Annotated in this window: 54 protein-coding genes, 1 tRNA gene, 2 rRNA genes and 1 pseudogene (1 of these 58 running past the window's edge); 41 read left to right on the forward strand and 17 right to left on the reverse strand. The window is 37.9% G+C overall.

Annotated features, from left to right (window positions below; genetic code table 11):
* The 7 genes from ACXYMX_RS09235 to tsaD all read left to right on the forward strand — a co-directional run.
* Nucleotides 1-84: ribosomal RNA gene (locus tag ACXYMX_RS09235) — 23S ribosomal RNA — on the forward strand; the annotation flags it as partial.
* A gap of 113 nt (nucleotides 85-197) precedes the next feature.
* Nucleotides 198-313, forward strand: a 5S ribosomal RNA gene (gene rrf, locus ACXYMX_RS09240).
* An 18-nt stretch (nucleotides 314-331) separates the two neighbouring features.
* A tRNA-Asp gene (locus ACXYMX_RS09245) sits at nucleotides 332-407 on the forward strand.
* 362 nt (nucleotides 408-769) lie between these two features.
* Entirely contained in the window at nucleotides 770-1,222 is a 453-nt protein-coding gene (gene tsaE, locus ACXYMX_RS09250; RefSeq protein WP_459044039.1) for a tRNA (adenosine(37)-N6)-threonylcarbamoyltransferase complex ATPase subunit type 1 TsaE, read from the forward strand.
* Nucleotides 1,219-1,929 (forward strand): tRNA (adenosine(37)-N6)-threonylcarbamoyltransferase complex dimerization subunit type 1 TsaB, encoded by a 711-nt coding sequence (tsaB, locus tag ACXYMX_RS09255; protein WP_459043967.1) that lies wholly within the window; start codon nucleotides 1,219-1,221, stop codon nucleotides 1,927-1,929. The genes tsaE and tsaB overlap by 4 nt, the downstream gene beginning before the upstream one ends.
* Nucleotides 1,922-2,371, forward strand: coding sequence for a ribosomal protein S18-alanine N-acetyltransferase (gene rimI, locus ACXYMX_RS09260; protein WP_459043968.1), 450 nt, complete (start codon nucleotides 1,922-1,924; stop codon nucleotides 2,369-2,371). Before tsaB ends, rimI begins: the two co-directional genes overlap by 8 nt.
* Nucleotides 2,371-3,393 (forward strand): tRNA (adenosine(37)-N6)-threonylcarbamoyltransferase complex transferase subunit TsaD, encoded by a 1,023-nt coding sequence (gene tsaD / locus ACXYMX_RS09265; protein ID WP_459043969.1) that lies wholly within the window; start codon nucleotides 2,371-2,373, stop codon nucleotides 3,391-3,393. The genes rimI and tsaD overlap by 1 nt, the downstream gene beginning before the upstream one ends.
* Nucleotides 3,394-3,762: 369 nt before the next feature.
* On the opposite strand, the gene ACXYMX_RS09270 is transcribed toward tsaD, so the two are convergent.
* On the reverse strand, nucleotides 3,763-5,691 hold the full coding sequence (locus ACXYMX_RS09270) for an ABC-F family ATP-binding cassette domain-containing protein (RefSeq protein ID WP_459043970.1): 1,929 nt from the start codon (nucleotides 5,689-5,691) through the stop codon (nucleotides 3,763-3,765).
* A gap of 233 nt (nucleotides 5,692-5,924) precedes the next feature.
* On the opposite strand from ACXYMX_RS09270, the gene ACXYMX_RS09275 reads away from it, so the two are divergent.
* The 3 genes from ACXYMX_RS09275 to tatC all read left to right on the forward strand — a co-directional run bounded on the left by ACXYMX_RS09275 (nucleotide 5,925) and on the right by tatC (nucleotide 7,656).
* Complete coding sequence (locus ACXYMX_RS09275; protein ID WP_459043971.1) at nucleotides 5,925-6,575, forward strand: redox-sensing transcriptional repressor Rex; 651 nt, start codon at nucleotides 5,925-5,927, stop codon at nucleotides 6,573-6,575.
* Between the two features lie 98 nt (nucleotides 6,576-6,673).
* Nucleotides 6,674-6,859, forward strand: a complete 186-nt coding sequence (locus ACXYMX_RS09280) for a twin-arginine translocase TatA/TatE family subunit (RefSeq protein WP_459043972.1) — start codon at nucleotides 6,674-6,676, stop codon at nucleotides 6,857-6,859.
* A 17-nt stretch (nucleotides 6,860-6,876) separates the two neighbouring features.
* Nucleotides 6,877-7,656 (forward strand): twin-arginine translocase subunit TatC, encoded by a 780-nt coding sequence (gene tatC, locus ACXYMX_RS09285; protein ID WP_459043973.1) that lies wholly within the window; start codon nucleotides 6,877-6,879, stop codon nucleotides 7,654-7,656.
* Nucleotides 7,657-7,698: 42 nt separating this feature from the next.
* Here tatC and ACXYMX_RS09290 read toward each other — a convergent pair whose 3' ends face one another.
* Complete coding sequence (locus ACXYMX_RS09290; protein ID WP_459043974.1) at nucleotides 7,699-8,433, reverse strand: CPBP family intramembrane glutamic endopeptidase; 735 nt, start codon at nucleotides 8,431-8,433, stop codon at nucleotides 7,699-7,701.
* A 186-nt stretch (nucleotides 8,434-8,619) separates the two neighbouring features.
* On the opposite strand from ACXYMX_RS09290, the gene groES reads away from it, so the two are divergent.
* The 4 genes from groES (at nucleotide 8,620) to ACXYMX_RS09310 (ending at nucleotide 12,360) form a co-directional block, all read left to right on the forward strand.
* On the forward strand, nucleotides 8,620-8,904 hold the full coding sequence (gene groES, locus ACXYMX_RS09295) for a co-chaperone GroES (protein ID WP_459043975.1): 285 nt from the start codon (nucleotides 8,620-8,622) through the stop codon (nucleotides 8,902-8,904).
* 52 nt (nucleotides 8,905-8,956) lie between these two features.
* Nucleotides 8,957-10,588 carry a chaperonin GroEL gene (gene groL / locus ACXYMX_RS09300; RefSeq protein WP_459043976.1) on the forward strand — a complete coding sequence of 544 codons (1,632 nt, stop codon included), beginning with the start codon at nucleotides 8,957-8,959 and terminating at the stop codon, nucleotides 10,586-10,588.
* 299 nt (nucleotides 10,589-10,887) lie between these two features.
* Nucleotides 10,888-11,502, forward strand: coding sequence for a phospholipase D-like domain-containing protein (locus ACXYMX_RS09305; protein WP_459043977.1), 615 nt, complete (start codon nucleotides 10,888-10,890; stop codon nucleotides 11,500-11,502).
* Between the two features lie 33 nt (nucleotides 11,503-11,535).
* Nucleotides 11,536-12,360, forward strand: coding sequence for a phospholipase D-like domain-containing protein (locus ACXYMX_RS09310; RefSeq protein WP_459043978.1), 825 nt, complete (start codon nucleotides 11,536-11,538; stop codon nucleotides 12,358-12,360).
* A 79-nt stretch (nucleotides 12,361-12,439) separates the two neighbouring features.
* Here the strand turns inward: ACXYMX_RS09310 and ACXYMX_RS09315 are convergent, their stop codons facing one another.
* Both ACXYMX_RS09315 and ACXYMX_RS09320 read right to left on the reverse strand, forming a co-directional pair.
* The gene (locus tag ACXYMX_RS09315) at nucleotides 12,440-12,625 is read right to left on the reverse strand and encodes a hypothetical protein (RefSeq protein ID WP_459043979.1); all 186 of its coding nucleotides are present in this window, start codon (nucleotides 12,623-12,625) and stop codon (nucleotides 12,440-12,442) included.
* 247 nt (nucleotides 12,626-12,872) lie between these two features.
* On the reverse strand, nucleotides 12,873-13,721 hold the full coding sequence (locus tag ACXYMX_RS09320; protein ID WP_459043980.1) for a pyridoxamine kinase: 849 nt from the start codon (nucleotides 13,719-13,721) through the stop codon (nucleotides 12,873-12,875).
* A gap of 191 nt (nucleotides 13,722-13,912) precedes the next feature.
* Here ACXYMX_RS09320 and ACXYMX_RS09325 point away from each other — a divergent pair, with 191 nt between their 5' ends.
* The 11 genes from ACXYMX_RS09325 to ACXYMX_RS09375 all read left to right on the forward strand — a co-directional run bounded on the left by ACXYMX_RS09325 (nucleotide 13,913) and on the right by ACXYMX_RS09375 (nucleotide 24,410).
* A complete protein-coding gene (locus ACXYMX_RS09325; protein ID WP_459043981.1) occupies nucleotides 13,913-14,359 on the forward strand; it encodes a MarR family winged helix-turn-helix transcriptional regulator in 447 nt (148 codons plus the stop codon).
* Nucleotides 14,360-14,362: 3 nt separating this feature from the next.
* Nucleotides 14,363-16,831 (forward strand): MMPL family transporter, encoded by a 2,469-nt coding sequence (locus tag ACXYMX_RS09330; RefSeq protein WP_459043982.1) that lies wholly within the window; start codon nucleotides 14,363-14,365, stop codon nucleotides 16,829-16,831.
* Nucleotides 16,832-17,027: 196 nt separating this feature from the next.
* Entirely contained in the window at nucleotides 17,028-17,675 is a 648-nt protein-coding gene (locus tag ACXYMX_RS09335) for a general stress protein (RefSeq protein WP_459043983.1), read from the forward strand.
* A 217-nt stretch (nucleotides 17,676-17,892) separates the two neighbouring features.
* The gene (locus ACXYMX_RS09340) at nucleotides 17,893-18,888 is read left to right on the forward strand and encodes a tRNA dihydrouridine synthase (protein ID WP_459043984.1); all 996 of its coding nucleotides are present in this window, start codon (nucleotides 17,893-17,895) and stop codon (nucleotides 18,886-18,888) included.
* An 863-nt stretch (nucleotides 18,889-19,751) separates the two neighbouring features.
* On the forward strand, nucleotides 19,752-20,063 hold the full coding sequence (locus ACXYMX_RS09345) for a hypothetical protein (protein ID WP_459043985.1): 312 nt from the start codon (nucleotides 19,752-19,754) through the stop codon (nucleotides 20,061-20,063).
* Nucleotides 20,064-20,134: 71 nt separating this feature from the next.
* Nucleotides 20,135-20,329, forward strand: a complete 195-nt coding sequence (locus ACXYMX_RS09350; protein ID WP_459043986.1) for a hypothetical protein — start codon at nucleotides 20,135-20,137, stop codon at nucleotides 20,327-20,329.
* 222 nt (nucleotides 20,330-20,551) lie between these two features.
* Nucleotides 20,552-20,923 carry a BlaI/MecI/CopY family transcriptional regulator gene (locus ACXYMX_RS09355; protein ID WP_459043987.1) on the forward strand — a complete coding sequence of 124 codons (372 nt, stop codon included), beginning with the start codon at nucleotides 20,552-20,554 and terminating at the stop codon, nucleotides 20,921-20,923.
* 8 nt (nucleotides 20,924-20,931) lie between these two features.
* Nucleotides 20,932-22,221, forward strand: a complete 1,290-nt coding sequence (locus ACXYMX_RS09360) for a M56 family metallopeptidase (protein ID WP_459043988.1) — start codon at nucleotides 20,932-20,934, stop codon at nucleotides 22,219-22,221.
* Between the two features lie 31 nt (nucleotides 22,222-22,252).
* The gene (locus ACXYMX_RS09365; RefSeq protein WP_459043989.1) at nucleotides 22,253-22,492 is read left to right on the forward strand and encodes a hypothetical protein; all 240 of its coding nucleotides are present in this window, start codon (nucleotides 22,253-22,255) and stop codon (nucleotides 22,490-22,492) included.
* A 111-nt stretch (nucleotides 22,493-22,603) separates the two neighbouring features.
* Entirely contained in the window at nucleotides 22,604-23,011 is a 408-nt protein-coding gene (locus ACXYMX_RS09370) for a hypothetical protein (RefSeq protein ID WP_459043990.1), read from the forward strand.
* 679 nt (nucleotides 23,012-23,690) lie between these two features.
* Nucleotides 23,691-24,410: a MerR family transcriptional regulator gene (locus tag ACXYMX_RS09375; protein WP_459043991.1), complete on the forward strand. Its 720-nt coding sequence runs from the start codon at nucleotides 23,691-23,693 to the stop codon at nucleotides 24,408-24,410.
* A gap of 6 nt (nucleotides 24,411-24,416) precedes the next feature.
* Here the strand turns inward: ACXYMX_RS09375 and ACXYMX_RS09380 are convergent, their stop codons facing one another.
* Nucleotides 24,417-25,112: a CPBP family intramembrane glutamic endopeptidase gene (locus ACXYMX_RS09380; protein WP_459043992.1), complete on the reverse strand. Its 696-nt coding sequence runs from the start codon at nucleotides 25,110-25,112 to the stop codon at nucleotides 24,417-24,419.
* Nucleotides 25,113-25,247: 135 nt separating this feature from the next.
* Here ACXYMX_RS09380 and ACXYMX_RS09385 point away from each other — a divergent pair, with 135 nt between their 5' ends.
* Entirely contained in the window at nucleotides 25,248-26,039 is a 792-nt protein-coding gene (locus ACXYMX_RS09385) for an alpha/beta fold hydrolase (RefSeq protein ID WP_459043993.1), read from the forward strand.
* Between the two features lie 140 nt (nucleotides 26,040-26,179).
* Here the strand turns inward: ACXYMX_RS09385 and ACXYMX_RS09390 are convergent, their stop codons facing one another.
* The 3 genes from ACXYMX_RS09390 to ACXYMX_RS09400 form a co-directional block, all read right to left on the reverse strand.
* Entirely contained in the window at nucleotides 26,180-26,671 is a 492-nt protein-coding gene (locus tag ACXYMX_RS09390) for a DUF3231 family protein (protein ID WP_459044040.1), read from the reverse strand.
* 214 nt (nucleotides 26,672-26,885) lie between these two features.
* The gene (gene glnA / locus ACXYMX_RS09395) at nucleotides 26,886-28,220 is read right to left on the reverse strand and encodes a type I glutamate--ammonia ligase (RefSeq protein WP_459043994.1); all 1,335 of its coding nucleotides are present in this window, start codon (nucleotides 28,218-28,220) and stop codon (nucleotides 26,886-26,888) included.
* 153 nt (nucleotides 28,221-28,373) lie between these two features.
* A complete protein-coding gene (locus ACXYMX_RS09400) occupies nucleotides 28,374-29,783 on the reverse strand; it encodes a GGDEF domain-containing protein (RefSeq protein ID WP_459043995.1) in 1,410 nt (469 codons plus the stop codon).
* Nucleotides 29,784-30,068: 285 nt separating this feature from the next.
* Here ACXYMX_RS09400 and ACXYMX_RS09405 point away from each other — a divergent pair, with 285 nt between their 5' ends.
* On the forward strand, nucleotides 30,069-30,635 hold the full coding sequence (locus ACXYMX_RS09405) for a DUF4256 domain-containing protein (protein ID WP_459043996.1): 567 nt from the start codon (nucleotides 30,069-30,071) through the stop codon (nucleotides 30,633-30,635).
* 48 nt (nucleotides 30,636-30,683) lie between these two features.
* On the opposite strand, the gene ACXYMX_RS09410 is transcribed toward ACXYMX_RS09405, so the two are convergent.
* Nucleotides 30,684-31,982, reverse strand: coding sequence for a DUF2254 domain-containing protein (locus ACXYMX_RS09410; protein WP_459043997.1), 1,299 nt, complete (start codon nucleotides 31,980-31,982; stop codon nucleotides 30,684-30,686).
* Nucleotides 31,983-32,165: 183 nt separating this feature from the next.
* Nucleotides 32,166-32,999, reverse strand: coding sequence for a TetR/AcrR family transcriptional regulator (locus ACXYMX_RS09415; RefSeq protein ID WP_459043998.1), 834 nt, complete (start codon nucleotides 32,997-32,999; stop codon nucleotides 32,166-32,168).
* 97 nt (nucleotides 33,000-33,096) lie between these two features.
* Between ACXYMX_RS09415 and ACXYMX_RS09420 the strand changes: the two genes are divergently transcribed.
* Nucleotides 33,097-36,183: an efflux RND transporter permease subunit gene (locus ACXYMX_RS09420; RefSeq protein WP_459043999.1), complete on the forward strand. Its 3,087-nt coding sequence runs from the start codon at nucleotides 33,097-33,099 to the stop codon at nucleotides 36,181-36,183.
* A 47-nt stretch (nucleotides 36,184-36,230) separates the two neighbouring features.
* Here ACXYMX_RS09420 and ACXYMX_RS09425 read toward each other — a convergent pair whose 3' ends face one another.
* The 3 genes from ACXYMX_RS09425 to ACXYMX_RS09435 form a co-directional block, all read right to left on the reverse strand.
* Complete coding sequence (locus ACXYMX_RS09425; protein WP_459044000.1) at nucleotides 36,231-36,662, reverse strand: GNAT family N-acetyltransferase; 432 nt, start codon at nucleotides 36,660-36,662, stop codon at nucleotides 36,231-36,233.
* Between the two features lie 85 nt (nucleotides 36,663-36,747).
* Nucleotides 36,748-37,542: a YibE/F family protein gene (locus ACXYMX_RS09430; protein ID WP_459044001.1), complete on the reverse strand. Its 795-nt coding sequence runs from the start codon at nucleotides 37,540-37,542 to the stop codon at nucleotides 36,748-36,750.
* The gene (locus ACXYMX_RS09435; protein ID WP_459044041.1) at nucleotides 37,539-38,666 is read right to left on the reverse strand and encodes a YibE/F family protein; all 1,128 of its coding nucleotides are present in this window, start codon (nucleotides 38,664-38,666) and stop codon (nucleotides 37,539-37,541) included. Before ACXYMX_RS09435 ends, ACXYMX_RS09430 begins: the two co-directional genes overlap by 4 nt.
* 324 nt (nucleotides 38,667-38,990) lie before the next feature.
* Between ACXYMX_RS09435 and ACXYMX_RS09440 the strand changes: the two genes are divergently transcribed.
* From ACXYMX_RS09440 to ACXYMX_RS09460, 5 genes are all read left to right on the forward strand, one after another.
* Complete coding sequence (locus ACXYMX_RS09440) at nucleotides 38,991-39,560, forward strand: manganese efflux pump (RefSeq protein ID WP_459044002.1); 570 nt, start codon at nucleotides 38,991-38,993, stop codon at nucleotides 39,558-39,560.
* Nucleotides 39,561-39,777: 217 nt separating this feature from the next.
* Nucleotides 39,778-40,695 carry an HD domain-containing phosphohydrolase gene (locus ACXYMX_RS09445; protein ID WP_459044003.1) on the forward strand — a complete coding sequence of 306 codons (918 nt, stop codon included), beginning with the start codon at nucleotides 39,778-39,780 and terminating at the stop codon, nucleotides 40,693-40,695.
* Entirely contained in the window at nucleotides 40,692-40,979 is a 288-nt protein-coding gene (locus ACXYMX_RS09450) for a hypothetical protein (RefSeq protein ID WP_459044004.1), read from the forward strand. The genes ACXYMX_RS09445 and ACXYMX_RS09450 overlap by 4 nt, the downstream gene beginning before the upstream one ends.
* Before the next feature lie 337 nt (nucleotides 40,980-41,316).
* Nucleotides 41,317-42,792, forward strand: coding sequence for an amidase (locus ACXYMX_RS09455; RefSeq protein ID WP_459044005.1), 1,476 nt, complete (start codon nucleotides 41,317-41,319; stop codon nucleotides 42,790-42,792).
* A gap of 117 nt (nucleotides 42,793-42,909) precedes the next feature.
* Entirely contained in the window at nucleotides 42,910-44,127 is a 1,218-nt protein-coding gene (locus ACXYMX_RS09460; protein WP_459044006.1) for an ATP-grasp domain-containing protein, read from the forward strand.
* A gap of 183 nt (nucleotides 44,128-44,310) precedes the next feature.
* Here ACXYMX_RS09460 and ACXYMX_RS09465 read toward each other — a convergent pair whose 3' ends face one another.
* Nucleotides 44,311-45,255, reverse strand: coding sequence for a sensor domain-containing diguanylate cyclase (locus tag ACXYMX_RS09465; protein ID WP_459044007.1), 945 nt, complete (start codon nucleotides 45,253-45,255; stop codon nucleotides 44,311-44,313).
* A 4-nt stretch (nucleotides 45,256-45,259) separates the two neighbouring features.
* A complete protein-coding gene (locus tag ACXYMX_RS09470; protein ID WP_459044008.1) occupies nucleotides 45,260-46,072 on the reverse strand; it encodes an alpha/beta fold hydrolase in 813 nt (270 codons plus the stop codon).
* Between the two features lie 256 nt (nucleotides 46,073-46,328).
* On the opposite strand from ACXYMX_RS09470, the gene ACXYMX_RS09475 reads away from it, so the two are divergent.
* From ACXYMX_RS09475 to ACXYMX_RS09490, 4 genes are all read left to right on the forward strand, one after another.
* Nucleotides 46,329-47,738: a SulP family inorganic anion transporter gene (locus ACXYMX_RS09475; RefSeq protein WP_459044009.1), complete on the forward strand. Its 1,410-nt coding sequence runs from the start codon at nucleotides 46,329-46,331 to the stop codon at nucleotides 47,736-47,738.
* Between the two features lie 13 nt (nucleotides 47,739-47,751).
* The gene (locus ACXYMX_RS09480) at nucleotides 47,752-48,165 is read left to right on the forward strand and encodes a universal stress protein (protein WP_459044010.1); all 414 of its coding nucleotides are present in this window, start codon (nucleotides 47,752-47,754) and stop codon (nucleotides 48,163-48,165) included.
* A gap of 140 nt (nucleotides 48,166-48,305) precedes the next feature.
* Nucleotides 48,306-49,481, forward strand: a complete 1,176-nt coding sequence (locus ACXYMX_RS09485; protein WP_459044011.1) for an AAA family ATPase — start codon at nucleotides 48,306-48,308, stop codon at nucleotides 49,479-49,481.
* Between the two features lie 545 nt (nucleotides 49,482-50,026).
* A complete protein-coding gene (locus ACXYMX_RS09490; protein ID WP_459044012.1) occupies nucleotides 50,027-51,445 on the forward strand; it encodes a hypothetical protein in 1,419 nt (472 codons plus the stop codon).
* A gap of 185 nt (nucleotides 51,446-51,630) precedes the next feature.
* Here ACXYMX_RS09490 and ACXYMX_RS09495 read toward each other — a convergent pair whose 3' ends face one another.
* Complete coding sequence (locus tag ACXYMX_RS09495) at nucleotides 51,631-52,242, reverse strand: TetR/AcrR family transcriptional regulator (RefSeq protein ID WP_459044013.1); 612 nt, start codon at nucleotides 52,240-52,242, stop codon at nucleotides 51,631-51,633.
* A gap of 292 nt (nucleotides 52,243-52,534) precedes the next feature.
* Between ACXYMX_RS09495 and ACXYMX_RS09500 the strand changes: the two genes are divergently transcribed.
* Entirely contained in the window at nucleotides 52,535-54,259 is a 1,725-nt protein-coding gene (locus tag ACXYMX_RS09500; RefSeq protein ID WP_459044014.1) for an ABC transporter ATP-binding protein, read from the forward strand.
* Nucleotides 54,256-56,115 carry an ABC transporter ATP-binding protein gene (locus ACXYMX_RS09505; RefSeq protein ID WP_459044015.1) on the forward strand — a complete coding sequence of 620 codons (1,860 nt, stop codon included), beginning with the start codon at nucleotides 54,256-54,258 and terminating at the stop codon, nucleotides 56,113-56,115. The genes ACXYMX_RS09500 and ACXYMX_RS09505 overlap by 4 nt, the downstream gene beginning before the upstream one ends.
* An 86-nt stretch (nucleotides 56,116-56,201) precedes the next feature.
* Here ACXYMX_RS09505 and ACXYMX_RS09510 read toward each other — a convergent pair.
* Nucleotides 56,202-56,713, reverse strand: a pseudogene (locus ACXYMX_RS09510) (purine-cytosine permease family protein); the annotation flags it as partial.
* Nucleotides 56,714-56,824: 111 nt separating this feature from the next.
* Here ACXYMX_RS09510 and ACXYMX_RS09515 point away from each other — a divergent pair.
* Both ACXYMX_RS09515 and ACXYMX_RS09520 read left to right on the forward strand, forming a co-directional pair.
* Nucleotides 56,825-57,442, forward strand: a complete 618-nt coding sequence (locus tag ACXYMX_RS09515; protein ID WP_459044016.1) for an NAD(P)-dependent oxidoreductase — start codon at nucleotides 56,825-56,827, stop codon at nucleotides 57,440-57,442.
* Nucleotides 57,443-57,509: 67 nt separating this feature from the next.
* A protein-coding gene (locus ACXYMX_RS09520) for an alkaline phosphatase family protein (protein WP_459044017.1) crosses the window boundary here: on the forward strand, nucleotides 57,510-57,671 show its 5' portion. Its footprint extends 270 nt past the window's final position; only the first 162 of its 432 coding nucleotides appear in the window; the start codon lies at nucleotides 57,510-57,512; the stop codon falls past the right edge of the window.

Below are 57,671 nucleotides of genomic sequence, written 5' to 3' on the forward strand. Positions count from 1 at the left end.
AAGATGATGAGGTTGATAGGTCCGGGGTGGAAGCGCGGCGACGCGTGCAGCTGACGGATACTAATTGATCGAGGACTTAACCTAAAGTAATCAGGTTTGCTTGATTCACAAACCGTTTCGAAGAACGTTCTTTTAGCTTTGCTAAATGAACTCTAATGTCTGTTTTATCCAGTTTTGAACGAATAAGTTCAAACAAGTCTAGTGATGATGGCGAAGAGGTCACACCCGTTCCCATACCGAACACGGAAGTTAAGCTCTTCAGCGCCGATGGTAGTTGGGGGTTTCCCCCTGCAAGAGTAGGACGTTGCTAGGCTTGTATTATTTATATTTAGGTCCCGTGGTGTAGCGGTTAACATGCCTGCCTGTCACGCAGGAGATCGCGGGTTCGATTCCCGTCGGGACCGCCATTTAATTTTACTTATATAACCGATTCTCGGGATTTATCCGGGGGATCGGTTTTTTTGTGATTTCAAAATTAAACACGTATCCGAGCAAACTTACATAAATTTGGAAGCGGAAAAACAAATCTTTTTGCATTCAAATTCAACAAACGTTACATTATACGTAGAAAGAAGAATAAAGTTCATACAAGTAAATATTAAAGCTTTACCATCCAATCGAATAATCTATAAAATATAATAACGTTAACATATATAAATGAAGCAAGATAAAAGCCGAAAGAATATACAATTTAAATAATGGAAACAGACAAGAATAATGGGGTATAGTTAAAAGATTAGAGTTATCCCCAAGGGAGGTTATCGATATGATGAGAGAAATAACAGTTCATTCACTTGAAGAAACAAATAGTATCGCTAGAAAACTAGCAAAACTACTTAGCCCCCCAGATGTCATTACACTTGAAGGTGATCTTGGGGCAGGTAAGACAACATTTACACAAGCACTTGCGAAAGGGCTGGGAGTTAAACGAAATGTGAATAGCCCGACATTTACGATTTTAAAACAATATGTTGGAGCTGTTTACTCTTTAAATCATCTCGATGTGTATAGATTGGCTGGAAGTGAAGAAGATTTAGGCTGGGACGAGCTTTTTTATGGAGATTCTATATCTGTTATTGAATGGGCTCATCTAATTGAAGCGGATTTACCTAAAGAGCGATTAGAAATAAAAATAGTTCATGAAGGTATGAATGAACGGTTGATCACATTCTATCCAATTGGTGAACGATATGAAAAAATTTGCGAGGAGATTTCCATATGATTTGGTTAGGTATAGATACTGCAAATACACCGCTTTCCATTGCAATTGTTAAAGACGGTGAATTACTTATTGAAGAGAATACTTCATTGGCAATAAATCATTCGCTTCGTGCAATGCCGGCTATTGAGGAAGTTTTTAAAAAGGCTGGGTTGGTTCCTGCTGAAATTGATGCAATTGCCGTATCAGAGGGTCCTGGATCTTATACGGGTGTTCGAATAGGGGTAACCATTGCAAAAACGCTTGCTTGGACACTGAAAAAGCCCCTTTTTGCTGTTTCTAGTTTGAAGGCAATAGCAACAAATGGACTTTTTTTTAATGGATTGATTTGTCCAATCGTCGATGCGCGAAGAGGTAATGTGTATTCTGGTGCTTATAAAAATGCTGATGGCCGACTTACTACTGTAATTGAGGATGGGCATTATGAACTTGAGCATCTGATGGAGCTTCTTGATCAAGTAGATGAACCTATTTTATTTATTGGAAAAGACACTGTGCTCCATGAAGATGTACTTAAAGAAAGATATGTGGAAAACATGTTAATAGCTCCATTTCAGTTTAATTTACCCCGCGCTTCGTCACTTATTTATACGGCACAACAGTCTGAGACGACTGAGGAAATTCATCAATTTGTTCCAGAATATCGTCGGATTGCAGAAGCAGAAGCAAACTGGATGAAAGAGCAAAGGAAGGAAAATAACCTTGGATAATGAAATTTACTACCGAGAAATGGTTCATGAAGATATTCCCTCTGTTGTAAAGATTGAAGAAGAATCGTTTTCTACACCTTGGACAGAAGAAATATTTCAACATGAAATGAACGGTAATGAGTATGCATATTACGTTGTCGCAGAAAAGGACAAGCAAGTAATTGGTCACTGCGGTATGTGGATTGTGCTTGATGAATGCCATATAACGAATGTTGCTGTTCTTAAGCATCAGCGTGGATTTGGTGTTGGAGAAGGATTAATGAGAGAAGCGATTGCATTTTGCGAGGAAATGGATGTGCGTTTAATGACACTTGAAGTACGTGTAAGTAATGAAACGGCACAAAATCTTTACAGGAAACTTGGATTTAAAGATGGCGGCATACGAAAAAACTATTATTCCGACGACCATGAAGATGCGCTCGTCATGTGGGTGGAATTATAATGACAAAAGATACGTATATATTAGGCATAGAGACAAGTTGTGACGAAACCGCTGCATCCGTAGTGAAAAATGGAACTGAAATTGTTTCAAACATTATTGCTTCACAAATTGATAGTCAGAAACGATTTGGTGGGGTAGTACCAGAAATTGCGTCAAGACATCATGTGGAGCAAATTACACTTGTTATTGAAGAAGCACTTCAAAAAGCAAACCTAAATCCAAAAGATTTAGATGCGGTTGCAGTAACTGAAGGCCCTGGATTAGTCGGTGCGTTACTCATTGGTATAAATTCAGCAAAAGCATTTGCATTTGCAAACGGATTGCCTTTAATCGGAGTTCATCATATTGCAGGACATATCTATGCCAATCAATTAATGCAACCAATGCAATTTCCTCTCCTTGCTCTCATCGTGTCAGGAGGACATACAGAGCTTGTCTTGATGGATGAGCATGGTGCCTTTGAATTGATCGGAGAGACGCGTGACGATGCAGCAGGAGAGGCTTACGATAAAGTAGCACGTGTACTTGGGCTTCCTTATCCAGGTGGTCCAGGTATTGATAAATTGGCCGCTGAAAGTGACGGGGAAATCGAGTTTCCAAGAGCTTGGCTAGAAGCAGATTCATACGATTTTAGTTTTAGTGGCCTGAAATCGTCTGTTATTAACTATAAGCATAATCTTGACCAACGTGGAGGAATATTGAATCCTTCACATGTAGCTGCCGGATTTCAATCAAGCGTTATTGATGTATTGACTACAAAAACAGTTCGAGCTGCGAAAGAATTTGGCGTTAAGCAAGTGATTGCAGCAGGTGGAGTCGCGGCAAACAAGGGCTTGCGTGCATCACTAGAAACATCATTTAAAGATCTAACAATACCTTTTTATGTACCACCTATTTCACTATGCACAGATAATGCAGCAATGATTGCCGCTGCTGGAACATCAATGTTTAATGCAGGTGCACGGGGAACACTCGGAATGAATGCACGCCCTGGATGGCAATTAGAATCATGGAATAAATAAAGTGAACAAACGCGGAACTTGTCGACTTAAGACGAGTTCCGCGTTTTTTTCCTGATATTTTTAGATTTGTCAATAGGGAACGTTTGCACTTATCAACAGAGTGTGGATAACTTGTGTATAACAAAAATAGGTGCCGATTTAATGATGTTTGCAGGAGGATAGAATTGTGTATAAGTATTGAGTTTTTTGTGGATACTGTTGAAAAGCTTGTTGGGACTTGATTTAACAGTGTTAATTATGTGGATAAGATTGTGGGTAAGATGATTATTATCTGAAGGCATAGTTCTTCATTTACTCTATAAAGTAGTTGAAATTAATAAAAGCACCATGGGAAACGACTCAATTCGCTTCTCACGGTGCTTTTGTGGATTATATTGTCTCTAGTTCATCCTGTAATAAAAGCCAGTTTTCTGTCTGTTCATCGTGCTTTTTTTGAAGTTCATCAATCTCGGCTTGTACTTCCATTAACTTTATGTGATCATCTGCATAATCGGGAAGCTCAAGCTCTGTTTGAAGTTGCGTTATTTTTTCTTCAAGCACACTGATTTCGCTCTCTGCATCAGAAATCGCTCGGGTAAGTCTTCTCTCAGCACGTCTTTGATCTCTATCCTCATTTCTTCCTTTTTCGGTTTCAACAACAACCACTTTTTCGGAAGCCATTTTTTCCATAAGAAGTTCTTCTTGCTCAAGTTTCTTTTCGACAAAGTAATCATAGTCCCCCAAATATTCCACAGCACCGTCAGCGCTAATATCAATGACTTTCGTTGCGATTCGATTGATAAAGTACCGATCGTGGGAAACGAAAATAAGGGTGCCCGGAAAATAATCCAAGGCATTTTCAAGTACTTCTTTGCTATCTAAGTCCAAATGGTTTGTCGGTTCATCGAGTATTAACGTGTTCGACTTTTTCAGCATTAGTTTAGCAAGCGATAATCTAGCCTTTTCACCACCGGATAAAGAAGTGACGGGTTTACCAGCATCGTCTCCCGTGAATAAGAAACGACCTAGGACGGCGCGTATATCTTTTTCATTCATCAACGGCCAATCATCCCAAATTTCTTGGAGAACTGTTCCAGTGCCTATCAGAGTTGCTTGTTCCTGGTCATAGTATCCAAACTGAACGTTTGTCCCGTATCGAATTGTTCCATCAAGTGGAGGTTGCTTACTAATAATTGTTTTTAATAAAGTGGACTTCCCTACTCCGTTTGGTCCGATAATTGCTATACGATCACCTCGGTAAGCTCGTAAGTGAAGACCTTGTGAAACGGGCGTAGTATCATAACCGATTGCTAAGTCATCAAAAGCTAAAACGTCATTCCCACTTTGTCGGTCAATTTCAAACGTGAAGCTTGCGGATTTCTCATCACCATCTGGAGAATCCATCCATTCTGTACGTTCAAGTACTTTCCGACGGCTTTGAGCCATTTTTGATGTCGATGCACGAGCTATATTTCGTTGAACAAAATCTTCAAGTTTAGCTTTTTCACTCGACTCGCGTTCATATAATTTCCGATCGCGTTCATAGTTTTTTGCTTTTTCATCTAGATAGTTACTATAGTTCCCTGTGAACTTCGATACTTTTGTTCTTGAAACTTCATAGACAAGAGTCACGATTTCATCAAGGAAATAACGGTCATGTGAAACGACAAGAAGTGCACCTTCGTATCCAACTAGGTATTTTTCCAACCATCCAAGTGTTTCAATATCTAGATGGTTGGTAGGCTCATCAAGAATGAGGAGGTCGGGTCTGCTTAGAAGCATTTTTGCGAGGGCGAGCCTAGTTTTTTGACCTCCCGAAAGTAGATGGACGGCTTTTTCATAATCCTCTGGGTAGAAGCGCATTCCGTGTAATACGGAGCGGGTTTCCGATTCGTATTGATAACCGCCGAGATCTTTGAATTCAATTTGTAGACTGTCATATTCACTCATCACACGTGCGTAAGTATCAGGATGATTATAAACATCAGGATCAGCCATTTGCTGTTCAAGGGACCGGATGCGTTTCTCCATGATGTGAAGGGGTTCAAAAACAGTCATCATTTCATCCCAAACGGTTAGCTTTGAATCAAGCCCAGAATGTTGTTCGAGATAACCGATTCGTATCCCTTTAGGAATCATCAAATCTCCTGAATCAAAAGACATCTCACCTGCAATTATTTTAAGTAACGTAGATTTACCTGCACCGTTTCTACCTACGAGTGCAATGCGATCACGATGCTGTACTTCAAGTTGAACATTTTCCAATATATTTGTTCCTGAGAATGATTTTATAAGTCCGTTCACTTGTAAAACAATCATACTGAACACCTCTATTCATTTACAATTGTAATAGAACTGTACAAAGCATGCAATGACTGACTTTACAATCAACTTCTAATGCTGTACGATAAAAGCGCCTTGAAGAAGAGAAGAAGGTATCCTAAGTGCACCATATCGTGGTGCAACAAAGGTGTTCATCCAGATTGCCGCGCTTCAAAGTCTGGATGCAATTATGCCGAGTCGTAATTGGTAGAGGTACAAGGAGGAGTAACATGGCAGGTGAACCAACCAAAATACCACAGGCGACGTCTAAACGTTTGCCACTCTATTATAGATTTCTTCAAAACTTTGCAAATGCTGGAAAGATGCGTCTTTCTTCAAGTGAATTAAGTGAAGTAATGAAAATAGATGCAGCTACGATCCGACGGGATTTTTCCCATTTTGGTGCATTGGGTAGAAAAGGATACGGATACGATGTGAAGTATCTCGTTAACTTTTTTCGAAAAGCACTTGATCAGGATGAAGAAACTGATGTTGCCCTAATTGGAGTCGGTAGTCTCGGAAGTGCATTTCTAAAATATAATTTCCAAAAGAATCATAACACCCGTATTGTCATTGCGTTTGATCCAAAAGCGCCGCTCGAGGGGAAAACGGTAAGTGGGATCCCAGTGTATCCACCGAGCCTGCTTGAGGAGAAGATGAAGGAATTTGGAATCGACCTAGTTCTTCTTACGGTCCCGGCACGAATAGCGCAGGAAGTAACAGATGAAGTTGTTGGAACAGGTATAAAAGGGATTCTAAATTTCACGCCTGTCCGTCTAGCGGTACCAGAATCTGTGCGAGTACATACGATTGATTTGTCTGTTGAACTGCAAACACTTATTTATTTCATTAAAAATGACGTAAAAGATTCACAATTTTAACTGCAGGTTGATAGTAATGTGAGCGATTATCGTGTAAAATGAGGTATATGTGAAGGAATATTTTTGTTCCTATCCAGAAAAGGATGGAGGTGTCCGAGATGCCAGGTCCAATGAGCTTGATTGTAATAGCAATCATTGCATTGCTTGTGTTCGGCCCGAAAAAGTTACCTGAAATCGGGAAGGCGTTCGGTTCTTCATTGCGTGAATTCAAAAACGCGACAAAAGGTCTCGCAGATGATGACGACGTGAAGAAAATTGATGATAAAAAAGAAGAACTGAAGTGAGTTAGGATGTCAGTCCGATGGAAGAGAAAAATTTAACAGTCATTGAACATATAGATGAAATTAGGAAACGGCTGATGTTAATCGTCGTTTTCTTTATTATTGCGGTTATCGGCAGTTTTTTTATTGCAACACCGATTATTAAGTTTCTGCAAATGCAATATACATCAGAAGTCCAAGGGGGACTAGGTGAAGAGAGTGTTTTGCACTCCTTTACTGTGCTAGACCCAATTATGATTTATTTGAAAGTTATCGTTTTCATTTCAATCATTCTAATTTCACCGATTATTATGTATCAATTATGGTCATTTGTATCACCAGGACTTCATGAAAAAGAACGCCGAGCAACTAGGAATTATATTCCGTTTACTTTTCTATTGTTCGTAGGTGGAGTTGCGTTTTCTTATTTTGTCTTGTTGCCCTATATAATGAAGTTCATGATTAATCTATCAGGCGAATTAGGAATTACTCAGACGATTGGTATTAATGAGTACTTCAGTTTTCTATTCCAAATCATGGTTCCTTTTGGAATTGTTTTCCAGTTACCGATTGTTCTCCTGTTTCTAACTAGATTAGGTATTGTAAATCCTGTGATGCTTGTTAAGATTCGTAAGTATGCTTACTTTGCTCTTTTCGTGCTTGCGGCATTTATAACGCCACCTGATTTGTTTTCACATTTATTTGTCACGGTTCCTTTGTTTGCACTGTATGAGTTAAGTGTTTTCATATCCCGCTTTGGCTATCGTAAGTTTTTAAAAGCCGAGCAAGAGCGTCAAATTGAAGAACATGAAAATAAATAAAAATGCTTTCAACCTTGATATTTAAGGTCGAAAGCATTTTTTTTATTGGAAAAATGATACGATCGACTTTTGCAATTCAGCCCATTTTAACCACTTATCATAATTCAACTGAACAATTGTAACGAAACCATTCATTAAAAGATGGGCAATGATTGGTGTGATTAAGCGTTTCGTTCGGTAATAAATATATGAAAATACAAGAGCCGGTGCCATGTAAATTAGTAAATGTTGCAATTCACCATGTACAGCGGCAAAAATCACTGCACTTAGTAAGGCGGCAATTATAAAGTTTGTTTTTTGGTACAGTCCACCAAAGAGTACCCGTCTAAATATAATTTCTTCAAGAAGTGGAGCAAAGAGAACAATTGAAATGATGATAATAGGAGAAACCTTTGCAATATCAGCTAGTAAAGCGGTGTTTTCAGAACCAGGCTCTACTCCCAATGCCATTTCAATGCTACCGGCTATCATTTGCCCTAGTAGAGCTAGGAAGAAGCCAATAACACCCCAGAGTACCGCTTTCCCGATAGAAGACTTTTTCCCATTGAACACGTGGAAGAATTTCTTTTTCGGATAAATAATTAAAAAGAAAACAATAGCTGCCAACGCATTTGTACTAAATAACGACCAAGCACTAGAACGATAAGCCTTATCTTCATCAGTGAAACTCGCATCCCACGGAAAACTTTCAAATAAATATTTTGCTACAAAAATGCTACCGACGTGCATAGCAATATAGGCAAGTATTAGGTATACATAGGTTTTTCGGTTCTTCAAAATGAACTTCCTTTCATATACATGGATGACGTTATTTTATCTGTTTTCAGGCAGATAAGCAAAGAGAAGGAAAGGGAGTGATTTTACTTGCAATATATCCGAATCTCTTTTAGAATAAATAATGTGTTAGCACTCCTGTTGAGTGAGTGCTAAAAAGAATATACTATCTCGAGGAGGTTGTTTCATTTGTTGAAACCATTAGGTGACCGTATCGTAATTGAATTAATTGAGGCAGAAGAAAAAACGCTAAGTGGCATTGTGCTACCAGATTCTGCACAGGAAAAGCCACAAGAAGGTAAAGTAGTTGCTGCTGGGGCTGGCCGTGTTCTAGATAACGGATCTCGTATCGACCTAGAAGTTAAAGAAGGCGATCGCATCATCTTCTCAAAATACTCAGGTACTGAAGTTAAATATGAAGGTAATGAATATCTAATTCTACGAGAGAGCGATGTTTTAGCAATCGTCGGTTAATCTTTCTAAATATTGATTTTAATTATATACAAAAACAGGAGGGTACTTATAAATGGCTAAAGAAATTAAGTTTAATGAAGATGCACGTGGATCTATGCTACGCGGTGTAAATACACTTGCAGATGCTGTAAAAGTTACACTTGGACCTAAAGGACGTAACGTAGTTCTTGAAAAGTCATTCGGTTCACCACTTATTACAAATGACGGAGTTACGATTGCACGTGAAATCGAACTTGAAGATGCATTTGAAAACATGGGTGCTAAACTAGTTGCTGAAGTAGCATCAAAAACAAATGAAATTGCTGGTGACGGAACAACAACTGCAACTGTTCTTGCTCAGGCTATGATTCATGAAGGTTTGAAAAACGTAACAGCGGGTGCGAACCCAGTTGGAATCCGTAAAGGAATCGAAAAAGCGGTTGCTACAGCTGTTGCAGGACTAAGTGAAATCTCTAAAGAAATCGAAGGAAAAGAGTCAATTGCACAAGTTGCAGCAATCTCTTCTGGAGACGAAGAAGTAGGGAAACTTATTGCAGAAGCTATGGAGCGCGTTGGCAACGACGGCGTAATTACAATCGAAGAGTCAAAAGGATTTACAACAGAACTTGACGTTGTAGAAGGTATGCAATTTGACCGTGGATATGCATCTGCATATATGGCAACAGATACGGACAAAATGGAAGCTGTTCTTGAGAACCCTTATATTTTAATTACAGATAAAAAGATTACAAATATCCAAGAAATTTTACCAGTTCTTGAGCAGGTTGTTCAACAAGGTAAGCCACTTCTTATGATTGCTGAAGACGTTGAAGGCGAAGCGCTTGCAACTCTTGTTGTGAACAAGCTACGTGGAACGTTTAACGCAGTTGCTGTTAAAGCACCTGGATTTGGGGATCGCCGTAAAGCTATGTTAGAAGATATTGCTACTCTAACTGGCGGAGAAGTGATCACTGAAGATCTTGGATTGGACCTTAAATCTACGGACATTACACAATTGGGCCGTGCATCGAAAGTTGTTGTTACAAAAGACAACACAACAATCGTTGAAGGCAATGGCGACTCTGACAAAATTGCAGGTCGTGTAAACCAAATCCGTACACAATTAGAAGAAACAACTTCTGAATTCGACAAAGAGAAGCTTCAAGAGCGTCTTGCTAAATTAGCAGGCGGCGTTGCAGTTATCAAAGTTGGAGCAGCTACTGAAACTGAGCTAAAAGAGCGTAAACTTCGTATTGAAGACGCATTGAACTCTACACGTGCAGCTGTTGAAGAAGGTATCGTATCTGGTGGTGGAACTGCACTAGTTAACGTATACAACAAAGTAGCTGAACTTATGGAGTCAACTGAAGGTGACGTTGCAACAGGTGTTAAAATCGTTCTTCGTGCACTTGAAGAGCCAGTTCGTCAAATTGCGAACAACGCAGGTCTTGAAGGTTCAATCGTTGTTGACCGCTTGAAGCGTGAAGAAATCGGTATCGGTTTCGACGCAGCTGAAGGCACATGGGTAAACATGATGGAAGCGGGAATCGTGGATCCAACGAAAGTGACACGTTACGCACTTCAAAACGCAGCATCAGTTGCAGCTATGTTCTTAACAACAGAAGCTGTAGTAGCAAGCGTTAAACAAGATTCTCCTATGGGCGGCGGAATGCCAGACATGGGTGGAATGGGCGGCATGATGTAAGGAAAACTCTAAACCCCTGATTTATCATGGGTTAGAAAAACCTTCATCGAAGTATGTTCATTCTATTGATCATGAGCGTTAGTAAGTCATAGTAGTTTAAGAAAAACTTGAAGGCCTTTCAACAATTTACTAACTTGTTGAAAGGCTTTTTTTGTCTTTTTAATGTATTAGGACCTGTACTTCATCTTTCATGCAGCTTCTTATTAAACTTAAACGAATAAGACCCTTCGCGAGTTAACAAGTTTGTGAAAGGTAGGAACAGGGAATGTACAAGTAATTCAATTTTATGGGGTGCTGAGATGGCGATAAAGAAGAAAAAGAAACGAATGACAAAAAGAACTCGAAAGATTATCTGGACAGCTCTTGGTGTCTATTTATGTATTTATATCGGCGTTATTTTATATCATACATATAAGCAATTACCACCTGGCATTAGTTATGAAGGTGAAGTTCACCAGACAGATGCCATCGAAGTGTTTACAGATTTGACCTATGCTCAGAATCAAGATGGGGACGGCACAGTGCATGAAAATCATATATTTGAAGAAGTTTATTCGATAATTGAGGCGGCGGAGGAGTTTATTGTCTTGGATTTATTTTTAATGGATCATTATGGGGATGAAGAAGTAGCGTATCCGAAAATATCTGAGACCTTAACTACAAAGCTTCTTGATAAAAAGAAAGAAAATCCCGAGTTAAGAATTGTGTTTATTACAGATCCAATTAATACAGGCTATGAATCATATGAGTCAAAGTGGTTTAAGAAGTTAGAGGACGCAGGTGTGGAAGTTGTATACACGGATCTGGATCCATTAAGGGATTCCATGCCACTCTATTCAGGGCTGTATCGAACGTTATTCCGTTGGGGCGATATTGGAGGAAAGAGTTGGATTCCGAATGCGATGTCGGCATAAGCCCCGAAACTTAGGTTGGCATCCTACGTAACAATGATGAATGTGAAAGCAAACCATCGTAAAGTGATCGTGACAGAACGGGCAGGTCTCGTCAGTTCATCTAACCCTCATGATGCCAGTGGTTACCACGGTAACCTTGCGCTTAAAGTATCGGGAACAGTCTTAAATGATTTGCTTGAAGCGGAGGAAGCTATATTTAATTATACGACAGGACAAACGGGACAGACGCTTCCGCGCGTTGATGTAGAAGGAATAAAAGAAGGGCAATACAGTGTTCAGTACGTCACTGAGCAGAAAATTAAAGACATACTTATAGAAAACATAACTTCCGCTGGAAAAGGGGATCGCGTGCGGATTGGAATGTTCTTTATTGCAGAGCCAAAAGTTGTAAAGGCATTAACACAAGCGGCGGACCGTGGAGTTGATATAAAACTTATTCTAGATCCAAACGAGAATTCTTTTGGTAACGATAAATCAGGTATTCCGAATCGTCCTGTTGTTCAAAAGTTAATAGAAGACAGTGACGAAGCAATTGAGGTCCGTTGGTATAATACCGTAATTGGTCAATACCATACGAAACTAGTCATGATTGATAGTGGAGATTCTGTAAACATTTTAAACGGTTCTGCAAATTTAACCGAACGAACGCTAGATAATTACAATCTAGAAAGTGATTTACATGTCATTGCGCCGAAGAATAGTGAGCTTGCAGAAGAGTTGAATGAATACTTTGAACGTCTATGGAATAATGAAGATGCTCTTTATACGCTTGATGTAGAGGAATTTCAAAGCGCGATGACGCGCCCGCAACGGGTGATCTATGCTTTGCAAGAATGGTTAAAATTGACTTCATATTAAGATGTTAAAAAAGGTCTTCCATCAGTTTGCTGAACTGATGGAAGACCTTTTCTTTCGTTTCTGAAATTACCCGCAGGATTTATTTATTGTCATCCTTGTCCTTTTGATCTGCTTTCTTTTCCGAATTAGCAGAATCTTTGGAGGGCTTTTTTTCGATATCGTAATACTTATCTGCGCCTACTCCACCCTCATCTATCATATTTGAAATTTCTTTCGTACGCATTTCTCTCTTTTTAACAATTTCTTTTCGGTCATCGTTTGTCATTTAAGTAACCTCCTTTTATGATAAGAAAAATAAACTCCTTTTATGATAAGAAAAATAAACTCTTTATAAAGCGTTCTAATATTCCTCCAAAGCGATTAAAAAAGTGACCTTCTACTACCATTTTAACACAAGTAGAGTGAAAACTTCTAATAATTAAAAGGTTGTTACAAATGCTATGGTGATTTCCGCTTATGCTAAGCACAACCGATTGTAAAATATAAGATTCATTTAATGCATGGAAATTGCTTTAAAGCAACAAACTTAAAAACCTTTCAAAATTAACCCCTTCAATTGGCGCAGATCCCTCTGAATCTGTATCTTGAATCGAAGCAGATAAGAATTTTTCCGCGAGTGAAATTGCTACAGAAAGCTCCTGACCACGCATAAGACTGCCCATAAGTACCGATGCAAATAAATCACCGGTACCTGAATAGCTTTTTCCGTTAAATGGAACTGGACTATAAAAAGAAGTAGCGTTATCGATATACATATTGCCTATCAAATGAGAGTTTTTCTGTACCGATGGCGAGTGAATACCGGTGAGAACGACTTGAGCACCTGTGTCATGCTGCAATTTCTGACCCGCTTCTCGTACTGCTTCTAAAAAGTCTGTCTCACTTGTATATCTGCAAATGGTGTCATAGGACAATCCAGTTAATAAGCAACACTCGGTTAGGTTGGGTGTGATGACATCCGCGTGTTTTGCTAGTACTTTCATTCGAGCAAGCATGTCGTGATCAAAGTTTGTATAGACCTCCCCGATATCGCCCATTACAGGATCCACGAGTAGAAGTGTGTTTTCATTATAAAAGGATTCCAAAAAACTGAGGATATGAGTGATTTGATCTTTTCCAGTAATATACCCGGTATGTATGCCATCAAAAGAGACGTGAAGCTTTTTCCATTCATCTTCAAATAAAGGCATTTTAGCTGTTAAGTCCTCACAATAAAAACTTGGATATTCGGATTGTGCGGATAAAATGGCTGTTGGTAATGGGCATGCTTGAATGCCCATTACAGAAAGTACAGGAATGGCGGCAGTTAACGAGCATTTGCCAAAGGAAGATAAGTCTTGGATAACAGCTACTTTTTTCATGGTTACCTCCGAAATTATGTAGTCTCGTCATTTTAATTCATCATATCATAGCCTTAATTTGATAAGCCATGAAAGTGTAAAATTTATTTAGACATATTTGCTTTAATTATATAATTATACAAGGTTTATTTATTGACGTTTAATCGTCTACCCCCTAAACTAATGAAGATTAGTTTAGGGGGTAGACGAGAATGACTGAGAAACTTGTAGAAGCAGTTGAGTTATTTGAAGAAATTATGATTTATGGAACAGAGCTTGTCATAAAAAATATGAATATCTCTATCTGGAAAGAGTATTCTCCTGAACAAATTCAAGTCCTAAAAATCCTCTCAACATATGGAACACTATCGAGTGGAAAGCTTGCAGAAATTCAAGGTGTACATAAAAGTGCAATGTCAAGCCGATTAAAAAAATTGGAGGAAAAAGGACTTGTAAGGTCAGAACGAGATGAAAATGATCAGCGATCGAAAATCATACAACTTACGTCAATAGGAATAGAAGTTCTGCAAACATCTAATGACGCAGTTTATGGGTATATTAAAAATCTTATTAACGATCAGATTGATGAACAGGAATTGGATGAATTTGTGAAGACGTTTCGAAAACTAAAAGAGATTTTACAAATGAAGGGGATGTAATTTTTGAGAACTGTATTAAAATTTAGATGGCCGATATTTCTTGGTTTACTCGCATTGACAATTGTCTTATTCATCATGGCACCAAACCTAGCTAAACAGGCCGAGGATGCAGGTTCGCTCCAACTTCCTGATACAGCAGATTCACAAAAAGCTGCGAATATATTGGAGGAAGCAGGCGCTAGTGAGGAAACAATTTCACTTGTATATCCTCTTGAAAAACCAGTTGATGATGCAATAAGAAGTGAAATCCAACTAGTAATCAATCAACTAGAAGCATTAGGAAAGCCTGTCACAGCAATCTTAAATCCATTTGAAAGTGCTGAAATGGAAGAACAACTTGTTTCTAAAGATAAGATGACTGTGCTTGTTCCAATTTCAGTCGATGGAAGTTTTGATGAAATTATTGCGCTTTCTGAAGAGATTCATAGAGATATTCTTCCAAAGGATCAAACAATTTATTTAACAGGGGAAGCAATTATTAATAATGACGTGAATCAGAGTGCTCAAGATGGATTGAAAAAGACTGAACTTATTACGGTCTTTCTTATTTTTGGTCTACTTCTTATAGTATTCCGTTCAATTGTTACACCTTTTATCCCACTTCTTGCGGTAGGGATATCTTATTTACTTAGTCAGTCTCTTGTTGCATATTTTATTGATTGGTTTGGTTTTCCGGTTTCCAATTACACACAAATCTTCTTAGTCGCAATTCTTTTTGGACTTGGAACAGATTATTGTATATTACTTTTAAGCCGCTATAAAGAGGAACTTCTTGCGGGACATGAAGTTGAAGATGCGATAGTGAATACGTATAAAACGGCAGGTCGGACATTATTTATCAGTGGTCTTGCTGTTTTTATCGGATTTGCGGCAATCGGATTTGCAGATTTCCCTATATTTAAATCTGCGGTAGCTGTTGCAGTAGGAATAGCTGTATTATTAGTCGTCTTATTCACAGTAGTTCCGTTATTTATGTTGCTTTTGAAAGATAAATTATTTTGGCCTTCAAAACAAGCTTCATCACATAAAGACAGTCGATTGTGGATTGGTTTCAGTAAAATTTCAGTGAAGCGTCCACTTGTTGCAATGGCAATCGTACTTGTTATTACGGTCCCTTTTCTTCTCACATATGATAATGATTTGTCATTCAACATTATTGACGAAATAGATCAGAGTAAAGAATCAGTTATGGGAATCAATGCGATATCTGAAGCATTTGGAGAAGGAGATTCACTTCCAGTTCAGGTTATCTTGAAAAAAGACGGACCGATTATCAATGAAATCGACGTCACTTATCTTGAAGCAATTAGTCAAGATCTTGAAAAAATAGACGGTGTAAAAAGTGTTCGCACAATTACTCGTCCAACAGGAGAATTGATTGAAGAACTATATGTCGACCATCAGCTTGGTCTTATGGCAGACGGATTAAGTGAAGCGACGAACGGGCTCGGGGAAATACAAACTGGACTTACGGAAGTTCAAGCCGGGCTTGACCAAATGAGCGCAATGTTTTCAAGTGGCTCCTCAGTAGGTGCTGACGGAGCGGGTCTTGCACAAGCAGTAGGCGGAATCGGACAGCTTTCTTCAGGTGTGGGTGCTTCGAATGATGGGTTGGGTGAAATAGCAGTAGGTCTTGATGAATTATCCAGCGCAATGCAAGATATGAGTCAGGCTAAAAGTATGCGAGATACGGGCTTGTTTATTCCAACGGGAACGCTTACTAGTGATACATTTAAGCCGGTAATTGAAAGGTATACATTTGGTGAGGAATCAGGAATTTTACTTGAAGTAATCCTGGAAAAAAATCCTTACTCTCGTGATTCAATCCAAATCGTACATGATATTAAAGACAGTGTAAGTCGTTCTGTTGTCGGAACACCGTTCTCAGATGCAGAACTTGCATATAGCGGAGTATCTAGTATGAACTCTGACTTGTATGATATCTCATCTAAAGATTTCGAACGAACGGTCATAATTATGCTTGTTAGTTTGTTTGTGGTCTTGACGGTTTTATTCCGTTCTGCAATTATGCCGTTGTACATGATTGGTTCCTTATTACTGACGTATTATACCGCGATTTCTGTGACGGAACTGATTTTTGTGAATATAATGGGCTATGATGGAATTAGCTGGGCAGTTCCATTCTTCGGATTTATTATGCTTATTGCATTAGGCGTCGATTATTCAATTTTCTTATTGGATCGTTTCAGAGAAGAAAGCATTAATCGTTTGCCAGTGCGAGAGGCAATGATAACTTCGATGGCCAAGATGGGAACAGTGATTATTACTGCGGCAATCATACTTGCCGGTACTTTCGGTGCGATGATGCCATCGGGTGTACTGAGTTTGGTTCAAATTGCTACAATCGTAATTACAGGACTGCTGTTGTATGGTTTAATTATTTTGCCGCTCTTAATACCTGCAATAACTGTGTCGTTTGGTCGAGGTGTATGGTGGCCATTCAGAGGATGATCCTATCCTAAAACCGAATAAGTTTCAGGCGTCTTTTCCTTGTGGTTAAAGGAAGAAGACGCTTTTTTTGCTGGTAAATAAAAAAGGCGAAGTTGCTTCAGATGATGGCTTACTATCTTATTATTGTTTCAAATGAAGAAACGCGGGTATTTATAGAGTAACAACGAAACGAAAGAAATAAGGAGGAAACATAACAATGGCGGATAAAAAATATATTGGCACATTCGAATCCGAACAAGCGGTATTAGATAAGATTGAGGAATTAAAAGCTTACGGATTCTCGGAAGACGATATGTATATCGTAACAAATGATAAAGACTCTCTTTCGATGGTTCAAGGACAAACAGATGTCGATTTAAGGACTTCAGAAGGAAATTGGATGGATCGATTCAGAGCGTTTATCAATGGTGACGACCCCGTAAGAGCTGCTTTTAAGAGTATGGGTTTTAACGAGGAAGCGTCTACTGCTTATTACAATGAAGTAAAAAGAGGTGGCGTCTTGTTGTATGTTGACCGAGATTATCGTCACTTGAGAGAAAATTATGATGCAGGGACTGTCAATAACCATGTGGATGCAAACCTTGGTTCAAATATGACTGTAGATTATACTGGAAATACGGTCAATCTTGACGGAAGTATGCATACAGAAGTCGTGCAAACGCCTATCTCTCACGAAGAGGCGGTTCTTGGAAGTCATGCCGTACAAGATGAGCCCCTAATAAATGGAAAAACACAATCCGATGAAGCGGATCTTGAACGAAGTGATTATGAAGAACTTGATTTGGAAACAGAAAAAGATCGTATTCAAAGCAAGTATCAAATCGATCCTAACCGGTTGTTATAAGTAGTAACTAAGGAACTTCCTGCACGTAGGGAAGTTCTTTTTTTACTTGCCCCTTGTCTAAGTCAATTCTTTAACGCTTGGCTCTTTCCACAAACTCTCTTCTCATGTAAAATAGATAACGTTGATAAAAGTGATTGATTGTCGGTATACTTACAATTAGTACTTTAGGGTAATGAAATGAACTGACACCCCCTAATGAGAGGAATTGAATTTGTAGATGAGTGAAAACTTTTGGCGTGATTTACCACGACCTTTTTTTATATTAGCACCAATGGAAGACGTGACAAATGTTGTCTTTCGTCATGTCGTAAGTGCAGCTGCAAAGCCTGATGTTTTTTTCACGGAATTCACGAATACGGAAAGTTATTGTCACCCAGAAGGAATCCACAGTGTGCGTGGGCGTTTGACATTTACCGAAGATGAACAACCGATTGTGGCACATATTTGGGGCAATAAGCCGGAACACTTTCGTGAAATGAGTATCGGTATGGCGAAGCAAGGATTTAAAGGTGTAGACATTAATATGGGTTGCCCTGTACCTAACGTTGCAGCAAAAGGAAAGGGAAGTGGACTTATCCGTTATCCTGACACTGCAGCAGAAATCATCCAAGCCGCAAAGGCGGGGGGATTACCTGTCAGCGTAAAGACACGTCTCGGTTACACGAATGTAGACGAATGGCATGGATGGTTGACACACGTATTGGAACAGGACATCGCCAATCTGTCGATTCATTTACGTACGAAAAAGGAAATGAGTAATTTCGATGCACACTGGGAACTCATTCCTGAAATTAAAAAGCTTCGTGATGAGATTGCCCCTGATACACTTTTGACGATCAATGGAGATATTCCTGATTATCAAACAGGTTTGGAGCTGGCAAATAAATACGGAGTCGATGGCGTGATGATCGGACGAGGCATCTTTAAGAACCCATTTGCGTTTGAAAAAGAGTCTAGAGAACATAGTAGTGAAGAATTACTTGAACTCTTAATGGTACATCTAGATCTTCATGATAAATATTCAAGGGAACTAGAAGAATTTCCGTTTAAACCATTACGTCGATTTTTCAAGATTTATGTTAAGGGTTTCTCGGGTGCTGGCGAATTGAGAAATCAATTGATGAGTACCGAATCTACAGATGAAGTACGTGAATTATTGAAGGAATTCGAGCAATATAAAATTGATGCGAAAAAGAAAAGGAAAACTGAGTAGCGCTTACTTATATGCCATTAAATGTAGCCGCAATAATGTTGGATGGTGAAGTGCCCAACTTGTGCGTGGAACCATATGTAAGAAAATCATCCTATCAACTTATAACCCGTTCAGTTCACTGGTACAAAAGTTGATTTAACAATCGAAATGACATTAATTTAAAACAATGATCAGCATCGCAAATAGCGGTGCTTTTCTGTATTTAAAAAGGGTTTTTATGGTAATTGCGGTATGATAGCAGTAGGATAAGTATATATTGAGTATTCAGCAAACGGACCCAAAACGAATATAAAAAACTGTTGCTTTGCGTTCCGGCGTACGCTTTCCGCGGGCACGGCTTCAATCTCCTCGTCCGCTTCGCTACCTGCGGGGCTTTCAGCTCGCGCTGTTCCCGCTGGAGTCGACGCCTGCACTCCAAGCAACGGAGTGTATTAAATTTGAAGTGTCTATTCAACAATCTGACTCTTGCTGTATACGGGCTGTGCTACAAGCAGGCATATTTTATGGAGTTAATGGTGCCAATCCAGTATTAAGAATTGATTTTATATCCTTATTAGGAATTAAACTGGTTTAATGAGAATACTGGGTTTCGAGTTAAAATTTTCTTGAATGTGCATACTTACTAGTTTTTCCATAATAGCAATTATGAAATTTGAACTGTATAATGAAAGATAAAGCAATAGTGAGAAAGGGATTGTTTAGCATGAAAGAATTGACTCTTGAGTCGAAGGAATTCAAAAAAGTGATGCATAATCTTCACTTGGAAAGTCTCAGCCTTTCTCTCGATGTGCAGAAAAGAGTACTTGAACTTATAAATGCAAAGACCTCAATTACCCCTACCTTGATAAAGGACATATTGCGGCATGGGAAAGTATAATGAAAAGGACAATGACGATTATCTGTTAAAACATAATTTATTGGAGATTGATTCCCACAAAGAACTTGAAAGAGCTGAAGCATTAGCCTTCACTCTTAGAGCAATGTCCTTGGAGCAAGGAGATTTCACCCTAGATAATTTTACTTTAAAAGACTTTCAAAATTTGCATTATTATTTGTTTCAGGATATCTATCCATTTGCAGGAGAGTTTCGGGATGTTCAATTGATGAAAGGAAACACTCGTTTCTGCCAAGTTCAGTTTTTGGCGTATTATGCGGATGATTATCCTTACAGCTAAATGAAGAGCCCTTCTGGAATTCGTTAGAGGAAGCCGCGAATCGTTTAGCTTACTTTAAATCAGAATTAAACATGTTGCACCCCTTTCGTGAAGGAAATGGAAGAACAATTCGGATTTTCCTACATGCTTACGCAATGAATAGAGGAATCGAATGGGCGTATGAAACCATGAAGGGTGAAAAATATATAGAAGCAATGATTCAATCTGTCATTGATTTGGATGCATTACGAAACGTGTTTATAGAAACGATTCAATATTTGGAGTGATTGAACCTATATTACTTCGCAACGTTGATGTTGTTCTAAACTTTAAAACACTTCAATCTTTTTAATTTATACAACACAAAATAAAAAACGTCATTCTGTCGTAATTATCAGAATGACGTTTTTACTTTATGTTTAATGACATAAAGTAAACTTGACTACTACTACGCCGTTGTAGTATATTTGATGTACTACAATGGTGTAGTGGTTTTAAGGAGGAAAAACATGAATTATTCAAGACTTTCTGATACCGAAGAAGAGTTAATGATTTTTATTTGGCAAAAAAACAAATCATTTAAATCCAATGAATTGCTGGAATTTTTTAATGACCATGAAGGGAGAGAATGGAAACCACAAACCCTGACTACATTTCTATCCAGATTAGTGGATAAAGGGCTACTTTCTATTGAAAAAATAGGAAGATCCAATATTTATTCACCAAAACTTACTTTAAAAGAGTATAAGCAAAGAGAAGCACAAAGTGTATTAAACACTATGTACCAGGGCTCGGTTAAAAACTTTCTTGCAACACTTTATGATGAAGAAGTGCCTGATGATGAGTTAAAAGAACTTAAAAAATGGTTTTCGGATAAGTAGGTGGATGTATGATTGAATGGCTTACAGCGATCACAACAATTACTGTTACAGGAAGCACCGTTTGTTTAATCTCTTTACTTCTGACATATGTCTTGAAAGACTCATTATCTGCCAAGTGGAGTTATTGGAATAGAAAAATAGCTGCTTTCTTTTTTCTCGTTCCTGTATGGCTAATCCCTCAATTCTTTTTGTCTTTTAAAAATAGTGAAACTTACTCAATTCCTACGCGTTCATTGGTACAGGATACTCCATTTGAATTATCCATAACGACTGTGCAATTTTTATTCGTCATTTGGTGTGTAGGTGCAATTTTCGCTTCTGTTAAAGCATTTATTTCGTATAGGACGTTTAAAAAAATCATTAAAAACACTGTCGTTCCTATATCGAAAAATCATTTAGTTTGGGAAACCCTTCGATTAAATGCTAAACAGTTAAAATTGAAAAATGATATTAACATTGTCTATTCCCAGTATCACATAAGCCCTGTTTTGATTGGCCTTGTGAAACCAACCATTATATTGCCTGCATATGAGATGCCAATTGAGGATTTAGAGTTGATCATCAAACATGAATTGAACCATTTACAGAAAAAAGATTTATGGGTAAGAATTGCTGTATTGTTGGCTGGAATAATTCATTGGTTTAATCCGGTCGTTTATCAACTGCGAAAAGAAATACATTTTTGGAGTGAACTCTCATGTGATGCTGATGTCGTAAAAGACATGTCTCACAATGAAAGAAAAAGATACGGTGAAATGATATTAAATATGATAGAACGTGCAAATAATAAGGATAAAGATTTCACACTTGGAGTTTTTTTTTCAGATGCACAAATCAATTTAAAAAGGAGACTGATAAAAATGTTGAAGGTAAAAAGAATGAGTAAATCTTTAGTTAGATTATCAGCTGTCACTTTCTTAGGTTTGTTAAGTTTGGGAGTCGGGGGTACATTTATTACACAAAAATATATGCCTGTTGTTTCTGCAAATAACCATGCGGAAGGTTTCGTAAATGCCTTGCAAATATCTCCGGAAATAAGATTAGATGGAGAAGTAGAAGCCATAGAAGAAGGAGATCAATCTACGATTAACGAGATTGTCAAACCAGCTAATGCCCAAGACATAATAGTTGATCAGCGACCTTCATCGACTGTGGAAGAAGCATATTGGTATATCAATAAAAAAGGTGAGGAAGTTCAAGTTGTGAAATTGAAAGTGAGTCAGAAAGAAAAAGGGAAATCATATAATATTTATAGTAATTCCAAAACAAACGATAAAGTCATAGAAGAATCAAGATAAAGAATGAAATTTTATAATAAGGGGGGATACAATGGATGAATTTAATATAATTTTATCGCTATGGAGACTATCACTTCTAGTATCGGTCATTACGCTAGCGATAGGGATTTTCAAAAAGTCGTGGATGTTCCTGTTAATAAGCACAATTACCTTCGTGCCAATCGCTTATTATTTTTCAGGTGCAGTTAATGCATTGAGATATGTTGGGCTCGTTCCATTCTTCCTCCTTATCATGACAATATTATTTTGGCTTTTTAACAGAAAAAAGTAATGAATTTCACTGTTTATTCCATTAGTGGGCGCAATTCTTTAACAAGGAATTGCACCCTTTTCAGTACGCTCCAGTAAGATAAAAGAAGAGTTATTTTTGAGGGGGGCTTTTATGAAAAGGTTCTATTATTATTTGGGATGGACAATCGTTTTAGGGATTATTATTTATTCTGGTACTAAATATCAGTTCTTTTTGAAACAAGATTATATGAAAAATCTTAACGCAATGTCATTTGTTTTATTTTCATCAACATTTCCTATTGTTATTGGAATGCTACTCAGATTACCAAAACTTATACATGAAATTAAAGAGAATAGACAATGGACCTTTGATTGGGCTAAATTCATTGGGATTGGGTTGCCGTCTTTGTGTATTTTATCAATGTATGTATTAATATTTTATTTGCCTGAAAGTATACTGCCATTTATATCACAAGAGATTTTTCTTGGTAATCCGACAATCCAAACAATAGCTGGGGTTGTGTTTGGTTTTGTCTTTCTAGATAGTGTGAAAAAGTAATGAAGCGCCATTAAGCAATCCGGGTGCGATTGTGTCACAAGTATTTTATGCGGACACCTAGTTAATCGGAGTGGAAGCCGGCGACTCTGGGAGGATCAGCAAGACAGGTGAAACAACCAACGGGAGCAAAGCGAACGGGTTGGTCCACCACTTGCCCTCCAGAACGCGTCCGGCTGCAACGCAGATTAACGAGTTTAACCCTATTCCAGATTTGGGTGCGATTGCGGAATAGTAAAAGTAAACAGGGACCTTATGGTCTTTTTTATTGGGATAACTAAATGTAATATTATGTTTTAACACACAAATTAACAATGGTATTAACACTTACATTAGCAGAACTACAATAGAAATTGTAATCCCACTAATAGGCTTGTCAGTAAGGTGTTTAAAATAGGTGTGTTTCATTCACAAACGTTTACGCATAGGTGAAAAAGAAAGAGTCCAATTCATATGCGGATTTGGTACTTACTAGTGTGTTTAATTGATGTCTTATACCACTCAACTGAACGGGTTAATCAACTTGATAGGGTGTTTTTTCATTTGGAGATGTAACTACTAGATAAGAATTGAATTGTTGAAGTTCCTTCTACCTTTAATGCGGATACCTTCTTTCTGTTTTACACGACTCAAGGTATACTATTAGCAATATACCGAACATTATAAAAGTAGGGGGAATACAATGATATTTCTATCAACAGGGGAGTTGGCGAAGAATCTGAACGTGTCGGTCAGGACATTGCGTTATTATGACCAGATTGGCTTAGTGCAACCAACTGAAAGAGGAGCTGGCGGAAAGCGTCTTTATTCCGAAGATGATATTTTCACATTGGAGAAGGTTTTACTATTAAAGACGCTCTCCTTATCTTTAGAAGACAGCAAGAAAATCCTTCAGGAACAAACGTTGACGTCTATCCTGCATGCCCACAGAACTTCTTTAACTGAGGAACTCCAAGCACTGAATAAGTCGATACAACATACAACTTCATTGATTCATAGTATTGAACTGGAAGGCGAATTGAAGTGGCAAGATGTATTGGCGTTAGTCGTACAAAGTAAGTCAGAGCGCGATTGGGCTACTTACTTTACTGAGGAAGAGCAACATCTATTAGAAAAACAGCTGCCTTCATTGGAAAACGAGGATACTTCAACAAGGAAATGGATGAATTTGATTAAACGGATAGAGTTATGTATTGAAAGAGGTGCTTCTCCCCAATCGGAAGAAGCACAACTCATAATGGATGATATGAATATGCTTTCTGATGAAACATTCCAAGGAGACCGGCAGCTCATGGATAAGTTTTGGGAAGTACGAAAGTCTGAAAAAAGTTCTGCAGATCTTCAGTTGTATCCAATACGCGAAGAAATCATCTCATTCATTGAAGAATCATTGTCCGTCTAATTGTATTCATAAAGCAAAAGCCGTGAGTAATAGTGCGATTGCATTAAATAGCCCATGAATGATTATGCCTGGAATTATGGAACCTGTCTTTTCATACGTCCACGAAAAGAGTAATCCCGAAATAAGTGTGACTGGTAGTACATTATAATTAGGAATGTGAACAAGCATAAAAACAAAGGAACTTCCTAGCATACCACTAAGGAGTCCGAAATGACTTCTCAACCATCGATAAAGAAAACCACGGTAGAAGATTTCTTCATATATGGGTGAAATTATAGATGCTGAGGCAAATGCGATAATAAACGTAAGTGGAGAAAGATGATTTTGTACACTTTCGGTTTTGCTGTTTTCCACACCTACACCTACGAAAGACATCAAAGTAACTAAAAGAACACTCGCAATAATTAGTACAAAGGTCCAACCAATAATCTGTCTCCAGTAGGAACGAGGAAAAGGGACCCAGCCAACTTCGTTCCATTTTAGTTGCTTTGGCTTGAGGGCAATCAAATAAAGACCTACCATAAAAATAATGGACATAATGAAACCGGTCAAAGTACCAGAATATAAATCGTTCTGAAAGAGATGGGTAAGCCAGTCCATTAATAGATACTCGATGAAAAAGGGAACGAGCACTAAGACGAGAACTAATAGTTTCAAGAGTTCATTCTTATTCCAGGGTGAAGTCTTAAAAAAATCATGCATTGCAATTCCTCCTTATAGGATAATAATGTCATTGTATTGGATGACGTTACGTAACCTGCAAGAGAAACGTTCTATGAAAGAGTAAAACAGACACTTAAATACATAGATGATTAGTTTGAGGGAAGGGTGGAAATTTTGACGTTAGCTTATCAGGAATACGGGGATAGAGATGCTCCACTCCTCCTGTTTTTACATGGGGGCGGCGTTAGTAGTTGGATGTGGGACAGGCAAGTTCAACACTTTACCGATTATCATTGTGTGACCGTAGATTTACCAGAGCATGGGAAGAGTACCGGAAACGAACAATTTACAATAAAGGATAGTTCACTTCAGGTTATTAAGTTAATTGAGAAAGTAGCAAGCGGAAAAGTCATTACAGTAGTCGGTTTTTCCTTAGGTGCACAGGTACTTATTCAAATGGTAAGCACAAAGCCAGATCTGGTGGATTATGCATTTATTAACAGCGCATTAGTAAGGCCGACTCGAATAGGTAGGGTTTTTATAAACCCGTTGGTCAACATGTCCTATCCTTTAATTAAAAATAGGACGTTTTCTAAACTCCAAGCAAAAACACTTTATTTAGGAAAGGAACACTTTGAAAAATATTATACTGAAAGTTGTCAGATGAAACGGCATACCCTAGTAAGGATATTACAAGAAAACATGTCCTTTGAAATACCTAACGGATTCAGTGAGGCCAGTGGAAGTATAGTAGTTACTGTGGGAGAGAAGGAAAAAGGAATCATGAAAAATTCAGCACTTGATCTAGTGAAAGCGAACCCGAACTGTACGGGTGTAATTATTCCAGGAATTGGTCATGGAGTGTCGCTAGCCGAACCGGATTTATTTAATCGACTGATTAAAAAGTGGATGGATGAGAAGGAATTGCCTAAGGAATGTATGGCAATGCCAACATACAGCATGTAGAAAAAATATTAACAAACAAAAAAAATTCTGCCTTGGCAGAACTTTTTGATTTACTATTTCACTATTGAGAAGGAATAAGTGCTAGGCACACAAATTAGTACCTAGCACATTAAGTCGGAATTGCTTAGTTTATATCATTTTCAACTGTTCATTTGAAGTGGAGGGGGAATGATCCACCCTTTGTCTTTATTTAGCCTTAGTAATTTTAAGCCGAATAAAGCTCTTTCTACATGATATTTACCAAACATCATTGCAATATCTTCTCTAAGGCATTGTCCCATCATCATGCTGCAAGATACAAGACCTTGCCCTACGTTGATTGAAACAGCTGCGCTAATTTCTGGATCCATGAATCTTGCACCAGCGGGAATTTCTTCTGCATTTGCCTTCGGGCGACCGGGTAGGGAAGGCGGCGGAGTAATTCCATTGTCTTTCAATACTTTTTCAATTTCCTTCTTTTCAGACTCCATTATTTGAATTGCTTCCCCAAGGAGTTTAATGAGGTCTTTATCCTCCGCGTGATTGACAAACGCTTCGTATGCACTAATAAGTCCATTATTCGCGCCAATAAAACTCCAAGAACCGATTACTTCTCCATAATGTAGCGGATCCTTTTTTGAATTACCATCCATAATACCCAATAATAACACTCCTTTTCACATACTGTTTCGGTTGTAGTATGTGATGTACGGAGGTATTTATACTAAAACTTTTACAAATAAAATACAGTATGGACTCCACAATGTTTTGGCGTATTGATTACTTAAGGGAAGCGATTGTACGAAACTTATAGAAAGCTTCCGCAATTTTTTAATATGATTATTCTACGGTTCTACAATCTAATAATTAATAAATCTTCATATACTGTTCAATCTCCCACGGATGAACATTAATTCGGTAATTTTCCCATTCAACCATTTTCGTATTCATGAAGTTTGTGTAAATATGGTTTCCTAATGCCTCTTTAATCACTTCGTCTTCTCGGAGTGCAATGAGTGCATGATCGAGATCCGTTGGTAATGTCCCAATCCCGTATTCTTTTCGTTCTGAGGAGTCCATTTCATAAATATTTCGATTGACGGGTTTTGGTGGAGTTAATTCACGTTTAATCCCATCTAGCCCTGCTTTTAAAATAGTTGCCATTGCAAGGTACGGATTTGCAGCGGAATCGACAGAGCGAACTTCAATTCGAGTACTAATACCTCTAGATGCAGGAATTCGAATGAGTGGACTACGGTTTTGAGCGGACCATGCAACGTAGCAAGGTGCTTCGTATCCAGGAACTAGACGTTTGTAAGAATTGACAGTTGGGTTTGTGATGGCTGTAAAACCTTCAACATGTTCAAGCACACCTGCCATAAATTGATAAGCAGTTTTACTTAGTTTAAGTTCGCCGTCTTCATCAAAGAAAGCATTTTCTCCGTCCTTGAATAATGAAACGTTGCAATGCATACCCGATCCACTCACGCCAAACAATGGCTTAGGCATAAACGTAGCATGCAGTCCGTGCTTTCGAGCGATTGTTCGAACGACGAGTTTGAACGTTTGGATGTTGTCACACGCAGTTAATGCATCCGCATATTTAAAGTCAATTTCATGTTGACCAGGTGCTACTTCATGGTGAGAAGCTTCAATTTCAAAGCCCATTTCTTCAAGCTCTAACACGATGTCTCTTCGACAGTTTTCACCTAGATCCATCGGTGCTAAATCGAAGTATCCTCCGTCGTCATTCAAATTCATTGTCGGTTGGCCATTCTCATCAAGTTTAAATAAGAAGAATTCAGGTTCAGGTCCAAGGTTGAAGGAGTCAAAACCGAGCTCCTCCATTTCTTTCAGAATGCGCCTTAAATTTCCGCGTGGATCACCTGGAAACGGAGTTCCATTCGCAAGAGATACATCGCAAATGAATCTCGCAACTTTCCCTTTTCCAGCCGGCCATGGAAACACCATCCATGTATCTAGATTGGGGATTAAGTACATATCAGATTCTTCAATTCGAACAAAACCTTCTATAGATGAGCCATCAAACATCATTTTATTATCAAGTGCTTTATCAAGTTGGCTGATGGGAATTTCAACGTTCTTAATCATCCCTAATATGTCGGTAAACTGTAGACGGATAAATCTCACGTTTTCTTCTTTTACAAATTTTCGGATGTCCTCTTTTGTATAATTCCTCATCATGCCACTCTCCTTCTTAGTTCTTGCATCGTTATATAATAAAGTAAAAGTATGGAATAAATCAAGTTTAAATTAGTAGGAAAACAAATTTTATTCTGATTAGAATCTTGTTGGGATATTCCTTTGCTATGAATATACTTTATGTTTATCCTATTAACTCATCACGTAAACACGATTTTTCCCATTTCGTTTTGCCTGATACAACGCCATATCAGCCTCGTGGAATAAATCATTGAAAGAGATGATTTCTCCATTGCAGTTATCGGCAACACCCAGGCTAACAGAAACAGATAATGAAATAGCATCGATCTCAATTTCAAGTTTTCTAATCGCCTCTACTAATTGTTCGGCTTTCATTTTGGTTTGCTCCATCGATATACCTTTAAATATGATGGCAAACTCATCTCCTCCAAAACGTCCCATCAAATCGTCGTTCCGAATGTTGCGCTTGCATGTATTTGCTATCTCTTTTATGACATGATCCCCAAACATATGCCCATACGTATCATTTAGTATTTTTAGATTGTCTAAATCTAGAGCAATACAGCTAATTCTTTCACCCGTAGTCGAAGCTTTCTTAAGCATTTCATTCGTCGCGAGTTCCATATAACTTCGGTTGTACAGGCCGGTGAGATGGTCTCGGTTTGCACGTCGTTCAATTGCTGCGATGTCATGTTTTATTTCCAAACGCATGGCCGTCATCGTAATTTCTTGTTGCCGTAAGTCATCCAATATAGCGATGTAATCTCGCTGTGCTTCAAAGCCTAATTGTACATTACCCATCAATTCACAAACCTTGCATCGTTTTTCCAGAATTCCTTTGAGTAAATTGCGATCATTAAAACTCTCAGCCAATTCCTTAGCAGTAGTTAAGGAATCATAAGCTTCCATATATCTATTTACTTTTATTAAATACCGACTATATAAATCATATACTTGAGTTTTTTCACGAATAAAGGAATTCAAAATTGGATCATTGCGCAAATCCTCGACGAGAGAAGCAGACAAATCGATTTCATCCATACCAATATAGGCGTTAGCAATGTTTAACTTGACCCTTAATTCTAAAATTGGTGTTTTGGGTTTATGCAGTTTTGCCATTTCTAAGCCTTTTTCTGCATATTCCAATGCTTTCTCAAAGTATTCCTCAGTCGCTAGAATCGAACTGTAATTACTATAAGCATTACTGACAATATTATACTTTCCAATCGATAGCCCTAACTCAATTGCTTGCTGTAAGGTTGCTTTAGCTTTGACGTAATCTTTATTATGTTCATGAAGAAGGAATAAGATATTAAAACCATTCAATTGATCGGCTGAATCCCCATGTTCCGAACAGTAGTCAAGATACTCATCAATATTGAAAAATGCTTCTTCAATTTCTCCAATGCAATAATAGGAAGCTGCTTTGTTGATAAGCGCTGTGAATATCGATTTGTAATCATTTGAGGAACGACCTTTCTCCAATAATTGAAAACAAGCCTCTATCGTATCTTTGTATTTCCCTTCTACTCGTAACTTAGAAACTTCTTGTTGCAATGAAATTAGATTCACTGATTCCATAGTCCTACCCCCATTTATGAATGATGGAGCCAATTAATAAAAATGAACCAAAGAGTTGCTAGTATATATCTACCACTATAATAACATGCAAAGTTGAATTTGCGGTTGGAAAAATTGGAATTCTATAGGTTGTTTCCGAATTAAAAAGGATTCTCTAGAATATGTAAGGTTGATTGTGCGAATGCGGATATCTGTACCGTACTTCAAAATCAATTTATTCAACCCTTTTCTGTAGTATAATGAGGGAAGAATTCATCGAAGAAAAAAGTTGTGGGAGGAATAAATATGACGAATCCAAATCAAAAATTAACACAGGAACAGAGCCAGGAATTATTTAGTATATTGAAAACCCGATTTGAGAAGAACAAGCATCGCCATCCCGAACTAGACTGGGCAAATGTTCAATCCAAATTAGAAGCGAATCCTAAGAAAGTAAGTTCGCTTCATGAAATGGAAAGAACCGGAGGGGAACCGGATGTTGTAGCATATGACAACGAGAAAGATGAATATACTTTTTTTGATTGTTCCGCGGAAAGTCCTCTCGGGCGCAGAAGTGTTTGTTACGACCAGGAAGCTTTAGAATCTCGTAAGAAAAATAAACCGGAGAATAGTGCATGGGGTATGGCGAAGGAAATGGGGATTGAGTTGTTAACTGAAGATCAATACCGTTTACTCCAAGGCCTTGGGGATTTTGATAAGAAAACGTCGAGTTGGATTCAAACGCCACCAGCTATACGGAAACTAAAGGGTGCTCTATTTTGTGATTATCGATACGAGACGGTTTTCGTCTATCATAACGGAGCGGATTCCTATTATGCAGCTAGGGGTTTCAGGGGCTCATTAACAATTTAAGCCCCTGTCACATTGAATAGAAATAACTAATACATTGTCTTGTTCCGATTAAATGGTGGAAAGTGCATAAATTGCGCGTCGTTTCCTTTCAAGCTTATCCTTATCCATTGGTTCTAGGACAGCATGTTCGAAACGATTCCAAATGTATTCGACCATTTGTTGGACATCCTTTCTTTTTTCTAAAGAAGTAGAATTACTGCTTGCAATATACAACAGCATATCCAACATGGCGCTAAGTACATTGACATCTTCTTTACCGTAAAAGCTAATTTGACTTAAAGCTGAATAAAAATAATCTTTCGTTTGCGGTCGAGTAACAACCAAACATGGCGTGTTTTCGTCAGAATATGTAACGGAAACACCTCCTGATAAATGAGATGCTTGTTGCAAAACCTCACCTAATGAATGAATGCATCTGATAGCGGTATTCGGATCATTAATGCCTGGAGATAGCGCGCGAATGGCTATTTCAGCAATCGTTTCTATGCCATATTCGATGTCTTGCAGGATGGAGCGTTCCTCACCTAATGTGAAATAAGAAGAAACGTTAAAGTGAGGTAGCTCTCCATTATGATAAATTGAAATCAGATACGATTGTGTGCCTGCAAATGTACCAACAGGTGTTATTATTTCGACCACGACTTCTTGATGGGCTGCCCATTCAGCTAGTTTTCCGTAATCTATATATCTTACATAACCGAAAGAAGGACTCTGAATTTCAGTTGCCTGCGAATACTTCTGTGTATAGGAAGGTTTTTTCTCTACCCATAAAACAGCATTGGAATCAGTTTCTTTCTTTTCTTGTTCAATAGTACGAAGGACGTCTTCGACCAACTCGCGGATAAGCCGACTTACTTGGACGGAATTTCCGACGTTATGAATAAAATATGCGAAAAATGCAAGACAAATAACCGCTAAAATTACGCTAACAGAGGCGGAAATTACTTCGTGTGAGATCGGTTGTTTGCGCATGAAAAGTAAGGATAATATCGAATAAACGAATCCACCCATGAAAATACCAAGTACTCGTTGTGTAGTGGGGGAATTCAAGAAGTTTTGAAGTGTCCTTGGTGAGAACTGGGAAGAGTACAAAGTCAAAACGACCATTATTGTCGAAAATGTTAAAGTCGTCATAGTTAAAAGAGCGCCTGAAATGGTTGCTAGAATCGTTTGAGCCAAATCTACAGATGTTCGAAAATAACTCGGAATAAAAGAGATGACTTCTTTATTAAAAGTTGTATCTATTAATACAGTAACTAATGCGAGAAGGGTAGCAAGAAGTGCATAAACACTTGGTACAAACCAAATACTCTCATGTATTTTCGCGAAAAATCTTCTGACCATCATTGCAACAATCCTCTCGACCTTAAAATGGCTTCGGTTTTATTAATAGAATACCCAATTACCAATATACAAAACAAACTCCCACATGAACTTTAGTGTGGGAGTTTATTTTACGATAGAATAGTCTGGGGCAATAAAATGGAAATCTACTTCATGTTTAAAAGGTGACAGTATGAATCATCTGTATTAAAATCCGAAATATCCTCTTAGTAGAAAGGAGGCCCATTTACACTGTGGATGGGGTTGGATGTTTTCGATTAATCCTTTAACGAGGGCAGGGCTTAATGTAGGCTCCAGTAACTCCTGTGTAAGTAAAAGCAATGATTCCTTTTCAATCGATTCTTCAATGTCTTTTATGCATTGTTCAAGTTCTTCCAGAATTTGTTCCTTAGTGACTTCATTACACGTAGATTGATGAATCTGTTGTACCAGTTCATCTGAAACAAAGGGCACTGTAATTGTTTTTGCAAGTATCTCCGTTTTTTCAGTAAGGGAACGAGCAAGCAAATCAATATCTAATGGCGTGTTATGAAAGATGAAAAACTCCGAATAGATTTTCAAAAATCCTTTAATACAAAAAGCCAAATCGTATCTTGTCTGTTTAACAGCATCTCCATACAGTCGATCTACCATTGATAAAATCGTATTCTCCATAATTTGATCGTAAGTTCGCATTTTTAAAATGAAGTCATTATTGAATGATTGCATTTGTTCTTTGAGGAGAACGATTGCAAAGTCAGAGTGCTTGCTAAAGGACTCGAAAACAGAAAAGTAAAATGTATAGAGGAGTTCGTCATTGTTTTTTGTGTTTTTGACCAAGTAGTCAATGTTGGATGTAAACTGCTTTGTAAAGTGATCTATTATAGCCAAAATCAATTCGTCTTTCGACTTGAAGGATAAGTAGAAGGCTCCTTTAGAAATCCCACAGTTATCAGTTATTTGTTGGACGGAAGTAGCTTCAAAACCTTGTTTTGCAAAGAGTTCAAGTGCTTTTTCCATAATCAGTTGTTTTTTTAACATATCTTAATCCCTCCTGGTCTAATCGTTGACAATTGACCACCTAGTCATTATTATGGGTAAATGAGTTGTTAAAGTCAATCGGGGAGAAGGTGTAGATTTGAAAGGTTTGGTCAATTTTGTTCTTAAAAATAAATTAGCAGTATGGTTATTGACGATTATTATCGTGGTATCTGGAATTTACTCAGGTACACAAATGAAAACAGAAACACTTCCAGATATTTCAATCCCATACTTAATGGTAATGGATATTTATCCAGGAGCTACTCCTGAGCAAGTGATGAAGGATGTTTCAATCCCGTTAGAAAAAGCGGTGGATAATCTTGAGCATGTTAAAGTTGTATACTCTAATTCATATTCTAACATGGCAAACATTCAAATAGAATATGAATATGGTATTGATATGGACGAGGCAAAGCGCAACTTAACATCTGCGCTTGATGGGGTGACATTACCTGAAGGTGCACAAAAACCGTCCATTACAGCGATTAGCTTAAATATGATGCCGGTTGTTGCGTTAAGTGTAAGTAGTGAGACTGAGGATGTTGTAGATTTAACGTCAACCGTTGTGGATATTCTTCTTCCAAAGATTGAGAAGATTGATGGTGTGGCATCTGCGACGATAACAGGGCAGCATATTGAAGAAGTGGAACTTACGTACAACGAAGAAAAGATGGCAGAACTAGGCATTACAGAGGAATCGGTTAAACAAATGATTCAGGCTAGTGACTTGGCGGTGTCCTTGGGACTTTATGAGTTTGATGAAGGTGAACAGGCCGTTGCTGTAGACGGGAAATTTATGTCCATCGAAGATTTAAAGGGGATGCTAATTCCGGTCACACCATCTGAAGCCAATCCTTCACCTTTCGTGAAGTTAGGTGATGTTGCGACGATAGAATTAGTAGGTAAAGTACAGTCCGTTTCACGTACAAATGGTGAAACTGCGATAGCGATTCAAGTAATAAAAGGACAACAGGCAAATACAGTTGATGTTGTAGATGCAGTGAAAGCATTAATAGAGGAAGAAGAGAAAGCAATCGACGGCCTAGTAGTGGATATTTCACTTGATCAGGGTGCGCCAATTGAAAAGTCTGTTTCTACAATGATTGAAAAAGCATTATTTGGTGGCTTAATCGCAATACTAATCATCTTATTGTTTTTACGTGATTTCAAATCAACTATTATTTCGATCATTTCGATTCCAGTCTCCATATTCATGGCGTTGTTGTTATTGAATTGGTTAGGTATTACGTTGAATATCATGACTCTAGGTGCAATTACAGTTGCGATTGGTCGAGTGATTGATGACTCGATAGTTGTTGTGGAAAATATTTACCGACGCTTGCATTTGAAAACAGAGAAATTATCAGGACGTGCGCTCGTACGAGAAGCGACGATTGAAATGTTCAAACCGATTATGTCTTCAACATTAGTAACGGTTGCTGTTTTTGCGCCGCTTATTTTCGTAGGTGGTATGGTTGGTGAATTGTTTATGCCGTTTGCACTAACGATGACGTTTGCTCTAGGAGCTTCGTTAATCGTTGCGATTACAATTGTTCCAGCGCTATCACATTACTTATTTAAGAAAAAGTTGTATAGCGAGAAAAAAGAGAGTCATCATAAAGAAGTCGGCAAAATGGCTACTAAATACAAAGGCATTCTTAGTTGGACATTGAACCATAAATGGATCACTTCTATTATTTCTATAGTCTTACTGGCTGGTAGTATAGCGTTAATGCCTTTAATCGGCTTTAGTTTTCTAGGTAGTGAAGAAGAAAAAGTGATGTACCTAACATATACACCGGAAACGGGAGAGTTAATGGAAGATACATTAGCTAATATTGAAGAAGTAGAAAAAGAACTTTTGAAACGTGAGGACATAGATATTGTTCAACTGTCCGTAACCGATGCAGGAGATCCAATGACTGCAATGATGGGCGGCGGCTCAAATGGTGCACTTATGTACCTTATCTTTGATCCGGATATGAAAGACTTTCCGGAAGCTCGTACAGAAGTTGAGGAATATGTATTTAATACAGATCAGTCAGGGGAATGGAAAAGCCAAAACTTTGGCATGATGGACATGTCTAGCAACGAAGTCAGCTATACATTCTATAGTGAGAGTCTCGAAAAACTAAATGGAGCTGTCGTGCTGGTAGAAGATGTGATGACTGAGAATAATCGTCTAGAAGATGTTTCATCGACTTCAAAAGACGCATATGTTGAATATAAATTCAAAGTCGAACAAGACGAACTACTACAGTATGGATTAACAACAGGTCAAATTGTCATGATGTTGAATCCTGTTCGAACACAAGATGTGCTTACAACGGTCGAGAATGATGGGAATAGTATAGAGGTGGTTGTGCAGCAAGAAGAGGCGGAACAACCAAAATCCATCGATGATTTATTAGCTACAGAAATACCGACAGCTCTTGGAACGTCGATGAAACTTTCTGAGCTAGTAACGGTTGAGGAAGGGACTACGCTTAATGAACTTGCTAGAAGTAAGGGAGAGTATTTCGCTACAGTTTCTGGAACGATACTAGATGCGGACATTTCAAAAGCAACGTCCGAAGTAGATAAAGCAATTGATAAATTGGAATTACCAAAAGGGGTTACAATCGATGTTGCTGGTGTTGCGGCGGATATGGAGGAAACCTTTACCCAATTGATTATTGCAATGTTAGCAGCGATTGCGATTGTGTACTTCATTTTAGTAGTCACATTCCGTGAAGGTGTCGCACCATTTGCGATCCTTGTTTCATTGCCGTTCGCAGTTATTGGTTCATTCGTTGGTCTTTTGATTGCAGGTGAAACAATCTCTGTTTCTGTAATGATGGGACTGCTTATGTTAATCGGTATCGTTGTAACGAATGCAATTGTACTCGTAGATCGTATTGTTCGTATGGAACGTAATGGTATGAAAATGCGTGATGCAATTCTTGAGGCAGGTGTAACGAGGTTACGACCGATACTTATGACTGCAATTGCAACAATTGGTGCACTTGTTCCGTTAGCAATGGGAACTGGTGGAGGTGGCGGTTTAATCTCCAAAGGTTTAGGGATTACGGTAATTGGTGGATTGGTAAGTTCAACATTACTGACACTAATTGTTGTACCAATTGTTTATGAATTGTTATCCAAACTCTTTAAGAAAAATCGTTTAGATATAGAAGAAGATTGAGTGAACAGCCCTACAAGGAGATATTCCATGTAGGGCTGTTTTTCGTATTAACCAAGTTTCAATTGATAACAATACGCACACTTTTCGAATCCGTAAATGTCATAAAAACGATGTGCGTCTTTTCTTTGCAATCCAGTGTCTAATACAATCGCTTTGCAACCTTGAGACTCTGCCAGTTCTTTAGCATGGTCCATTAATTTACGCCCGTAGCCCTTCCCACGATCTTCTATATTGGAAATGATGCTTGATAAATAACAAGTCTTTCCGGAGTGCCAAAAAGTATTAAAGTAGGCTCCGTGACAAAATCCTCTAGCTTTGCCTTCATCAAAAAGTAAAAAGGCAAACGTGTTTTCATCCGCCAATACTTCAGTATAAACGGTTCTTATTTCTTCTTTATCATACGTATTGGCAGTCCACAATTGCTCGATGTAACCGAACACGATGTCAAAGTCATCGATGGTCGCATTTCTAATTTCCACGAGATCACTCTTTTCTATATGTATTTTTAATTATACAATTTAGATAATTCAAGCAAAGAAGTGTGTGTAAGTCAACTCACAGGTATTAGTTGAAGTCTTGAGTGATTTCATCTTTGGCAATCTTACCCTTCTTCTTTAGTAAATAAGTAGCGCTAATCCAAGAAGTAATCGGAATGACTAAGGCAATCCCCATTCCAGCACAAAGAATAAGCATCATTTCAGAAATCACTATTTTGGAGTTGAAAATGTCACCAATGGAATAAGACAAGTCTTTAAACCAGATAAGCAGTGCTAAGTATCCCCCGAAGAAGGCAAAGAATAATGTATTTGTATCTGCACCTAAGATATCTCTCCCGATATCCATACCTATCTTGAATAACTCTTTCTTTTTGATGAAAGGATTGTGCTTGGAAATTTCATGCATTGAAGAGGAGATTGAAATGGCGACATCCATGACCGCGCCGATTGTGCTCATAATAATTACAGAAACGCCAATTTTCATGAAATCGATCCCGATATAAAGAGAAAGTCCGCTAAGCCCCTCGGATTCCTCCTCGCCGAATCCTTGAATCATTAATTTATTTGATAAAAAGACGATAAAAGCCAGTAAAAATACAATGGTAATCATCGTGGAAATGAAAGCAATAACAGTCTTTTGGTTCACCTCATTCATATAAAACAAGCTTATGCATCCAATCAATGCGCTGGCGATAAAGGTAAGAAAAATTGGATTAAGTGCTGGATTTAGGATTAAAGCAAGCGTAATAAATAGGACGCAAAAGTTTAGGAATAAGGAGAAGAATGAGCGCACACCTTTTTTACCACCAATTAGCACCATTAAGCCGAATAAGATGAGAGCGAGCAGTACTAATGCGTTCATATTTTAACCCTCTTTCGATGAATAAAGTAAACAGTTGTGTACACGCCAATAGGTACTGTAAGAACAATACCTATACCTCCGGCTAAAGCTCGTGCAATTTCTAACGAAAGATTTATGGAAAGCGTAAAGTTTAAAGGTGATGCATTTTTGAACAATAAAACAAGCATCGGAATGGATCCGCTTATATAGGCTAAAAATAAAATGTTTGTGATCGTTCCCATAACGTCTCTCCCGATATCCATACCTGAAGTTGTTAGTGACTTGATGGATATATTTGGGTCCCTATTATATAACGCAAAAATAGAAGAGGACATTGTAATCGCAACGTCCATAATTGCACCTAGCGATCCGATAAATAATCCCGCCATAAATACAGTTTCATAAGGACGAGTTAGAAATTGCATTTCTTCGTATCGAAGCCCATTTCCAGCGGTTCCCCAGAAAACAAAGTAGGTGATTGCTAGTGAAGTCAACGTTCCGAGCAATGTTGCTGCAACTGCTGCGTACGTTTTTTCATTGAATCCACTGACGAATAGTAAGGAGATGGCTGTGAATAGCAGAATACAGATTGCAGTGATTAGCAACAAACTGACTGAAGAATACTTTACATAAATATCTAAGGCAATTGATAATAACAATACGTTAAGCGCAAAACTAACAATCGCAAACAATCCTTGCCTATGCCCAACTAACAATAAGGTGAAGATGAAAATCCAAGCAATAGCTAGTACATGTTGGTCGCGCTTCACATCTGTGATAATCCCTGTTAGTTCCGTTGCTTTACCTGTATCTGGATTCAGTAAGACGAATAATTTGTTTCCTGCATTGTATTCTTGATCATAAGCACCAGAGGCAGAGTATCCGTTTGTTAATTGGATGTGCCGTCCTTTTTCAACGCCGTTTTTAAGGACAGCCGTGATTTGCTGATTAATTAACGTATCTTCATTGCCAAGTCTATCGGTTATCTTTGTAGTTTCTATAAGCGAAGTGTCCGTAACTTTAGCAATGGGACGGTCATAAAAGGCGTAATTGTTATTTACAAATACAATAGAAGCAATAAATAATGTTACTAGAATACTGTAGAAAAGCTTTTGTTGACGTGTCATGTTCTTGACTTTATCCATGAAATAATTCAATGGAAAACCTCCAATCTGTCAGGGGCCGATAAATGTTTTCTAGCAGTGTATGCCTTAGTCGGGTTTATCTCGTATCCTTTATACTAAGCATAATGTTTTTATATTTATTTAGAAACCATTATCAATCGCAATGGTTGTTTATTCGTATTTTGTGTCGATGTTGAAATTAAATAATGTCTATGGACATGAGTGGTTTTCTCAAGTAAGAGAAATTATATGTCTTTAGAACAAAAAGTTACTTTTAACTACAGGCATTGGCACCCTTCTTCAAAAGATACCTGCATATAGTTAAATTATAGGTAGGGGGATCATATGCAGTGGATTACAATTATTTTTCTTGGGGTTGCAGCAAATTTGGATAACCTCGGCATTGGTTTAGCTTATGGAGTTAAGAAAACAAGAATTCCGTTATATTCAAACTTGGTAATCGCATGTGTATCGATGATTGTTACGTTTATTGCTGTTCTTGCAGGAAGCACGATTATCGAGTATGTGTCACCTCGTACAGCAAATATAGTAGGAAGTTTGCTCATCTGTTTTATTGGTTTGTGGATGCTCAATCCTTTAAATTCCGCGAAGAAAGTAGCATTGGAAAATCCAGAACTAATTGATGTAGATAGGAATCACATTATTTCATTCAGAGAAGCTTTAACGCTTGGTTTTATTCTATCAGCAAACTGTTTAGCGAGTGGCGTTGGGATGGGAGCTAATGGGATATCAACATTGTGGACGGTTCTATCAATCGGCTTCTTTTCAGTTGTGACGATTGCTGCAAGCAGTTATTTTGGTAGTATTCTTTCAAAGACACTTATTGGGAGGTTTCCTAGCGAAATTGCTGGAGGATTGCTTATTGTTATTGGTATTTTTGAGATGCTGATCTGATACAAAAAAATGAATCAATAGGAGTATTCGCAATTTTGTAAAAAGATAGGCATATAGTTAAGAAGTGTGTTATATTAATTAATGAAAATAGTAAATAAGACTATTAAGTGATTAGTAGTACCTATATAACTAGGTTGGATATATAACGAAATTATACTCATTAGAAAATATGTGATTATATAGGTTTTTAATTATTAAACGTGGAAGGGGGATTGGAATGAAAGTACATAAGAGTGATAAAATGGATAAAATCTATATGAAAAATATGGAAGTGTCCCTAGTCGGGGCGGGGGATGGAACAGAAATTATTCATCACAAACTCTATCAAGGTGCACGGTGGGCCATTATTCCCGGAGAAGAATGGACAGCGTTAGAGCATTTCACTATCCTATCAGGCAAGTTAATCTATCAAGCGCATGATGGTGATATTGTATTGGAGTCTGGTGATTCCGTGAATGCTTGCCCAATAAAAGAGCATGCCCTTTTCATTGCTGAGACCGAAGTAACGCTTCTCTATGTGACATCTCAACCGCAATTTTCCTTTTATACGAATGCAGTTAAAGATATGATGGATTTAGCTTTGCAAGTGGAACAAAAAGACGGGTACACAGCCAACCATTGTGAAAGGATTAAAGAACTATCTATGATGCTAGGGGAAGCAATGGGGTTAACGACCGATAAAATCTTTACGTTGAATTTGGCAGCATTTTTACATGATATAGGAAAGGTTAAAGTTCCAGATGAAATTTTAAATAAACCTTCCAAGTTAACGGACGAGGAATATGAAATTATGAAAAAACATACGACTTGGGGGAATGAAATTTTAGCTGGAACCAATTTCATTGATTTAATTAAAGCAGGCGAGATAGTAGAACAGCACCATGAAAGATTTGACGGAAAAGGGTATCCAAAGCAGCTTAAGGGCGATGAGATAAGAATAGAAGCTTCAATTATTTCAGTTGTAGATGCTTTTGATGCAATGACTTCAGATCGGGTTTACCGGAAGGGTTTATCTGATGAAATTGCATTTGCAGAATTGGTAAGTAATAAGGGCACCATGTTTCATCCGGAAGTCGTTGATGTTTTTCTATCAATTATGGGTAAAAAGCACTTTGCAGAGGAGGTGATTATATGAAAAAGATGCTACTCATTGTCGCAACTATATTTATGTTTCAAACCTTTTTTGTTGGTGAAGCAGATGCAAGATATGTTAAGAAAGCGGATCGAACAATCTCTCTGAATACCGGTCTAAATTTATTTGTCCCCTTTAAAACTGCTGAAAGGTCATTTAAGCTTCAAGAAGCAGTTCATCAGAATTTAAAAACAACTACAGGGCTAGAAGTAGATTATTTTTACATTTGGATTGAACTTGATGGACAACCTATTTTAGCTGTAGACCCTGTAAGGGCTATGTATTAAGTAGTTGAATAGAATGCTGAAAAGTATCCTTAATCCAGAAAAATAGATTTTAAAAGGCTAAATAAATGACAATAAAGCGGAAAATAGTTCATCTATTTATCCGCTTTTTTTGTGTTTAAGAAAGTCATTTCATTCGTATCTGAATGTGTAGTGTATACGAATAGTAACGTTAGGATAGTTAATGATTGGACGTTGTGTAAAATGAAATACTAAAAGAATATATGTATACTAAATTAGACTAGTTAGATAGAAAATTCAGAACGATGAAAATGATTGGACTCACATTGAATTCATTTATGTACATCCAATCGTATTACATATGAAGGAGTGAAGATTAGTGACGGTAGCGATGAGTTGGGAAGAGTGGGCTAAGGTTGATGGAATAGGCCTTGCTGAAATGATTAAAGAAGGAAAGATTACTGCGAAAGAAGTGGCACAACAAGCTGCTCATGCTGTTAATGCGCTAAATCCAGAAATTAGCGGTGTTATTGAAGTATTCGATGATGTTGTTGAAGATCCTACAAAGGATGGCGCGAATGTGGAAGGGGTGTTTGCTGGAGTTCCTTATATGATGAAAGATATTGGACCTACTCTAAAAGGCAGACTTCAGGAGATGGGATCTTTGCTAATGCAAGGAAATCGTGCAGCCGAGGATAGTTTTTTAACGACACAAATTAGGAAGTCCGGTCTTAATATTATTGGTCGAACGACAACGCCTGAGTTTGGTCTTTGTAGTTCCGCTGAAAATCCAGAAATGTATGTTACTCGAAACCCTTGGAATCTTGACTATACGACAAATGGTTCTTCTGCTGGAACCGCTGCAGTTGTAGGAGCGGGAATTATCCCACTGTCTCACGGAAGTGATGGGGGAGGTTCGATTCGAATACCGGCTGGAGTAAATGGAAGTATTGGACTAAAGCCATCACGAGGTGTGTTTTCAGTAGCGCCAAATGGATCTGATCTTATGGGTGCGGTTTCCTCACAAGGTTGCCTATCCCGAACAATAAGAGATACAGCGGCATTCTTTGACAATTGTAGAGGCGGCGCACCTGGAGAATACATGCCTTTTTGGTTGCCTGAACAACCCTATACTAAACTGATCCAAAAAGATCCGGGGAAACTTCGAATTGCTGTTTCCCATGAGTGGGGAAATTATAAGTCAACACCCCATATTGTTCAAGAATTAGAGAAAGCAGCAAAATTCTTTGAGAGCCTAGGCCATCACGTAGAGTGGATTATTCCAAATGTTGATTTCCAAGCTTCTTATGATGCACAAACGTATTGTTATATTACTAATTTCTCGCAAGTGATTTCGGATCTGTTAGAGCTAAAAGGATTGGAGAAGCCACCCGCAGATTTGATTGAACCGATGTGCATACGAGTTTGGGAAGAAGGTCAGTCGGCGTCTTATTCAGATCGTGCAAAAATGCAAAGAATGTTTAATGAGACGTCACGTAGCGTAGGTACATTTTTTGAAGACTGGGATATCATTCTAACTCCGACGATGGCTTTGCCTACACCAAAACTAGGAACAAAAGAATATTTAACTACAAGTGATAATCCTTCTGTTCATGATTGGTTCAACAATCTATGGGGCATCTTTTCTTATACACCGATTGCTAATTTATGCGGTTTGCCTGGTATTTCATTGCCAATGGCAGAACTTGAGAATGGGATGCCGTTCGGGATCCATGCATTAGCGCGACAAGGGAATGATGGATTGCTTCTTCAATTAGGTGCACAAGTGGAGCGTGCCTTAGATGGAAAATGGAACAATGGCCGTAAGCCTGGTGTACATGTAACAACTATATAATCAGTTTCAAAAAGCAGATATCCTCTCATTAGTTAACAACTTATGAGGGGATATTTTCGTTTTATTCACATAAAATTAGAGAATTGGGTTGATTCACTTTGAGAAAGTGGGTTAAGGATGGATACCATACTATTTATTGAAACATCAAGGTCAGGATCAAGCAGAGAGGCAATCAGAGCTGCAAGTAGATTAGGATATCAAACGGTGCTTTTAACGAAACGTATGAATAGTGTGAAACAGGGAGAGGAATTTTCGGAAGTTACACAGCTCATTCATTTGAAGGAAATCACTGAACAGTCCATTCGACTGGAAGTTGAAAAGCTGAAAGAACAAGGAAAAACGATAAAAGGAATTCTAAGCTTTGTAGACCCTTTTGTTTCATTAGCAGCAAAATTGATGAATGAAATATGTGAAACAGACATTTCTGTAGACGCTTTAACGGTGATGGAGGATAAAGCAGAGACTAGAAGTAGATTGAAAAATCATGGGGCAACGCCAAAATTTGAAATCTTTGACCCGAGAGATGATTTGCAACTAGTGTTAAACAAAGAAAGGCATTTTCCAGTAATGGTGAAATTAGCGGTTTCCAAAGCATCTAAAGAAGTTTATAAAGTGGAAAATGTACTTGAAATGGAACAGACGATTAGGAAGCTACTCGAGTATTATTCAATGCAAAAAATTGTCATTGAGGAATTTATAAAAGGCCCACAATTTCTAGTGGAGGTACTTGTACAGAATCGAAATATTCATATCATCGCTATATTCAAGCAAGAGATTACAAAAAACAAGAAATTTATTGTCACCGGTTATGAAATACAATTACATCTAGATTCCCTTATGCATAAAAAATTAGTGTACGCAATTGAAACGATACTTAATGAGTTAGGGGTAACGAATGCGGTCAGTCACTTTGAAGTGCGCTATGTTAATGGAACTTGGAAGCTAATTGAAATGAATCCAAGGATATCCGGTGCTGCCATGAATCGAATGATAGAAGAGGCTTATGGATATAATTACGCAGAAAAAATAATTCAAATGTACTTAGGACATACACCTAACTTAGAGAAAAGGTTTGAAAGACATATCTACACGAAGTATTTGACGATTAACTCTTATGGTTATCTTTTAATATTAAAAGGGGAAAACGAAGCACTTAACCAACCGGGTGTGAAGGAAGTGTATATAAAACCACGGATCGGTACATTATTAAGGCCAGCCATATCAATGGGAGATCGTTATGGGTACGTTATTGCATCCGGGGATACTGTGGCTGAGGCGAAGAGTAATGCTATAACTGCGGCTAAGATGATTAAATTCTATTTAGATCCTATTTAGTGAAGGTAGGTAAATAAAAAACGGAGACTTAACTCGTGTTTAACTAGCTAAGCCCTCGTTTTTACATGAGCATTTATACTTAATACTCCTCACCAGATCGTGAGTGAGTTTTAAACGTTGGATTTATCTCTTTTAATTCCCATTACTTGTTTCTTCTTATCGCGATGTTCAACTCGTTTGTTTTTACCTCGAAGTAAGGCGGTTTCTACCTTTTCTTTTCGATGCATAAAGTGCATCATCTGCTCTTGTAAATATCGTATTCGATGTATCCCCTTTTTTAAAATCTGTGATTCCAGCAGAAACTGTAACTGCGATACTGTTCCATTCAGAAACAGATAAAAATTCGCGTAAATCCTCTGTCATTTTATGTGCTTCTTGAAAGTCAACATCGTAAAAAATGATTGAGAATTCTTCGCCGCCAATTCTAGAAATTAAATGGGGAGGCTGAATACTGGATTGTACTTTTTTAGCGAGTTCTACTAATACTTTGTCGCCAAGTGAATGACCGTATAGGTCATTCACTTTTTTAAAGTGATCAATATCAAAGATAGCTAATGTAAAAGAAGAATTTTCATTTGCATAGGCCTCTTCGATCGCATTTGCCAACTTCTCTCGGAAAACACGTCGGTTCCATAAGTCGGTTAATTCATCGTGCGCCGCTAGAATTTGCAGTTCATCATTTAGTGTTTCAAGTTCTAGCTTTTTTTCTTTTACATCGATTAAAAGTTCAATCAATTTGGTGTTGGCGATATCGGTTTCTTTTTGAATCCGTTCGGCATTTCTTTTAGAGGCCAGTAATTGAGTTTCGTATTCATCGCGTGTGTTGATCATTACAATAATGCCTTCATAGCGCCCGTTACGTTCATTGACGTTAAGTAGAGCTGGTATGAATTGTTTATTTACTTTAAAATTTAAATACATTTCCCTAACTTGCCCATGGACAGTCATTGCAGGTAAGAAATATGTTTCAAAATAGATACGTGAAGGAACGGTAAGTAAATCATGTAAGTACTTAGGTATTTGTTCAATATTAAATAGACTTTTCAATGTCTGATTCATTTCAATGATTTCCCAATCAGCATTTAATACAAAATATCCACAAGGGGCAAAATTCAGCTGTTCATCCATAATCTTATGCTCCTGTCTCCTCGATAAAACGTTTAATTTCTTGGGAAGTTTCTTCAGGTTGACTGATGTGTGGATTATGTCCTTTTCCAGTTTTCATCATTCGTAATTCACTGTTTGGAATATGTATTTCTAGAAACTGTGCGACTTCAAGAGGTGCAATCGCATCTTGTTTAGTTTGTAAAATAAGTGTAGGGGTAGCAATTTTAGGTATATCTGCACGGTGATCTGAAAAGAATGTTACTTCTGCAAATTGACGTGAGATAATGGGGTCGTTTGAATTTAAAAGTGCTTCAAAACCATCAACTAATTCGGTTTCTTCAACATTTAACATGGCAACTGGAGCCAAATATTTAGCCCATTCCTTATAGTTTGTTTCCATCATATCTAATAATTCTTGAATCTCCTCTACTTCAAATCCTCCGTGATAACCGGGTTCGTTCAAATAGTGTGGAGAAGGACCAATCATTATTAACTTAGTTATTAAATCAGGACGTTGTATGGAAGCAAGTCCTCCAATCATACCGCTAACGGAATGGCCCACAAAAATAATGTTTTTTAAATGTAAGGCATCACAGATTTCCAAAATGTCCTGAGCATAACCGTGTAAAGAGCTATAACGTTCTGGGCAATATGCAGATTTATCACTTCTTCCAGAACCAACATAATCAAACAGAATCACTTGATAGTTCGTTTCGAAGCTAGGTATTATTTTTTCCCAAACTGTCTGGTCACATCCAAAACCATGAGCAAAGACAATCGTCTGTTTACCTGAACCTGTCACATGTACGTTGTTTCTATCTAGGAGATTTATCTTCATAACGTTCACCCTCTCTATGTTTCGATTCTACCAATTGGGGACATCTGAAAGCAAATACTAGATCCACACCAACGTATAGAAAAAATGAGCATTACTCCCCTTACTAATGAATGGAGTATAAGTGAATTATGAGATTCAAGTTACATCAAAAATGCAAACTATAATTCACTTATGGGAATGAAAATGCTATGCTAATTGTATTCAGAAAGCGATTTAGGCTTATTTCTAAGTTTTGAAATCTTGAAAGGGGAACAGTATGCATACATTAAAACAACAGTGGTTCGGAAATGTGCGTGCCGATATTTTGGCGGGGATTGTTGTCGGTCTAGCACTCATTCCAGAAGCATTGGCTTTTGCGTTCATCGTGGGAGTAGATCCGCGTGTCGCGTTATATGCCTCATTTACTATCGCAGTCATTATATCATTTGTAGGTGGTCGCCCTGGGCTGATTTCAGCAGCGACGGGTGCGATGGCGCTAGTGCTCGTTAGTCTAATGGCAAACCATGGACTTCAATACGTTCTAGCCGCAACAATTTTAACAGGAATTATTCAACTTATCTTAGGGTTGCTCGGTGTTTCAAGCTTAATGCGTTTTATTCCAAACTCAGTAATGCTTGGATTCGTGAACGCACTAGGGATTATGATCTTTATTACGCAAATGCCTTACTTACTTGGTTCAAACATGATGACTTATGTTTTCGCTGGCGTTACATTAATTTTAGTTTATCTAATCCCACGTTTTTTCAAGGCGATTCCGGCACCGTTAATAGCAATTGTAATGATGACGGCTATTGCACTCTTTAGTGGTGTAAAGTTACAGACGATAGGCGATTTAGGAACAATGCCTAATTCACTGCCAATTTTCTTTTTACCGGATATTCCTTTGAACTTTGAAACGTTGAAAATTATTTTTCCATATGCTTTAGCTTTATCAATTGTTGGATTGCTGGAGTCACTTCTAACATCACAAGTGTTAGATGATATGACAGACACTCCGAGCAATAAAAACAAAGAAGCACGTGGGCAAGGAATTGCGAACTTCATTACAGGTTTCTTTGGTGGAATGGCGGGCTGTGCGTTAATTGGACAGTCTATCATTAATATTAAGTCCGGTGGAAGAGGGCGCTTATCAACATTCACTGCAGGAGCATTCCTTATGTTTTTGATTATTGTATTAGGGGATCTTGTTGCGAAGGTTCCAATGCCTGTACTTGTTGGCGTTATGATTATGGTGAGTATGACAACATTTAACTGGGGTTCATTTAAGTTCTTGAAACAAGCACCTTTGTCAGAATCACTTGTTATGCTAATTACAGTAGGTATTATTTTATATACTCATAACTTGGCAATTGGTGTTGTAGCAGGTGTAATAATAAGTGCACTTTTCTTCGTAGCTAAAATTTCTCGAGTGAGTATTACGAATGAATCTGGGGAATACAAAATAAAAGGACCTTTGTTCTTTGCATCCACTACAAAATTTATACAATCCTTTGATGACGTGGATGAAGAAAAAGTTGTCATTAATTTTGAAGATAGCCAGCTATGGGATGAATCCGCGGTTGGTGCTATATTTAAAGTGAAACAGAAGCTAGAGGAAAAAGGTGTGGAAGTCCAAATTCTAGGGTTGAATTCATCAAGTGCGAAATTATATGAGAAGTTAATCTAAGGGAGGAAATCACATGAAAATTGCTGTAGCGATTGATGGATCAGAAAATGCTTTACGGGCGGCAAAACAAGCAATCACGCTAGCACGGTATTTACCTGACGCACATTTAGAAGTCATTTTTGTAGCAGATAATAGCAAAGCAAAAGATGAACGATTGTTAACGCAAAGCCCAGAAAGCTTATCTTTAAAACGTGAACAAAAAGTACATCCAATTATAGAATTAGCAAAAGAAGCTGATGTAAAAGCAAAAGTAAAGATGTTAAAAGGAAATCCAGCACAGGAAATCATCAAATATGTGTGTAGTGGAGAAGTTGATCATTTAGTTATAGGCAGCCGAGGCCTAAACACTTTTCAGGAAATGTTGCTCGGTAGCGTCAGTCACAAAGTAGTAAAGCATGTAAGCTGTCCTGTAACGATTGTTAAATAAGTAAATGAGTGCCTGTGCACATTGAATGCTAAATTCAATGTGCACAGGCTTTTTTACGTTTACTTTGCTGAGTAACTGGACAAGTTTAGTAAGAGTGAAGTGGAATTCTATTTCTAATATAAATTAGAGGGGTATGCAAAGTGGTGGAAATTGAATTCAAGAAGTTGAAGGAAATTAAAGAGGCCCTAAATTCAAAGTTTTACGAACGAGAGAAGGAAGTTGAGGGAATTCTTATAGCCTTACTCTCGAGGCAACATATGCTCATGATTGGTCCTGCAGGAACTGCAAAATCTGCTTTATCAAGTGAGTTGGCAAAAATTGTTGAAGGAACCACTTATTTTCAGTGGTTGTTGACGCGATTTAGTACTCCTGAAGAACTATTTGGCCCGATATCTTTAAAAGAGCTAGAACAGGGTGTCTATAAAAGAATTACAACAACCAAAATGCCAGAAGCGAACTTAGTTTTCTTGGATGAAATATTTAAAGCGAACTCCGCTATATTGAACAGTTTGCTTACGATAATTAATGAACGATTGTTTTATAACAATGGACCACCCATTCAAGTCCCATTGATGTCCGTAATAGGCGCTGCCAATGAATACCCTGATGATGAAGAAGGACTCGAAGCTTTATTCGATCGCTTTATTTTACGATTTGAAATTAGTTTAATTGAAGAGGAAGTAAATTTTATCTCTATGATGAAAGCCTCGGGCCAAACATTGGAGATGCCATCGATGTCGATGGAAGAATTGGTGCATCTACAGTTGTTAACGGATCGGGTGTTAATTCCAGAAGAAGTGTATGAAACTCTGTCCAAGATCCGTGTTGGGTTGCGTGATGAAGGAATTCGTCCATCCGATCGAAGGTTCAAGCAATCGTTAAGCGTACTACAAGCAAGGGCTTTGATGAATGAAAGACACGTTGTTAAGGTTGAAGATCTTTCAATCCTTAAACATGTACTTTGGGAATCGCTTGATCAAGTAGAGACGGTTTCAAACATTATTCACAACCACTCTAAAAATGTTGTCACCCAAACCCTTCAGAATATACAAACAGAAGCAAACGAAATCTTTTATTATTTGATTCAAGATTGTTCAACTGAAGTTGGTATGGAAGCGACGCAAAAAATGAAGTCTTTAGTAAATGACTTAAATATGCTTAAAAGTGAAAATCAAAGTCGAAAAGCTGAAATTAATGTGCTCCTAAATAAAGTGACGATCATGCAACATGAAATTCTAGACCGTATGTTAGAACCATGGTATTTCAATACTTCAAATCAAAAGAATGAGTCAACCAGTGTCTTTTTTAAAATGTAAACTCTGTTAAATAACTACTGTTGATGAAACTTAGTACTCAATAGTGCTTGAGTGAGTGTATCAAACCCGTTGATTTCCGTTTCAGACCCGAAGTGCGGAAAGATAAAGTTCAATCTTTCCCTAACGCGTTCCGGAGGGCAGGCGGTGGACCAACCCGTTCGCAAAGATGTGCTCATAACGCTCCGCTTATTCGCAAAAGCCGTTCTTCGTTACGGCTTTCGCTCCCGTTGGTTGTTTCACCTGACCCGCTGTCCTCCCGGAGTCGCCGTCTTCCACTTCAATCAACTAGGAGTGTGCAAAAATCTCTTGTTCCACTACCCCGATGCCTCTAACTTTGAATCTAAACGAACTAGCGCCGAAGCGACAAGTGTGAGCCGAAGTAGTAAGACCGACAGTGAACTTTCTGACGGGCTTACTACGGGAGGCCATCACCAAGCGCCGAAGCGATATTTCCACACCTTCCACTCTAATAGGAGTGTACAAATAAATTATCAACTATCAACAGAGTTATTTAACAGGGCCGTAATTTAAAAGAGGTGTAAATTGTGAGTGAACGTAACATGCCTATAGGAAATTATTCAGTATTAAATACAGATAGCTTCGATAAAAGACGTTATAAAGAAGTATTTGAAATGTCAGTCGGTCTTCAAAAGGTTCGACGTGAAAGCTCATTGCCGATGTTTGATCATTTACTTTCCGACGTTTGGGCTTCCTTATATAAGATGAAACCAATACTAACAGAAGACGAAGTAGACGTTGCATTAAATGTTAATAAGTTAATCATGGGAAGAATAATGAAGGAAGAACACTATGTGAATTATCGAAGGTTTACTCGATTAGACGATTTAACATCGGTAATCGGTACAATCAAAATTGGAGAGAGGACAAATCAATGGTTGGAAGACAGAAATGAGGAAAATATAGAACTGCAAGGGATACAACTAGAACTAGAAAATTTAGAAAGACAACTTGATGTGAATGGAAGTAAGATTACTAAAGAGAATATTTCAAAAGAAATGATTGAACTAAATGAAACGATGCAACAGATACTTCACAAAAACACAGAAGGGTTCTTGGAGGCAATAGAACAAGCCATTCAGGAAACGAAAGAAGTGAAAGAAGGGTTGAATGCTTTACTTGGAGGTGTAAGTCCAGGTAGCGGTCACTCGGAATTACAGAAAATGCCGTTGCGTAATCAACTAGTACTAGCTGAGAGAATAGCATCGAGTAAGAAGATGAAAGAAATTGCCGATTGGGCGGGACGATTTAAAACGGTGGCTCGTAAAATGCAGAGGGCTAAAACCAAGGATTCAGTCGTTAGAACAAGTATTGAAAAGGGGAACGATATTGAAAAATTAGTACCGATAGAATTAGCGCTATGGATTCATCCATTAACAAGATTAGATTTTCTACGGCGTTTTGTAGAAGGACAGACGATGCAATATGAACAAAGAGGGCGCGAGAATTTAGGAAAAGGACCAATTGTACTTTGTCTAGATCAGTCGAGTAGTATGTATAGAGTAGATGCCCAGTCCAAGGGATTTGCACTCGCTCTTCTATCGATAGCACGCAAGGAGAAAAGAGATTTTTGCTTGCTATTATTTTCTACAAGTTTACAAATGTATACGTATGAAAAAGGGAGAATTACTAGTTCGGAAATGCTTCAATTAGCTAGAACCTTTTTAGGTGGCGGCACGGACTTCACACTACCTCTTGAAGAAGCGCTAATTGTCATCAATAAAAGCCGTTTTAAAAATGCTGATATTGTATTTGTTACAGACGGAGAAGATATTTTGAAGGAATCATTTCTTGAAATCTTTAATAAGAAGAAAAAAGAGAAGAATTTCAATGTCCTCTCGCTAGTCTTGGGCAGTGACACGAAATTAGTCGAGCAGTTCTCGGATAAAATTGTTCAAGTAGAAGATTTTGATGATGAAAAAAGCTTTGAGATTTTTGAACTGTGAATTCGTAGTTAAAATTGGAACAGAATACAGAGATGATTCAACTGAATCTAGTTGAATTTTAAAAAAGGTGATGCAATGAATATGCATCGCCTTTTAATTTTGATAAAGATGATCAGTCTTCCATATCACAGCAAGCAATGGACGAAGAGTTGCCCTCTCGAATTAGTTCTTACGCTATGTCGTTGTTATCGATAAATGCCTTTTTTAAGGATATTAATTTCTGAAATATAGTTTTTTAACGCTTCTTCAGGGGATAAGTGAGCGGCGAAACTATGAACTAAATTTTGAAAGGTTACAGCTTTTATAATTTTCAAGACGTGCACTACTTCATTTTCATTTTCAATATTTAACTTTTTTATGTCTATGAGTTTCATAAGTTCTGAGTGTTGGTTTTTGATGTTTTCTATTTGGATAGAATTCGAAAATGCGTTACCCATTTTATGGTTCATATTTAAAAAAGCATTTTTGAAAAAGACTCGATTTTCTTCGGTTTGAAATTCATCCAGCATTAACTGAAATAATCCAATAAAAGTATTTAGTATATCTCCATTGTTTTTCTTGAGTTGAAAAACAAAAGATTCTTCGTTCCGTTTTACATGTTTATCTAATATATAAAAGAAGAGATCCTCTAAATTTTCAAAATACTGATAGAAACTGCCCCTGGAAATGTCTGCATTTTTAATAATATTTGAAATGACTGCTTCATGTAAAGGCACTCTTGAAAATTCTTTTTTGGCTGCATTTAGTAAAACGTTTTGTTTTTCCTCTGATAAATTAAAAAATGTAAGTTTAGGCATTTTGTTGCACTCCATTCAAATTCACATGTGACAGCGTGTCATAAGGCAATGATAATTAATAACTCTTTAGTTGTCAACGAGTGCGGCGCAAATTCAATAGGATGAGTAAATGGCCAGTTGTCATGACGCATTATCACGAATAGATTGACATGTTCCATACCGTGATTTAATATAAGTTCATACTACAAAGTGACACCGTGTCACTTTTTGTTTGAAATATTTTATACGTAAAGAGCCTATGTGTTTATCAAATATAAAGAATTTTAGGTGACCGAAATGAGGAATCGACGAAATGATTAAAATCTTAAAAAACTTAACTGTCTATAAATGGATTGTTATTGCTATTTTTGGGCTTGTATTTCTTCAGTCCATGTCGGAATTGTATTTGCCAACGCTTATGGCTGACATCATAGATAATGGAGTTGTGCTGGGTAATATTCCGTATATATGGAAAATCGGTGGAATCATGCTAGTTGTATCCGTAATTAGCGCTCTGGCATCAGTAGCTGTGAGCTATTATTCCTCAAAAGCTGCTATGGGTTTGGGAAGAGATCTTCGTCGTAAAGTTTTCAAGCATGTTGAAGATTTTTCCCTGCAAGATTTTGACAAACTCGGAACTGCATCACTTATTACTAGAACGACGAATGATATTACACAAGTACAACAGGTTGTTATTATGATGCTACGAATGGTTGTCAGTGCGCCAATTATGTTTGTTGGCGGACTTATTATGGCACTTTCAAAAGATGCAAAATTGTCGCTTGTTATCGTTGCGGCAATTCCATTTCTAATCGGTTTAATTTATTTCGTATTTCGTAAAGGAGTTCCATTATTTAAAACCGTACAAAAAAGACTGGACCGATTGAATCTCGTGTTGCGCGAAAACTTAACAGGTGTCCGAGTCGTAAGGGCATTTAATCGTGAAGAAGAAGAACGTACTCGCTTACAAGATGCTAACAAGGAATTAACAGATGTCTCTATTCAAGTAAATAAAGTTATGGCTTTTGTCATGCCGGTCATGATGCTTATTATGAATCTAACAGTCGTAGGAGTTATTTGGTTTGGGGGAGTTCGAATTGACAGTGGAGCGATGCAAATCGGTGACTTGATGGCGTATATTCAATATGTCATGTTAATCATGTTCTCCCTTGTCATGGCCTCAATGATGCTTGTCATGATTCCAAGGGCAGCAGTTTCTGCGAATCGGATTAATGAAGTGTTAGAACTAGAGCCAACTTATTTAGACCAAGGAAAAGAAAAAGCAAATAAAGAGCCTGCAACTCTTGAATTTGATAATGTTTCCTTTACTTATCCTGGAGCTGAAGAACCAGCGCTATCGAATATTAATTTTAAATCAAAGATTGGTGAAGTTACCGCCATAATTGGTGGAACAGGTTCTGGAAAGACGACGTTAGTTAATTTAATACCCCGCTTATATGAAGTGACAGAAGGTACGATTCGTGTAAATGGTGTTAATAGTAAAGACTCATCGCTTGAAGAGGTGCGTTCGAAACTAGGGTTTGTCCCCCAGAAATCACTTCTATTTTCGGGAACGGTTGCAGAAAATATTCGATTTGGAAAACAGGATGCAACGGAAAGTGAAATGAAGTATGCGGTGCGTATCGCACAAGCAGGGGACTTTATAGAAAATATGAAAGATGGGTATGAAGCTGTTATTTCCCAAGGGGGGTCGAACTTATCTGGTGGACAGAAACAACGTCTATCAATAGCCCGAGCTTTAATTCGCAAGCCTGATATTTATATTTTTGATGATAGTTTCTCGGCACTTGATTATAAAACAGATGCTGAGTTACGTAGGGCTTTAAAAGATGAAACGAAAGATGCGACGGTTCTAATTGTTGCGCAGCGCGTAAGTACAGTCATCGATGCAGATCAAATTATTGTATTAGACAAAGGTAAAGTGGCCGGTATTGGCACACATCAGAACCTATTAGAAACAAATGAAGTATACCGTGAAATCGTCGAATCACAGCTTTCAGAGGAGGAAATCGCATGAGTGAACATAAAAAACGTCCTGCTCAAAGCGGTGGACCTGGAGGATTCGGTGGGGGAAATATGATGATGGAAGGGAAAAAGGCGAAAGATTTTAAAGGTACGTTACGCAGACTCCTTAGCTATTTGAAGCCCGAGCAAAACAAACTAATTATAGTATTCTTTGCAGCTATTATGAGCACGATTTTCATGGTTCTAGGCCCCAAAGTAATGGGGAATACAATCACCGAATTATTTGAGGGTGCTTATGGGAAGTTTACGGGAGTACCTGATGCGGCTATCGATTTTGATACCATAGCGAAACTCTTACTATTGCTAGCTGGTTTGTATGTAACAAGTAGCATATTTAGTTACGTTCAGCAGTTTATCATGGCTAGTGTTTCCCAAAACACTGTTTATGGACTACGGGAAGATGTTAATGACAAACTGAAAAAGCTTCCTTTAAAATATTACGATGGGCATCCAGTAGGCGATACGCTTAGCCGTATGACGAACGATATCGATACGATTGGAAGTACATTGCAACAGAGTCTTACGCAATTTATCACATCCATCGTCACTATTGTAGGTATTCTCGCGATGATGTTATGGATAAGTCCGGTACTTACAATTATTGCGCTTGTTTCCCTACCGTTATCCATTTTTGTAATTCGTCCATTTTTGAAACGATCTCAAAAGCATTTTGCCAATCAACAACGAACGCTGGGGAATCTAAATGGCCATATTGAAGAGATGTATACGGGTCACCAAGTGGTTAAAGTATTTGGCCATGAAGAAAAAGCAATTGCGAAGTTTGAAGATGTAAATGAGCAGTTATATGATGCCGGACGTAAGGCCCAATTTATTTCTGGTATTATTATGCCAATGATGTTCCTAATAGGAAACATAAGCTATGTACTTATTTGCATTGTCGGTGGAATTTTAGTTACGCAGAACGCAATTAGGATTGGTGATATTCAAGCTTTCATCACATACTCAAAACAATTTACACAACCAATAACACAGACAGCAAATATTGCCAATATCATCCAGTCAACAGTTGCAGCAGCAGAACGTGTTTTTGAACTATTGGATGAGGAAGAAGAAGTAGCTGAAGTAACAACTGTACGTTTGGACAATGCTAAAGGAGAAGTTACATTTGAGCATGTTGATTTTGGATATGGCGAGGACCTATTAATCGAAGATATGAATGTTCACGTTTCACCGGGTCAAACGGTTGCCATTGTTGGTCCGACAGGTGCTGGTAAAACAACACTAATAAATTTGTTAATGCGTTTTTATGAATTGAATAGCGGGACAATAAAGATTGATGGTCAAGATACACGGAGCATGTCCCGTGAAAATCTACGAACTACATTTGGAATGGTTCTTCAAGATACGTGGCTCTTTAATGGAACCATTAAAGACAATATTGCCTACGGTAAAAGTGGAGCAACAGAAGAAGAAATCCTGGCGGCAGCTGAAATGTCACGTGCTGATCATTTCATTCGCACACTTCCCGATGGATACGACACAATCTTAAATGAGGAAGCGTCTAATATTTCTCAAGGACAGAAACAACTTATAACGATTGCACGAGCGGTTTTGGCAGATCCATCTATTATGATTTTAGATGAAGCAACGTCTAGTGTGGATACACGTACAGAGCTCCTAATTCAACAAGCTATGAATCGGCTGATGGAAGGCCGAACAAGTTTTGTTATTGCACATCGACTCTCAACTATTCGAAACGCTGATTTAATAGTGGTTATGGATAAAGGGAAAGTTATTGAACAGGGAACGCACGATGAATTGTTAGAGGCGAAGGGTTTTTATGAAACACTTTATACGAGTCAGTTTTCGGAAAAGCCTGCTGTATAACGAACCGCTTATAATAAACCTAAGCCTATTAAAGTGAGCTTCATCACTAATACTAGGCTTAGGTTTTATTTGAAAAAGACCTTATTTTACTCTTTACTGAGCGTGTCTTCTTGAACTATATCATTTGGTTCTTTATTAAATAATATTTGCCTTTTGTAAATATAGAGATGATTATAGTAAGGATTGATGCAAGTACAGCTGCGAAAAATGCAGCAGTTGTTTCCAGAAATAGTCCCATATAACCTAGAGCGGCAATTGTTCCAAGAGTGCTTGCTACGATTAATGAAACGGTACCTACAGGATTCCATTTGTACAAATATTCCTGGCGAGCTACATAATAAGAGGGGCCAATGTTTACTAGTTTTTTCACAACTAATGCATCGGTAACAAGAACAGCGGCCCAAGCTAAAAGAAAGACGCCTTGGAAAGTCATCAACTTATCAACATGTTCAACAATATTAAGTAACATGAGGATGATTGCTACAACACCTGAAACAACAACCCAAAACCTACGACCGGGTGTGAAACGGAAGATATTCTCAAAGAAATTAGCTAATGATAAAGAGCTGCTATAGATATTGGTAACGTTAATCCGCAATTAATTTAAGTTGTGACAACCGAAAGGGTTAATGTACAAGTGATATAATTTTACAAAAAGAATGTGTTTGGATTTAATAAAGACATTGGATTAATAGAAAGAGGGATACTAATGAAAATTGCATTGTTTGGAGCAACAGGTAGAGTCGGTAATGTTGTATTGAAAAAAGCTCTTGCAGATGGTTATGAAGTAACGGTACTTGTTCGATCCCCTAAGAAGTTAGAGCCTCATAATAGGGTCAAGGTTATTCAAGGTGATGTTCGGGATGAAAAAGCTGTTGAACGGACGATTGAAGGAATGGATGTTGTGTTTAGTGCTCTTGGAACGGATAAAACAACTACATTAACAGATTCTGTCTCGCATATAATCCGAGCTATGAATAAAGAAGAAGTACGTAGAATTGTGACGATTGGAACAGCTGGAATTTTACAAAGTCGGATAGATACGAGCAAATTGCGATATGAAGCAGGGGATTCTAATCGGAAGTTAACATTTGCAGCAGAAGAACATCGTAAAGTGTATGAATTTCTAAAAGAGTCAAATTTGGACTGGACGATCGTATGTCCAACCTACTTGCCGGATGGTGAAGCAGAAGGATTGTATCGAATCGAACGGAATTTTTTACCGGAAAACGGAAAACGTATTACAGTTGAAGATACGGCCTCGTTTGCATATGGAGAACTAATTTTAAAAAAGTACATAAACTATCGAATGGGAATTGCTTATTGAATAGAATCCTAGACGTTAAAGCAATCTGATATCGAGTAAAAACATTCCTTGATACGGTTTTGTATCTGTGCAAGATGACGATGATGCACTTGAACAAGATTGGATTACGGGTTCAGAATACGAGGAGATTAGTGAACATTTTGCAAAATGGACAACGGATGTATCACTATATATAAAAGAAAAATATCAACCCGACTTATTATTTTATTATTATCCACAAATTGATCAT

The sequence above is a fragment of the Sporosarcina sp. CAU 1771 genome, assembly GCF_054482775.1.

Excerpts from the sequence above, each read along its gene's own strand:
- tsaE (WP_459044039.1), top strand. The coding sequence starts at position 770 with ATGAGAGAAATAACAGTTCATTCACTTGAAGAAACAAATAGTATCGCT.
- tsaB (WP_459043967.1), top strand. The coding sequence starts at position 1,219 with ATGATTTGGTTAGGTATAGATACTGCAAATACACCGCTTTCCATTGCA.
- tsaD (WP_459043969.1), top strand. The coding sequence starts at position 2,371 with ATGACAAAAGATACGTATATATTAGGCATAGAGACAAGTTGTGACGAA.
- ACXYMX_RS09270 (WP_459043970.1), bottom strand. The coding sequence starts at position 5,691 with ATGATTGTTTTACAAGTGAACGGACTTATAAAATCATTCTCAGGAACA.
- ACXYMX_RS09275 (WP_459043971.1), top strand. The coding sequence starts at position 5,925 with ATGGCAGGTGAACCAACCAAAATACCACAGGCGACGTCTAAACGTTTG.
- ACXYMX_RS09280 (WP_459043972.1), top strand. The coding sequence starts at position 6,674 with ATGCCAGGTCCAATGAGCTTGATTGTAATAGCAATCATTGCATTGCTT.
- tatC (WP_459043973.1), top strand. The coding sequence starts at position 6,877 with ATGGAAGAGAAAAATTTAACAGTCATTGAACATATAGATGAAATTAGG.
- groL (WP_459043976.1), top strand. The coding sequence starts at position 8,957 with ATGGCTAAAGAAATTAAGTTTAATGAAGATGCACGTGGATCTATGCTA.
- ACXYMX_RS09305 (WP_459043977.1), top strand. The coding sequence starts at position 10,888 with ATGGCGATAAAGAAGAAAAAGAAACGAATGACAAAAAGAACTCGAAAG.
- ACXYMX_RS09310 (WP_459043978.1), top strand. The coding sequence starts at position 11,536 with ATGATGAATGTGAAAGCAAACCATCGTAAAGTGATCGTGACAGAACGG.
- ACXYMX_RS09315 (WP_459043979.1), bottom strand. The coding sequence starts at position 12,625 with ATGACAAACGATGACCGAAAAGAAATTGTTAAAAAGAGAGAAATGCGT.
- ACXYMX_RS09320 (WP_459043980.1), bottom strand. The coding sequence starts at position 13,721 with ATGAAAAAAGTAGCTGTTATCCAAGACTTATCTTCCTTTGGCAAATGC.
- ACXYMX_RS09325 (WP_459043981.1), top strand. The coding sequence starts at position 13,913 with ATGACTGAGAAACTTGTAGAAGCAGTTGAGTTATTTGAAGAAATTATG.
- ACXYMX_RS09335 (WP_459043983.1), top strand. The coding sequence starts at position 17,028 with ATGGCGGATAAAAAATATATTGGCACATTCGAATCCGAACAAGCGGTA.
- ACXYMX_RS09340 (WP_459043984.1), top strand. The coding sequence starts at position 17,893 with ATGAGTGAAAACTTTTGGCGTGATTTACCACGACCTTTTTTTATATTA.
- ACXYMX_RS09345 (WP_459043985.1), top strand. The coding sequence starts at position 19,752 with ATGGGAAAGTATAATGAAAAGGACAATGACGATTATCTGTTAAAACAT.
- ACXYMX_RS09350 (WP_459043986.1), top strand. The coding sequence starts at position 20,135 with ATGTTGCACCCCTTTCGTGAAGGAAATGGAAGAACAATTCGGATTTTC.
- ACXYMX_RS09355 (WP_459043987.1), top strand. The coding sequence starts at position 20,552 with ATGAATTATTCAAGACTTTCTGATACCGAAGAAGAGTTAATGATTTTT.
- ACXYMX_RS09360 (WP_459043988.1), top strand. The coding sequence starts at position 20,932 with ATGATTGAATGGCTTACAGCGATCACAACAATTACTGTTACAGGAAGC.
- ACXYMX_RS09365 (WP_459043989.1), top strand. The coding sequence starts at position 22,253 with ATGGATGAATTTAATATAATTTTATCGCTATGGAGACTATCACTTCTA.
- ACXYMX_RS09370 (WP_459043990.1), top strand. The coding sequence starts at position 22,604 with ATGAAAAGGTTCTATTATTATTTGGGATGGACAATCGTTTTAGGGATT.
- ACXYMX_RS09375 (WP_459043991.1), top strand. The coding sequence starts at position 23,691 with ATGATATTTCTATCAACAGGGGAGTTGGCGAAGAATCTGAACGTGTCG.
- ACXYMX_RS09380 (WP_459043992.1), bottom strand. The coding sequence starts at position 25,112 with ATGCATGATTTTTTTAAGACTTCACCCTGGAATAAGAATGAACTCTTG.
- ACXYMX_RS09390 (WP_459044040.1), bottom strand. The coding sequence starts at position 26,671 with ATGGATGGTAATTCAAAAAAGGATCCGCTACATTATGGAGAAGTAATC.
- glnA (WP_459043994.1), bottom strand. The coding sequence starts at position 28,220 with ATGAGGAATTATACAAAAGAGGACATCCGAAAATTTGTAAAAGAAGAA.
- ACXYMX_RS09400 (WP_459043995.1), bottom strand. The coding sequence starts at position 29,783 with ATGGAATCAGTGAATCTAATTTCATTGCAACAAGAAGTTTCTAAGTTA.
- ACXYMX_RS09405 (WP_459043996.1), top strand. The coding sequence starts at position 30,069 with ATGACGAATCCAAATCAAAAATTAACACAGGAACAGAGCCAGGAATTA.
- ACXYMX_RS09410 (WP_459043997.1), bottom strand. The coding sequence starts at position 31,982 with ATGATGGTCAGAAGATTTTTCGCGAAAATACATGAGAGTATTTGGTTT.
- ACXYMX_RS09415 (WP_459043998.1), bottom strand. The coding sequence starts at position 32,999 with ATGTTAAAAAAACAACTGATTATGGAAAAAGCACTTGAACTCTTTGCA.
- ACXYMX_RS09430 (WP_459044001.1), bottom strand. The coding sequence starts at position 37,542 with ATGAACGCATTAGTACTGCTCGCTCTCATCTTATTCGGCTTAATGGTG.
- ACXYMX_RS09435 (WP_459044041.1), bottom strand. The coding sequence starts at position 38,666 with ATGGATAAAGTCAAGAACATGACACGTCAACAAAAGCTTTTCTACAGT.
- ACXYMX_RS09440 (WP_459044002.1), top strand. The coding sequence starts at position 38,991 with ATGCAGTGGATTACAATTATTTTTCTTGGGGTTGCAGCAAATTTGGAT.
- ACXYMX_RS09445 (WP_459044003.1), top strand. The coding sequence starts at position 39,778 with ATGAAAGTACATAAGAGTGATAAAATGGATAAAATCTATATGAAAAAT.
- ACXYMX_RS09450 (WP_459044004.1), top strand. The coding sequence starts at position 40,692 with ATGAAAAAGATGCTACTCATTGTCGCAACTATATTTATGTTTCAAACC.
- ACXYMX_RS09460 (WP_459044006.1), top strand. The coding sequence starts at position 42,910 with ATGGATACCATACTATTTATTGAAACATCAAGGTCAGGATCAAGCAGA.
- ACXYMX_RS09465 (WP_459044007.1), bottom strand. The coding sequence starts at position 45,255 with ATGGATGAACAGCTGAATTTTGCCCCTTGTGGATATTTTGTATTAAAT.
- ACXYMX_RS09470 (WP_459044008.1), bottom strand. The coding sequence starts at position 46,072 with ATGAAGATAAATCTCCTAGATAGAAACAACGTACATGTGACAGGTTCA.
- ACXYMX_RS09475 (WP_459044009.1), top strand. The coding sequence starts at position 46,329 with ATGCATACATTAAAACAACAGTGGTTCGGAAATGTGCGTGCCGATATT.
- ACXYMX_RS09480 (WP_459044010.1), top strand. The coding sequence starts at position 47,752 with ATGAAAATTGCTGTAGCGATTGATGGATCAGAAAATGCTTTACGGGCG.
- ACXYMX_RS09495 (WP_459044013.1), bottom strand. The coding sequence starts at position 52,242 with ATGCCTAAACTTACATTTTTTAATTTATCAGAGGAAAAACAAAACGTT.
- ACXYMX_RS09500 (WP_459044014.1), top strand. The coding sequence starts at position 52,535 with ATGATTAAAATCTTAAAAAACTTAACTGTCTATAAATGGATTGTTATT.
- ACXYMX_RS09505 (WP_459044015.1), top strand. The coding sequence starts at position 54,256 with ATGAGTGAACATAAAAAACGTCCTGCTCAAAGCGGTGGACCTGGAGGA.
- ACXYMX_RS09515 (WP_459044016.1), top strand. The coding sequence starts at position 56,825 with ATGAAAATTGCATTGTTTGGAGCAACAGGTAGAGTCGGTAATGTTGTA.